The sequence below is a fragment of the Myxococcales bacterium genome, assembly GCA_016706225.1.
In the GTDB taxonomy this organism is placed as follows: Bacteria; Myxococcota_A; Polyangia; order Polyangiales; family Polyangiaceae; genus JADJKB01.
Map to the genome: position 1 here is coordinate 288,058 of JADJKB010000008.1, position 57,671 is coordinate 345,728.

45 protein-coding genes, 1 tRNA gene and 2 pseudogenes (1 of these 48 running past the window's edge) are annotated in these 57,671 nt (G+C 68.1%); 39 read left to right on the forward strand and 9 right to left on the reverse strand.

Annotation, left to right across the window (positions count from 1 at the left end; translation table 11 throughout):
* The first annotated feature begins 57 nt into the window (after nt 1-57).
* Complete coding sequence (locus IPI67_15300) at nt 58-1,620, forward strand: CehA/McbA family metallohydrolase (protein ID MBK7581563.1); 1,563 nt, start codon at nt 58-60, stop codon at nt 1,618-1,620.
* 26 nt (nt 1,621-1,646) lie between these two features.
* Here the strand turns inward: IPI67_15300 and IPI67_15305 are convergent, their stop codons facing one another.
* From IPI67_15305 to IPI67_15325, 5 genes are all read right to left on the reverse strand, one after another.
* A complete protein-coding gene (locus IPI67_15305; protein ID MBK7581564.1) occupies nt 1,647-2,384 on the reverse strand; it encodes a class I SAM-dependent methyltransferase in 738 nt (245 codons plus the stop codon).
* Nucleotides 2,385-2,470: 86 nt separating this feature from the next.
* Nucleotides 2,471-4,057, reverse strand: coding sequence for a tetratricopeptide repeat protein (locus IPI67_15310; GenBank protein MBK7581565.1), 1,587 nt, complete (start codon nt 4,055-4,057; stop codon nt 2,471-2,473).
* Nucleotides 4,054-5,373: a hypothetical protein gene (locus IPI67_15315; protein ID MBK7581566.1), complete on the reverse strand. Its 1,320-nt coding sequence runs from the start codon at nt 5,371-5,373 to the stop codon at nt 4,054-4,056. Before IPI67_15315 ends, IPI67_15310 begins: the two co-directional genes overlap by 4 nt.
* A gap of 60 nt (nt 5,374-5,433) precedes the next feature.
* Nucleotides 5,434-5,655 (reverse strand): hypothetical protein, encoded by a 222-nt coding sequence (locus tag IPI67_15320; GenBank protein MBK7581567.1) that lies wholly within the window; start codon nt 5,653-5,655, stop codon nt 5,434-5,436.
* Nucleotides 5,652-5,990 carry a hypothetical protein gene (locus tag IPI67_15325; protein ID MBK7581568.1) on the reverse strand — a complete coding sequence of 113 codons (339 nt, stop codon included), beginning with the start codon at nt 5,988-5,990 and terminating at the stop codon, nt 5,652-5,654. Before IPI67_15325 ends, IPI67_15320 begins: the two co-directional genes overlap by 4 nt.
* A 229-nt stretch (nt 5,991-6,219) precedes the next feature.
* On the opposite strand from IPI67_15325, the gene IPI67_15330 reads away from it, so the two are divergent.
* From IPI67_15330 to IPI67_15365, 8 genes are all read left to right on the forward strand, one after another.
* Nucleotides 6,220-7,404 (forward strand): serine/threonine protein kinase, encoded by a 1,185-nt coding sequence (locus IPI67_15330; protein MBK7581569.1) that lies wholly within the window; start codon nt 6,220-6,222, stop codon nt 7,402-7,404.
* Nucleotides 7,401-10,364, forward strand: a complete 2,964-nt coding sequence (locus IPI67_15335) for a hypothetical protein (protein MBK7581570.1) — start codon at nt 7,401-7,403, stop codon at nt 10,362-10,364. Before IPI67_15330 ends, IPI67_15335 begins: the two co-directional genes overlap by 4 nt.
* 4 nt (nt 10,365-10,368) lie before the next feature.
* Complete coding sequence (locus IPI67_15340) at nt 10,369-12,633, forward strand: cyclic nucleotide-binding domain-containing protein (protein ID MBK7581571.1); 2,265 nt, start codon at nt 10,369-10,371, stop codon at nt 12,631-12,633.
* Nucleotide 12,634: 1 nt separating this feature from the next.
* On the forward strand, nt 12,635-14,689 hold the full coding sequence (locus IPI67_15345; GenBank protein ID MBK7581572.1) for an NAD(P)-binding domain-containing protein: 2,055 nt from the start codon (nt 12,635-12,637) through the stop codon (nt 14,687-14,689).
* 193 nt (nt 14,690-14,882) lie between these two features.
* On the forward strand, nt 14,883-16,508 hold the full coding sequence (locus IPI67_15350; GenBank protein MBK7581573.1) for an ABC-F family ATP-binding cassette domain-containing protein: 1,626 nt from the start codon (nt 14,883-14,885) through the stop codon (nt 16,506-16,508).
* Between the two features lie 265 nt (nt 16,509-16,773).
* Nucleotides 16,774-18,264: a VWA domain-containing protein gene (locus IPI67_15355; protein ID MBK7581574.1), complete on the forward strand. Its 1,491-nt coding sequence runs from the start codon at nt 16,774-16,776 to the stop codon at nt 18,262-18,264.
* Nucleotides 18,265-18,409: 145 nt separating this feature from the next.
* Nucleotides 18,410-22,621 (forward strand): hypothetical protein, encoded by a 4,212-nt coding sequence (locus IPI67_15360; protein ID MBK7581575.1) that lies wholly within the window; start codon nt 18,410-18,412, stop codon nt 22,619-22,621.
* A gap of 21 nt (nt 22,622-22,642) precedes the next feature.
* Entirely contained in the window at nt 22,643-23,410 is a 768-nt protein-coding gene (locus IPI67_15365) for a 16S rRNA (uracil(1498)-N(3))-methyltransferase (GenBank protein MBK7581576.1), read from the forward strand.
* Here IPI67_15365 and IPI67_15370 read toward each other — a convergent pair.
* A complete protein-coding gene (locus IPI67_15370) occupies nt 23,400-24,281 on the reverse strand; it encodes a radical SAM protein (GenBank protein ID MBK7581577.1) in 882 nt (293 codons plus the stop codon). The genes IPI67_15365 and IPI67_15370 overlap by 11 nt on opposite strands.
* A 131-nt stretch (nt 24,282-24,412) precedes the next feature.
* On the opposite strand from IPI67_15370, the gene IPI67_15375 reads away from it, so the two are divergent.
* The 9 genes from IPI67_15375 to rbfA all read left to right on the forward strand — a co-directional run bounded on the left by IPI67_15375 (nt 24,413) and on the right by rbfA (nt 35,435).
* Complete coding sequence (locus IPI67_15375) at nt 24,413-26,302, forward strand: protein kinase (GenBank protein ID MBK7581578.1); 1,890 nt, start codon at nt 24,413-24,415, stop codon at nt 26,300-26,302.
* A gap of 78 nt (nt 26,303-26,380) precedes the next feature.
* Entirely contained in the window at nt 26,381-26,902 is a 522-nt protein-coding gene (locus IPI67_15380; GenBank protein MBK7581579.1) for a DUF1285 domain-containing protein, read from the forward strand.
* Nucleotides 26,903-26,961: 59 nt separating this feature from the next.
* A complete protein-coding gene (locus tag IPI67_15385) occupies nt 26,962-28,173 on the forward strand; it encodes a D-3-phosphoglycerate dehydrogenase (GenBank protein MBK7581580.1) in 1,212 nt (403 codons plus the stop codon).
* A gap of 835 nt (nt 28,174-29,008) precedes the next feature.
* Nucleotides 29,009-29,581: a ribosome maturation factor RimP gene (locus IPI67_15390; GenBank protein MBK7581581.1), complete on the forward strand. Its 573-nt coding sequence runs from the start codon at nt 29,009-29,011 to the stop codon at nt 29,579-29,581.
* Nucleotides 29,582-29,611: 30 nt separating this feature from the next.
* A complete protein-coding gene (nusA, locus tag IPI67_15395; protein ID MBK7581582.1) occupies nt 29,612-31,315 on the forward strand; it encodes a transcription termination/antitermination protein NusA in 1,704 nt (567 codons plus the stop codon).
* Nucleotides 31,316-31,339: 24 nt separating this feature from the next.
* Nucleotides 31,340-31,960, forward strand: coding sequence for a DUF448 domain-containing protein (locus IPI67_15400; GenBank protein ID MBK7581583.1), 621 nt, complete (start codon nt 31,340-31,342; stop codon nt 31,958-31,960).
* A complete protein-coding gene (gene infB, locus IPI67_15405; protein MBK7581584.1) occupies nt 31,957-34,611 on the forward strand; it encodes a translation initiation factor IF-2 in 2,655 nt (884 codons plus the stop codon). Before IPI67_15400 ends, infB begins: the two co-directional genes overlap by 4 nt.
* Nucleotides 34,612-34,656: 45 nt before the next feature.
* Entirely contained in the window at nt 34,657-35,052 is a 396-nt protein-coding gene (locus IPI67_15410; protein MBK7581585.1) for a DUF503 domain-containing protein, read from the forward strand.
* Nucleotides 35,049-35,435 carry a 30S ribosome-binding factor RbfA gene (gene rbfA, locus IPI67_15415; protein ID MBK7581586.1) on the forward strand — a complete coding sequence of 129 codons (387 nt, stop codon included), beginning with the start codon at nt 35,049-35,051 and terminating at the stop codon, nt 35,433-35,435. Before IPI67_15410 ends, rbfA begins: the two co-directional genes overlap by 4 nt.
* Before the next feature lie 153 nt (nt 35,436-35,588).
* Here rbfA and IPI67_15420 read toward each other — a convergent pair whose 3' ends face one another.
* Entirely contained in the window at nt 35,589-36,755 is a 1,167-nt protein-coding gene (locus IPI67_15420; protein MBK7581587.1) for a hypothetical protein, read from the reverse strand.
* Between the two features lie 89 nt (nt 36,756-36,844).
* Nucleotides 36,845-39,268 (reverse strand): carboxypeptidase regulatory-like domain-containing protein, encoded by a 2,424-nt coding sequence (locus tag IPI67_15425; GenBank protein ID MBK7581588.1) that lies wholly within the window; start codon nt 39,266-39,268, stop codon nt 36,845-36,847.
* Between the two features lie 232 nt (nt 39,269-39,500).
* On the opposite strand from IPI67_15425, the gene IPI67_15430 reads away from it, so the two are divergent.
* Entirely contained in the window at nt 39,501-40,478 is a 978-nt protein-coding gene (locus IPI67_15430) for an ABC transporter ATP-binding protein (protein ID MBK7581589.1), read from the forward strand.
* Between the two features lie 31 nt (nt 40,479-40,509).
* Complete coding sequence (locus IPI67_15435) at nt 40,510-41,589, forward strand: hypothetical protein (GenBank protein MBK7581590.1); 1,080 nt, start codon at nt 40,510-40,512, stop codon at nt 41,587-41,589.
* A 36-nt stretch (nt 41,590-41,625) separates the two neighbouring features.
* Here IPI67_15435 and IPI67_15440 read toward each other — a convergent pair whose 3' ends face one another.
* Entirely contained in the window at nt 41,626-43,206 is a 1,581-nt protein-coding gene (locus IPI67_15440; GenBank protein MBK7581591.1) for an oligosaccharide flippase family protein, read from the reverse strand.
* Between the two features lie 110 nt (nt 43,207-43,316).
* On the opposite strand from IPI67_15440, the gene IPI67_15445 reads away from it, so the two are divergent.
* The 19 genes and pseudogenes from IPI67_15445 to kdpA form a co-directional block, all read left to right on the forward strand.
* Nucleotides 43,317-44,891, forward strand: coding sequence for a hypothetical protein (locus IPI67_15445; GenBank protein ID MBK7581592.1), 1,575 nt, complete (start codon nt 43,317-43,319; stop codon nt 44,889-44,891).
* Between the two features lie 61 nt (nt 44,892-44,952).
* Nucleotides 44,953-45,025, forward strand: a tRNA-Asn gene (locus IPI67_15450).
* A gap of 694 nt (nt 45,026-45,719) precedes the next feature.
* The gene (locus tag IPI67_15455; protein ID MBK7581593.1) at nt 45,720-46,100 is read left to right on the forward strand and encodes a helix-turn-helix transcriptional regulator; all 381 of its coding nucleotides are present in this window, start codon (nt 45,720-45,722) and stop codon (nt 46,098-46,100) included.
* A 10-nt stretch (nt 46,101-46,110) separates the two neighbouring features.
* Nucleotides 46,111-46,230 (forward strand): annotated as a pseudogene (locus tag IPI67_15460) (ATPase).
* Nucleotides 46,231-46,261: 31 nt separating this feature from the next.
* Nucleotides 46,262-47,266: a serine/threonine protein kinase gene (locus tag IPI67_15465; protein ID MBK7581594.1), complete on the forward strand. Its 1,005-nt coding sequence runs from the start codon at nt 46,262-46,264 to the stop codon at nt 47,264-47,266.
* Nucleotides 47,267-47,574: 308 nt separating this feature from the next.
* Complete coding sequence (locus tag IPI67_15470) at nt 47,575-48,459, forward strand: YeeE/YedE family protein (protein ID MBK7581595.1); 885 nt, start codon at nt 47,575-47,577, stop codon at nt 48,457-48,459.
* A complete protein-coding gene (locus tag IPI67_15475) occupies nt 48,459-49,001 on the forward strand; it encodes a YeeE/YedE family protein (GenBank protein ID MBK7581596.1) in 543 nt (180 codons plus the stop codon). The genes IPI67_15470 and IPI67_15475 overlap by 1 nt, the downstream gene beginning before the upstream one ends.
* Entirely contained in the window at nt 48,998-49,177 is a 180-nt protein-coding gene (locus IPI67_15480; GenBank protein ID MBK7581597.1) for a hypothetical protein, read from the forward strand. Before IPI67_15475 ends, IPI67_15480 begins: the two co-directional genes overlap by 4 nt.
* Before the next feature lie 191 nt (nt 49,178-49,368).
* Nucleotides 49,369-49,710, forward strand: coding sequence for a winged helix-turn-helix transcriptional regulator (locus IPI67_15485; GenBank protein ID MBK7581598.1), 342 nt, complete (start codon nt 49,369-49,371; stop codon nt 49,708-49,710).
* A 55-nt stretch (nt 49,711-49,765) separates the two neighbouring features.
* The gene (gene arsD / locus IPI67_15490; GenBank protein ID MBK7581599.1) at nt 49,766-50,467 is read left to right on the forward strand and encodes an arsenite efflux transporter metallochaperone ArsD; all 702 of its coding nucleotides are present in this window, start codon (nt 49,766-49,768) and stop codon (nt 50,465-50,467) included.
* An 11-nt stretch (nt 50,468-50,478) separates the two neighbouring features.
* Nucleotides 50,479-52,251, forward strand: coding sequence for an arsenical pump-driving ATPase (arsA, locus tag IPI67_15495; GenBank protein MBK7581600.1), 1,773 nt, complete (start codon nt 50,479-50,481; stop codon nt 52,249-52,251).
* The gene (locus IPI67_15500; protein ID MBK7581601.1) at nt 52,232-52,831 is read left to right on the forward strand and encodes a thioredoxin family protein; all 600 of its coding nucleotides are present in this window, start codon (nt 52,232-52,234) and stop codon (nt 52,829-52,831) included. Before arsA ends, IPI67_15500 begins: the two co-directional genes overlap by 20 nt.
* A gap of 120 nt (nt 52,832-52,951) precedes the next feature.
* On the forward strand, nt 52,952-54,067 hold the full coding sequence (gene arsB, locus IPI67_15505) for an ACR3 family arsenite efflux transporter (GenBank protein ID MBK7581602.1): 1,116 nt from the start codon (nt 52,952-52,954) through the stop codon (nt 54,065-54,067).
* A 5-nt stretch (nt 54,068-54,072) separates the two neighbouring features.
* A pseudogene (locus IPI67_15510) lies at nt 54,073-54,471 on the forward strand (arsenate reductase ArsC).
* A gap of 15 nt (nt 54,472-54,486) precedes the next feature.
* Nucleotides 54,487-54,930, forward strand: a complete 444-nt coding sequence (locus tag IPI67_15515) for a VOC family protein (protein MBK7581603.1) — start codon at nt 54,487-54,489, stop codon at nt 54,928-54,930.
* Between the two features lie 30 nt (nt 54,931-54,960).
* Nucleotides 54,961-55,629: a hypothetical protein gene (locus tag IPI67_15520; protein ID MBK7581604.1), complete on the forward strand. Its 669-nt coding sequence runs from the start codon at nt 54,961-54,963 to the stop codon at nt 55,627-55,629.
* 827 nt (nt 55,630-56,456) lie between these two features.
* A complete protein-coding gene (locus IPI67_15525; protein ID MBK7581605.1) occupies nt 56,457-56,771 on the forward strand; it encodes a hypothetical protein in 315 nt (104 codons plus the stop codon).
* 93 nt (nt 56,772-56,864) lie between these two features.
* Complete coding sequence (gene kdpF, locus IPI67_15530) at nt 56,865-56,957, forward strand: K(+)-transporting ATPase subunit F (GenBank protein ID MBK7581606.1); 93 nt, start codon at nt 56,865-56,867, stop codon at nt 56,955-56,957.
* Nucleotides 56,954-57,671 carry the beginning of a potassium-transporting ATPase subunit KdpA gene (gene kdpA, locus IPI67_15535; protein ID MBK7581607.1) on the forward strand. The gene runs 1,025 nt beyond the window's last position, so 718 of the gene's 1,743 nt are visible here — the first part of the coding sequence; it begins with the start codon at nt 56,954-56,956; the stop codon falls past the right edge of the window. Before kdpF ends, kdpA begins: the two co-directional genes overlap by 4 nt.

A 57,671-nucleotide genomic window follows, 5' to 3' on the forward strand; every position in this document is an offset into this window, starting at 1 on the left:
AGGCGGACCCTGCCGAGACGCGGCGACGGGGCCGCCGAGCATCCGGGACCTTGCCCGATGAGCTCGCGCTGGCAGAGGGGGTCGGCGTACGTCGTGCCCGGGCTCGCAGTGGTCCTGGCGACCGTCGCCAGCGTACACGGCTGCGGCCGAGGATCGCCCGGGGCCGGCCGGACCGAAGCGGGCGGTGACTCCGGGACGCCTGCGCCCCAGCTCCCGCTGCGCGAGCCGGAGCCGAGCCCGATGGGCAATGTCAGCTTCGACGTGCGCGACGCCGGCGGGGTGAACACTCCGTGCAAGCTGACCTTCATCGGCCGCGATGGGACCCGGGACCCCCAGCTCTCACGAGAGCTGCCGAGTCTGCCCATCGACGGCGGGATTGCGGCCAACCAACGGGTCTTCTCTCTGACCGGACACGGTTCACTCTCAGTGCCCGACGGCCACTACGAGGTCTACGTGAGCCATGGGCCCGAGTGGACCCTGCACGTCGAGCCGATCGAGGTCGGCCCCGCGCCGGTCTCGCTCGCGGTCAAGCTCGAGCATGTGGTCCGGACCGACGGCTGGTTCAGCGCAGATTTGCACGTACACGCGGCGCCCTCGTGGGACTCGAACGTGCCGGTTGGCGCGCGGGTGCACGAGTTCGTCGCCGAGGGTGTCGACGTGCTGGTCGCCACCGACCACAACGTGGTGACCGACTATCGCCCGGAGATCGCTCGCTCGAGCGCGGGGCGGTCACTCGGGACGGTCGCGGGCACCGAGATATCGACCGTCGACTCCGGCCACTTCGGCGCCTTCCCGGTTGCGGACGACAAGGGCTGGTGGTTCCTGCGCGGTGTCCGCATGAAGGGTCTCACCCCTGTGGGCCTCTTGGCCGCCGTGCGCCGTCATGCCCCCGGCGCGCTGCTGACCGTGAACCATCCGCGGCTCGGCAAGATGGGTTACTTCAACACGGGCGGCTTCGATCCCGGGTCTGCGCGCTTCACGGTACCCAAGGCGTCGCTGCAGTTCGACGCGCTCGAGGTGATGAACGGCGCCAAAGCCGGTGACCTCGAGCGAGTGGACAAGGTCTGCGTGGATTGGTTCTCGCTGCTCAGAAACGGTCATCGCGTCACCGCGGTGGGCAACTCCGACACCCATGACCTGGCCCGCAGCTTTGCCGGATATCCTCGGAACTACGTACAGCTCGGCGACAGCGGGGCAGACGTCGACGGCGAACGCCTGGCGGCTGCTCTCCGGGAGGGTCGCTCTTACTTCACCTCGGGCCCGGTGCTCGACGTGGACATTGACGGCAAAACTTTCGGTGAGACCGTGCGTGCCAAGGACGGCGTGGTGAAGCTTGCGGTGCGGGTGCGAGCAGCCCCCTGGATCTCGGTGTCTCGGGTCCGGGTGTTCGTGAATGGGCTGCTCCAAGCGGAGCGGAACGTGGCTGTCAGCCGCGAGCCGGAGCGCTTCTCGGAGCACATCGAGCTGGAGCTCACCGAGGACGCATTCGTCGTGGTTCGGGTCGAAGGCGACCAGCCCCTGCCGCCGGTGGTGGGTGGACTGCACGGCCAGCGCCTCAACCCCATTGCCATGACCAACCCCATCTACGTCGACTTCGACGGCGACGGGCGCTACCGCTGACTCAGCTTTCGCCCCTTCGGGCGGGCTCAGCGCTTGCGGATGGCGGCGACCCAGAAGCCGCCGAAGAACTTGAGCGGTGTGTCGCAGAGCGCGCGCTCCGCGGCCCGAAAGAAACGCCGGCCGAGCGGGTGGCGCATCACGCCCGCGGTGGGTGTGGCGATGCGCACGCCGCGGGAATCGATGATCTCGGTGCCCGGTGGCAACAAGCGTGCGACGGCGAGGGGGGAGTCGAAGCGGGTGTAGACGTGACCCTCGTGCGCTTGGTCCGCGATGCGCCCCGGCGGCGTGAGCTTCTTGGCCAGCCCGCGCAGGCTGAACGGATTGTAGAACTCCGCGATCATGACGCCGCCAGGACGTGTGACACGGGCCATCTCCGAGAGCGCGACGCGGATCTGGGGCACATGGGCCAGCACCTTGAACGAACAGGTCACGTCGAAGCTCTCGTGGGGGAACGGCAGATCGGTCGCCGAGCCCAGCACCACGTCGAGCTTGCGCGCCTTGGCCTTTTCCAGCATGCCGGGCGAGAGATCGACACCCTTCGCCGAGCGGGCAAAGCCGGCGATGCGCGTGAGCACCAGGCCGGTACCGCAGCCGACCTCGAGCACGTCGCGACCTTCGGCATACCGGCGCACGAACTCTGCCTCGAGCTCGTCCAACAGCTCGTGATATCCGCCCGGGTCGTTGTCTCCGCGGGCGGATTCGTAGCCTTCACTGAACGCGTCGTAATACGCGCGATTGGAGTCGTGGCTGCCGCTGGCGTCCATTTCGGGGGCAGAAGGTGTCAACGAACCCGCCGGCGGGCAAGTGATCTCGGCGCGTGCGAGCCAAAGGCTGGCTGCTTCGACGGAGATCAGGGACGTTGGCCCGCCGCCGCGGACCGCGCTTCCTCGGGAAAGCGTCGGACCAGCTCGTCGTAGACCCGCCGTGCTTGCTCCGTCTGGCCGAGGCGCGCGAGCACACGCACCAGGTTCGCCAGCAGCTTGGGGTCGTCCGGGTAACGGAGCCTGCCGGCGGTGAGCACGGCTCGGGCTCCGGCCAGATCTCCGCTGTCGACCCGGAGCTTGGCCAGGTTGTTCGTCGCGCGGCGGCCCACTTCGTCGCTGCCGGCGCTGCGGGCAAGAGCGAGCTCGTACGAGCGCATCGCGCCGACCGGATCCCCGGCGGCCTCTTTTTCACTCGCGAGCTGATACGGCGCGATCGGCGACAGCACGGTCTTTGCGGTCGCGTCTGCAAACGCCCGCGAGCTCGAGGCGAACAGGTACGCGCGCTCTGCGGTCGTCGCGCCAAGGGCGAACAGGGTCAGCGGCGCGAGCGCGAAGCTGGGCTCTCTCACGCGCTCGAACAGCGCACCCGCCAAGAGCGCCGGCCCCAGGAGCGAGAGAAACAGATAGCGGTCCGCCATCTGATTTTGCAACGGGAAGACCACTTGGCTGACGGGGAGCAGCGGGACGAAAAAGAGCAGCCAGGCGCTGAGCCAGAGCGGCTTTCCGAGGCGCGCCCGCAGCGCGCCAGCACCGAGCCAGACGAGCGGGAGCGCGAGCCCGAACGCGCCCGTTACACCCAAGCTCGTGCGGATGGGCACGTCCTGCACCAAGCTGAGCGCGGGCGGCCACAGCACCGATGTGAGATAGCGAACGACCACCGGCGCCATGCTGAGCGCCTGTACGAGCCGGCTCCCGCCCGCCGGCGCGACGGTCATGCCGACGCGATCGCCGACGACGGTGTGTGCCAGCAAAGCCCCGAACGCGACCGCCGCACCGAGAGAGTACAAGCGACCGTCGAGTCGGCGGCGCGACAGCAGATCCAGCGCCAGACACAGGCCCAAGGCGCTGATGGTCATCGACTTGGACAGGTGAGCGAGGCCCAAGCAGAGCGGAACCAGCCAAACTCTCCGGGCCGACTGACCGGCGTGGACCATGAGGGCGGCGCCGACGAACAGCAGGCCGAGCACGTCCTTGCGTCCCGACAACCAGGCCACGCTCTCGACGTGCAGCGGGTGGAGCGCAAAGACCCACGCGCTCACCTCGGCCCAGGCGAAAGAGCGTGTGCTGCGGTGAAACGCGGAGCGAAAACACAGCACCGCGGCGAGGTAGAGGGCGAGCCCCGTGGCGCGCAGCAGACGCGGGTCGAGACCGAAGAAGCGCGCCTCGAGCCAGAGCTCGGTGTCGCGGACGGGCAGCCACTCGGCGCCCAGCTCGAGCCGTGTCTCGCGGGAGAAATCCGTCCAGATGCGCGGCAGCGCGTCAGGGCTCGCCGAGCGGAGCACGGGGTTGTCGCGGATCAGCCAGGGATCGTCCCACGTGAGAAATCCGCCGCCGAGCGACGGCAGGTAGGCGAGCACGACGGCGAGCCCCAGGAGGTACGGCGCGAGCGAGCGTATGCGCACCGGGATGCGTACCCCGCTGCCATCAACGTCGCAGCGTGCAGCACTGCTCATTCCGGGCTTCCATACACGAGCGGTGAGTACCAGCGCAGCGCAACACGAGTCGGGGTCTCGCCGGTCGCCGCCGCTTCATTCAACAGATCGCGTGTGCCATCGCCGGCTGCGCGCTCGATCTCGGTGCGGACTGCGGCGAAGCTCGAGAGGTCACGCTTTCGATACACCTCGTAGCCGGTGAGGATCCCGCCCATGGTGTAGGTCCAGTCCGGCTGAAACAAGATCCCGCGGGCGGCCAGCAACTCGGCTAGCTCGAGCTCCCCCTCGCTGGTTGCGGCGGCGAGCTGGTTGTTGGCCGCGCCGTACACCATGCTGGTGCGGAGTCTGCCGATGCTCTCGGCGCTGAGCACACCCCCGAGTGCGCAGGGCGCGAACACGTCGCACTCACAACCGACGATGGAATCGGCTTGCACTGCCTCCAACGCGGGGACACTCTCGCGGCACAGGGCCACACGAGCGGCATCGACGTCCGCCGCGATCACGTGGGCACCTTGGCGCGCGAGCTCGACCGCGAGCTGTAGGCCGACAGAACCCAGGCCCTGGATGGCGACCCTGCGCCCAGCCAGGCTCTTGATGCCGAAACGATGCTCGGCGGCGCGCCCCAGCGCGGCGAGCACTCCGGTGGCGGTGGGACCGCCCGCCTGACCCAGCGGGCTCGACGAGCCGCACAGCACGTGCGGCGAGTGCTGGGCGAAAGCGTCCAGCAGCTCCGGAGCCAAGCCCACGTCGGGCCCCGTCATCAGCTGGCCAGCATCGATGCTGTACGCAATGAAGCCGACGTGTTCGAGGGAGTCCGGGCCGAAGTGCGGAGCGACGAGGGTGCTCTTGCTGCCACCGAAGGGCATGCCGGCCGCGGCGCACTTGAAGCTCATGGCGCGGGACAGGTTCAAACCGTCGGCGAGCACCTCGGCCTCCGGCGCGGTCTCCGCGTGGCGCCGCATGCCGCCCGCTCTCAGGGCGTGAAAGCCGTTTTGCCTGCCGAGCGCCGAAGAGTGGATGAAGTGGCAGACCTCGACACCGAGCTTGGCGTGGCGTCGCATCACGAACGACTCGTGGCGGCCCTGGCGCATGCCGCGCTCCAGGCCCTCGAGCGCGGATAGCTCCCCTCGGGATCGTAGGAGCTCACGGGCCTCGCTGTCGCCCAGCGCGCGCGGCTCCCTGCACACGAGCTGGTCAGAGGACCAACGCCTGCCGTAGGCCGAGAAATCCTGGTCCGGATCCCAGTCCCGCGAGAGGGTGCAGAGCAGCTCCTCCCCGCTGCGTTGCAGCGAGAGGGTGGTAAGCCCCGCTTCGAGCAGCACTTTGGACAGGCTCATGGTGTGGGCCCAAGGCTTGCGAAGTGCAGATCCGGCGTCAACTGCCGACGTCGGTTGCGATCAATTCGGTAGGCACACACTCGTGGAGATGGTCGAGCCGAGCTTGGGCTTCAGAGTGCAGTCCGAGTTCGCGGGGCACTCACTCTGGTTGGACGCTGAGGTGCAGCGTCGAGCGCAGGCCGCGCCGCCGAGCGCCGGGTCGTTCACGCAGGCGGTGACCGGAAACCCCGGCCGAAGCTCAGCAGAAAAAGCCCGGGACCACCAGATCGCCGGAGCGTTCACAGTGACTTCGCGAGCGCGGCGATCCGACCGCGGAGCCAGGCGTGGGGCGGCGACGTGTGAGTGCGGTCGTGCCAGACCTGACCCACCTTGCCGCCCGGCAGGGGCAGCGGGGGTGGCAGGAGCTTGAGGGGAAACAACCTGGAGAACGGCTCGGCCACGCGCCGATCGAGGGCCGCCACCAGATCCGTGGACGCAACGACCGCCGGCGCCATCAAGAAGTGCGGTAGGCGCAGCACGACCTCGCGCACGAGGCCCAGCTTGGCGAGGGCGACATCGACGACTGGTGGAGTCCTCGTTGGTGACGAGGTCCAGATCGAGATCGAGGCGGAGCTCACTCAGCGAAGAGGCTGAGCCGGGCGAAAACACTGCCGGTCGGCGGGGCCGGCAGCGGGCCAAGGGAGGCCCCGAAGAAGACCTCAAAAGCTGGAATCTACAAGAGTTTATCGCCCAGGCTGCAAGCTCTTCCCGTCTCGCCGCGTTCGGCTTTCAGCCCCGGGCGCTAGGCTCGGTGGTCGCGCGGCAGCACGAACGGACCCGTCGCGCGTATGAAGGCGGGACAAGACGATGGAGCGGATTGGCGAATACCTCGTCCGGAGGCTCGTGGGCGAAGGCGGCATGGGCAAGGTGTACGAGGCAGAGGAGCGCCTCAGCCACCGTCGGGTCGCGCTGAAGGTGCTCCGCCCCGAGCTGGCCAAGAGCGAGGAGGGCCGGCGCCTGTTCCTGAACGAGATGACCATTCTGGCGCACCTCGACCACGCCAACGTGGTGCGCTGCCTGGCCTGCACCGAGGTGGACGAGCAGCTCGTGATGGCGCTCGAGTTTCTCGAGGGCAAGACCCTGCGCGACTACCTGAACGAACACGGCGCGCTGCCTTGGGAAGAAGCCGTACACATCGCGGTGGAAATCGCGTCGGCCCTGGCCGCAGCGCACCGCCAAGATCCGCCGATTGTGCACCGCGATCTGAAACCCGAGAACGTCATGATTCTGGATGACGGCGGGGTCAAGGTGATGGACTTCGGCATCGCCAAGGTGCTGCAGGCGCTCAGCCGCACCACGACCCACAGCGTGGGCACGCTGCAGTACATGAGCCCCGAACAGATCGATGCCACGGGCGTCGACGCGCGCAGTGACCTGTACTGTCTGGGGCTGGTGCTGTACGAGCTGCTCTCGGGCAAACCGCCGTTCGAGTCGCCCTCGCCGCGGGAGCTGTTGAACATGCAGTGCACCCAGGCGCCGCCGCCGCTCGGTGACGGGGTCCGCGGCGCGCTGCCCAAGGGCATCGAGCGCCTGTTGTTCGAGCTGCTCGAGAAACGCCCCGACGATCGTCCGGGCTCCGCGGCGGACGTGTTGCACGAGCTCGAACCGTTCGCTCCTGCGAGCGGCGGCGCGCGCCGCCGCAGCCGGACCGACCAACCGACCGCGTCGAGCGAGGTCTCGGCCAAGTCCGCTGGGTCCAACGCCAACGGCGACAAACCCGCGACGGGCGCCAAGGGCTCGTCCGAGAAGGCTTCAGGGGCCGACAAAGCCGCGGCCGCGCCCGAGAAGAAAGCTCGCGCCGACACCATTGCGCTGGTCGAGAAGGCTGCGGCGCCGCGGGACATTCCGGCGCGCACCGGACTCATCATCGTCGTCCTGCTCAGCCTGATCGCCGGCATCCTGACGTACATGGTGCGGGGCGCCGAGAGCGGGACCGAGCCCGGTGACAAACCCGCGCTGACCGCCTCGCCTGGGTTCGAGGAAAGACGGTGAAGCGAGCACCGCCGGCGCTCGAGACCGGCGAAGCCCTCGGCGCGGTGGGTCGAGCCCGGCGCTTCGCGCTCGGTGAAGCGGCCGAGCTCTGGCGTTTGCCGGAGAACGATCGCAGAGTGGCCGAGCGACTGCTCCGGCTGGGAGGTGAGGGCATCGGGCGTTTCTTCGACGCGGGGGAGGATGATGATGGCATCTGGCTCGCGCGCCATCAGGGTGGCGAGACCCTGTCGACCTGGCTGAAGCGCGATCACACCGCCGACGAGGTCGTTCGCACGCTGCTCAGGCTGGCCAAGATCCTCTGCGCGGCCGAGGACGAGAGCCTGTTTCCAGGACCGCTCTCGCCGAAGCTCGTGCGCTTCGAGGGCGAGCGGCTCGAGCTCGTCGCGGACCCCCTGGTGCACGCTTTGGTCGGGGTCTCGGCCTCAGCCGGCCACGTGGCGGAGAGCGCCTCGCCGCGCTTCATCGCGCCGGAGCAAGCGGACGGCGCACCCTGGGACAACACGGCCAACCGCTACGTGTTCGGTCTGATCCTCTACCGCGCGCTCGCGGGGGAACATGCGTTTGCCGGTCAAGGACTGCGGCGCAGTCTCGAAGAGGCGGCACATCGCGCGCCGCCGCCGATCGCGGACGAGCGGGCGGCGAAGTTGCCGCCGGGCCTGCAGAGCTTCTGTCTGAGCATGCTGGATCCGAAGCCTCGGGAACGCCCGCGCTCGGCCCGGGAGATTGCCGAGCGGCTGGAGCGTCTCTCCGAGGTTGCGCCCTCGCCGGGCGAGCGCTCCCCCGAGCCGAAACAGCGCGAGTCACGCGAGCCTGCGCCGCCGACGGTCGCGCCGGAGACACCCGCGCGCGCGCCGCCGGCTCTGGCCAAGCGTCGTTCCTGGATGGCCCTTCTGCCCATCGCGGCGGGTGTCGTGATCGCGCTCTTGGCGATGCTCGGCATCGGAACAAAACCTGAAGCAGCTCGAGAGCGGCTACGCCGCGAGCCGCTCCGGAGCGGTGACACGCTGGCCCGGGACTGCGCCGCCTGTCACCCGCGTCAGACTGGTGAGTGGCACCGATCGGTGATGTCCCACGCCAGCAAGAGCCCGCTCTACCAGGCGCTCGAGATCTTGATCGAAGAGCAGGTGGGTCGGGACTTCGACTGCCCGAACGGGGCAGGGATCTTGCGCGGCGCAGACGGCAGCGCCTGCCGAGATCGCAGCTCGGGCCTGCCCGTGACCGGCTCCGGCGGGGAGCTCTGGTGTGTGAACTGCCACGCACCCGCCTACAACCTGGAGCCCAACCTGCCGGCGTGGGACGGCCGGAGCAGTGATGCCCGCTCGCGTCTGCCGTTGATCGACCTCTTGACGGAGCGCGCGATGGAGGGGGTGTCCTGTGGTTTCTGCCATCAGGTCCACGGTCCCGTTCAGCCAGCCCGCGGCGGTTATCAAGGCAATCCGTTCTGGACGAGCACCCGCACGGTCGCGCGCTTCGAGATGCGCCCCGAGGACAGCCGCGGACTCTTCGGCATTGCCAACAGCGGCTACGAGCTCGATCCGGCCGAGCTCTTCCCCCGCTCCGTTGCTCCCGAGGAGCGTGTCGCCGGCGGCGCCCACGCGCGGCCCACCCAGGCCGCAACGGCGTACCTCAAGAGCAGCCAGTTCTGCGGCAGCTGTCACGACGTGCGCCTGTTCGGCAGCGACGTGATCGGCGTACGCAAGGGGGAGCACTTCAAGCGTCTGCGCAACGCGTTCAGTGAGTGGCAGGACTACGCCGACCGGGAGGCGCGAGCCGGGCGCAAGGCAGCGAGCTGTCAGGACTGCCACATGTCGACCTTCCCGGGAGTGTGTGAGACCGAGGTCGGTGGGCTCGGCGGTCGTGGCTGTCCACCGGGCACGCGGTTCTCGAAGCGCGAGCCCGGCTCCCGGCCCAGCGCGCGCTGGGCCGGCTCGTCGGGGACCGCGGAGAAGAGCTCGCCGCACTACTTCAGCGGTGTGGATCTGCCGCTCGCCCAGGAGTTCTCCAAAGATCTGCTCGACGAACCCTCCGTCGACGTGTTCGGCATTCCGCTCGGCGCCAAGCAGCGGCGTCAGATGCTGCTCGCCGAGAGTGTGAGGCTCACGCTCGAGGACGGCGGCGTGCGTGGGAATCTTCTGAGCCTACCGGTGGTCGTCGAGAACGTGGGAGGTGGGCACCGCGTGCCCGCGGGTTTCAGTCAGGAACGCGAGCTGTGGGTTCACCTCCGGATCACCGATGCGCGGGGTCGGCTGGTCTACGAGGTCGGTCGCATCGAACGCGACGACGAAGATCTGCGCGACAAGCTGTTCCTGCGCGTGAACACCGAGGACAACTTCCGCGACGGCCAGGGCCGCCCGCTCGGTGTGTTTGGCGCCGACGTCGCCGATGGTCCTGACGTGCCTCGCTGGAACCCGAACCCGGCTCGCGGTGGCACACGTTTCAGCGGGCGGGGGCTGATCAACTTTCAGAACGGCTTCCTGCGCTGTGTGGTCTGCATCGGCATCATCGACGGCTCCGGCCGCTGTCAGCCCGCTCCGGGCCAAGAGCGCGCGCGGGCCGAGCGTTTCGCCGACGGCAACTACGATCCGGACACCGGGGAGTGCGGCAGCAACCTGTTCGGTGACGAGGCCTTGTTCGAGACCTACTTTCCCATCGGTGGGCTCGACGCCACCCGCGGCGCGACGCGTGGCCCCGACGCCATCATCGACACGCGGTCGCTGCCGCCGAAGCTGCCTGTCACCTATGTGTACGAGCTGCCGATCGGGGGTTTTGCGCCGCCTTTCGCGGTGGAAGCGCGGCTCTTGTTCCGCGCGTTCCCGCCGTTCTTGCTCCGAGCGTTCATCGACTACGAACGCCGCCAGGCTCGTACGGGGCGCCGCCCGTCCGGTCCACTCATCGACGAACAGGCCATCCTTCGCAACAGCATCGTCGAGCTTGGGCGAGTGAGCGCGGTGGTGCGGTGAGTGCATGAGCGAGTGGTCGAGCGCGGTCTTCGATGCTCCGACGCTGCGGGCGCTCGATGAGCGTGGCCGCGCAGAGGTCATGCGGGCGGGCCGTTGGCGCAGGCTCGAAGACGGGGAGGTGTTGTATCAAGCGGGCGGCGTGAGTGATGCCGTGTTCGTGATGGCGGCGGGCGCGGTTCGGCTCACCGCAATCCGGCGCGGCGACGAGCACGAGACGGAGATCCGGCGCGCGCGCCCGGGTGACGTCTTGGGGCAGGAGGCCGCACTGCCTGGTGCGGCGCGCGGGGCCACCGCCACAGCCGTGGAACCGAGCGAGCTGTGTGAGATCCCGATGAACGTGCTCACCCGCGCTCTGACCAAGAGCGGTGGCAGTGAGGTGATGGAGCGCGAGGGGCGCGCGCTTCGGCGCTCGGCGTCCCGGGATCTCCTGAGCACGCTGGCGTTTGCACGGGAGCTCGGGCCGGAGGACCTCGCGCTGCTCCTGGACGGCGTACGTTGGCTCGCGCTGCCGCGGCGCGCGCGCCTGTTCGGCCTGGGCGATCCAGCCGATTTTGCCTACCTGGTCGTGACCGGGCTGCTGCAGCTGCAGACCGAGGAGGACGGGCGCGTGCAGGTGCGCGCCTACGTCTCCCGCGGAGACCTGTTCGGCGACGAAGAGGCGCTCGCCGGCGAACGCCGCGCGGTGCACGCGGTGGCCCAGGGTGACTGTCAGCTGCTCGCCGTGCCGCGCGCGCTCTTGCGCTCGCTGGTCGACCGCAACCCGGGTGTGCTCGAGCGCATCCGGCGACTCCGGGCCGATCGCGAGGCGCGTCAGCGCGGCGTTGCGGATCGGATGGTCAAGTCCACCCAGCACGTGTTTCACGACCTGTATCGCCTGCAGATGGCGCGCTCCCTCTTGGCCATCGATCAGGATGCCTGCGTGCGTTGCGGGCACTGCGCGTGGTCCTGCGCCGATGCTCACGATGGCGTGTCGCGCCTGGTTCGCCGCGGCGACAAGATCGTCACGGAGCTGGCCGTGGTGTCGACGCAAGCCAAGAGCTTGATGCTGCCGAGCTCGTGCCAGCATTGCCACAATCCGGTCTGCATGATCGACTGCCCAACCGGGGCGATCGGTCGTGATCCCGAGGGCGACGTGTTCATCCGCGAGGAGCTGTGCACGGGCTGCGGGGCCTGCGCCAAGGCCTGCCCCTGGGACAACATCCGGATGGCGCCGCGCACCGCGGAGGGGCCCGCGGAGGTCGCGGTCAAATGTGATCTGTGCAAGGGCTTCGACGCGCCGGCTTGTGTGAGCGCCTGCCCGACGGACGCGATCGTGCGGCTCGATCCGCAGCGAGATTTCCGCGAGCTCGGCGCGCTGTTTGGCGCGCCGACCGACCAGAAGCTTGCCGTGGAACCCCGGGCACTCAGCCGATTCTTGCCCGGTGTGGGCCTTGCGCTGGCGCTCGGACTGGTCCCCGCGGGCGCGCTGCTGCACGCGCGGGGGGTGTCGCCGGGGCGCGGCCTGCCCTGGCTCTTCGGGCTCGTCGCCGCGCTCGCTTGTGCGGCGCTGGCGGGGTACGCGATCCCGAAACGCTTGGCCAGACACTGGCGGCGCACGCGCCGTGCGCCGACCAAGGCGGAGCGATTGCTGGGTGAGGCGACCGGCCCGGAGCTGCCGCGTTCTCAGCTGTCGCCGCACTACAGACTGCACGTCGGCCTGGGGTTGGCCAGCCTGGGAGCGGTGGCGCTGCACGCGGGTCCGCGCATTGGCAGCGGGGTCGCGGGCGCGCTGTCGTGTGCGTTCTGGCTGACCGCGCTGATCGGCGCCGCGAGCGCCCTCGCTTATCGTGTGATCCCGCGGCGCTTGTCGCGGCTCGAGCACAAGGGAGCGCTGCCCGAAGATCTCGCGCTGGAGCGCGACCTGCTCTTCGACCGCCTGCATCGCGCAAGCAGCGGAACGAGCGAGCTCATCAAGACGATCACGGCGCGCCTGTTGGTGCCCTACGCGCGGGCGCCGCTCGGCCCGGTGCGACTGGTGGTCTCGGGGCTCAGCCTGGGAGAAGAGAGGAGGGCGCTGCGGGCGCAAATCGAGGCCGTGCTCGCGGGGCGAGGCTCCGACCGCCTCGACGGGCTGGATGATCTGGTGCGCATCGTCGTCGAGTTGCGCGCGTTGCCGGCGCGACGGGCGCTGACGTTCGGGCTCCGGGGGCTCGTCCCGGCACACCTGTTGCTGACGGGAGTCGTCCTGGTGTTGTTGCTGCTGCACGCCGTGCAGATGACGAGGTTCTGAGGTGGCAGACGACAAACCCCTGGTCGAGCTCGCGGCCAAACCGGGCGCCGGTCGTCGGCGTGGTGCGCCGCGCGCCGAGGAGACGAGCGACGTCACGCGGTTTCGTGGCCTGCTTGCCGCGGCCGTGGTGGCGGCGCTCGCGACCCTGGCTTTTGCGACCTGGGGCGCGGGGCTGGGCGGACTCCGCTCGCCGGGACCACAGTCCAGGCCGCATCGCCTGGCCAAGCTCGAGTGCAAGAGTTGCCACGAAGGCGTCGACAAACCCGTCCAGGCGTGTCGGCGCTGCCATGGGGGCTTGCCGTCGGAGCGCCCCGGGCACCAGGCGCTCAGGCAGCGGGGAGAGCTGTCGTGCATCACGTGCCACGCGATTCATCGCGCCGACGAGGGCGTGGCGTTCACTCCCGAGGGAGAGGTGATTCGTTACGGTACCGGCTACGAACAGAAGCTCGCGCAGACCTCGCTGTATCGCCCCGTGAAGAGTGTCAGCGTGCCGCTGATTCCGGCCCGCGCCTGCGCCAAGTGTCATGATCTGAGCCGCAGCGACGATCCGATCCGTGAGTGTCTGATCGAGGGGCAGACCTCCGATGAGCGTCCGACCGTGTGTTTCGACGAACACCGCGCGCTGACGACTCGCGCGGGTGTGGGGGCAAAGGTGGCGCCGGGCGCGACCACCCAGCGGGACGCCGCGTGGGAGGCGGCGCGCACCGTCGCCGGTCTCGGCGGGCGGCGCCCGCTCGCGGGTGTGCTCCGCGGCCCGATCGGCAGCGTCGGCGCGGGCTTATTGGCGGGTCTGCTGGTGTTCGGCGGGCTCGGTCTGCGTGCGCGGCGTCGTGCGAGAAAGGCCAACGCCGCACGCCAGCTGAGCCATCCCGTGCAGCCCTCTCTTGTCAAACGCCTGCCGCAAATCGACGCGACGACTTGCCTTGGTTGTTACGCGTGTGTGGATGCGTGTCCCTACGACGTGCTCGAGGTTCGGCGCTACGTCGCGGTGGTGGCCCGCGCCGACGACTGCTGCGGTCTGACATTGTGTGAGCAGCGCTGCCCGAATGGCTCGCTGGTGGTTGCCGACGGCGAACCGCTGGAAGACCGCCCGCGCGTTCACGAGAGCCTGGAGTCGGTGGACGTGCCGGGCCTGTACATCGCGGGGGATCTGACGGGACTGCCGCTGATCCGCAACGCGATCAATCAGGGTTCCCACGCCATCCGCGAGATCGTCGAGTGTTCGCCGAAGAGTCGCCCGGGAGTGAGCGACGTGCTGATCGTGGGTGCGGGACCTGCTGGCATCAGTGCGGCGCTGGAGGCCAAGGTGCGCGGCGTGTCGGCCACGGTCCTGGAACAGGCGACGGTGGCTGCCAGCATCAAGAGCTTTCCGCGCGGCAAGCTGGTGTTCGATCAGCCGCTCGGCATGCCTCTGGCTGGCGAGCTCTGGCTCGAGGAGTCGACGAAGGAGGAGCTGCTGGCGAAGTGGCTGCGGATCGTGCGGCGAGCGGAGCTCGACATCCGCGAGGGACAGAGGGTCAGCGAGATCCGACGCGGCGCGGACGCGTTCGTGGTCACCACGCTGGACGCGGCCGGAGCGACCGAGCTGCATCGCGCTCGGCACGTGCTCTTGGCCATCGGCCGTCGCGGCACACCGCGCCGCCTCGATGTTGCGATTGCGCCCGAGGCGGAGAGCCACGTGCACTACGCGCTGGTGGACGCTCGGGCGTTTGCCGGTCGGAACGTGGTGATCGTGGGTCTGGGGGACACGGCCATGGAGACTGCCATCGCGCTCGCGCGGCAGTCCGAGACGCGGGTGACGGTCGTGTATCGCGGGGCGGACTTCCGGCGCGGCAAGGCGCGTAACATCGACGAGCTGAAGCGGCTCGCGGAGGAAGGGCGCATCGAGCTTCGTTTCGAGAGTCAGGTCGCCGCGGTGGAGGCGGGCGGGGTCTGGGTGCGGGGGCCGGCGGGCGAGCGGCGGGTGGAGGCGGACGCGGTGTTCGTGTTGATCGGAGCCATCGTGCCGTGGGAGTTCCTGACGCGAATTGGTATTCGGCGGGGTGGGCAGGGCTGAGAGCGGGAGCGGTCGCCGGTGCGGATCTGAATTTCGGGCGCGGCACCGGCACTTCTGCTAGGTTCCGCGCCCTCGCGTTCCCCGACGTCGCCGAGCGTACGGCTTCGAGTGACTCCGGTCCGGGTCGCAGGCACCCGACGAGGCTGGTCTAGCGACCCGCCGCGCCACCACGGAAAGCTGCAGGCAGACGAGCATGATCACCGTAAACGATATCTCGATGAGCTTCGGAGGGCGGGTGCTCTTCGACCACGTGAACGTGACGTTCAACGACGGCGAGCGGTACGGCCTCACCGGCCCCAACGGCGCCGGCAAGTCGACGTTCATGAAGATCTTGTCGAGCGAGCTCGAGCCGGGAACCGGAAGTGTCAGCTGCCGGGGTCGCCTGGGAGTGCTGGAGCAGGATCACGCCATCTACGCCGATCAGCTGATCCTGAACGTGGTCCTCTCCGGACACCGGGTCTTGTGGGAGGCGCTCGAGCAGAAGGCAGAGCTGCTCGGCAAGGGCTCCGAGCTCAGCGACGACGACGGGATGCTCCTGGGCGAGCTGGAGATGACGATCGCCGAACAGGACGGATACACCGCCGAGGGTGAGGCGAGCGCGCTCTTGGTGGGGCTTGGTATTCCGGAGCAGCTGCACACACAGAAGCTCGAGGTGCTTCAGGGCGGCGACCGCGTGCGCGTGTTGCTCGCCAAGGCCTTGTTTGGCAAGCCAGACAGCCTGCTCCTGGACGAGCCGACGAACAGCCTCGACATCTCCAGTATCCGCTGGCTCGAGAGCTTCCTCGTCGACTACAGCGGCGCGCTGGTCGTGATCAGCCACGATCGCCACTTCTTGAACACGGTCTGCAGCAAGATCGCCGACATCGACTACGAGAGTGTCATCGTCTACACGGGCGACTACGACGACATGGTCCGCGCCAAGGCGGAGTCGCGCGGCTCGCTCGAGCTGGCGAACGCGGCTCGTCAAGAGAAGGTCCTGCAGCTGCAAGAGTTCGTGCGGAGGTTTGGCGCCGGAACGCGCGCGACGCAGGTGAAATCCCGCGAGAAGCAGATGGAGCGTGAGAAACAGGCGATGGTGGATCTCAAGCGCTCCAACATCCAGCGCCCGTTCATCCGTTTCGAGCAAGCTCGTCCCAGCGGCCGCAGCGTGCTCAGCGTGCACAATCTGTGCAAGAGCTTCGACTCCGTCGGCATCTGCCAGCGCTTCAACTTGAGTGTGATGCGCGGCGACAAGATCGCGCTCGTCGGGCCGAACGGCATCGGCAAGACCAGCATGCTGCGCATGTTCAACGGAGAGCTGCCTCCCGACGAGGGCGAGGTCGCTTGGGGTTACGAGGCGCGCGTCGGTTACATGCCGCAAGAGCACTCGGAGGCCATCCAGCGCTCGGACCAGAGCGCGCACGCGTGGCTCTGGAGCTTCAACGAGACCGCGGACGAAGAGAGTCTGCGCGCGTTGTTCGGGCGATTGCTGTTCAAGAAGGAAGAGCCGCTCAAGCCCACCAAGGTGCTGTCGGGTGGGGAGACCGTGCGCCTGTTGCTGGCCAAGCTGATGTTGGGTGCGCCCAACGTGCTGCTCCTGGACGAGCCCACCAACCATCTGGATCTGGAGTCCATCCGGGCGCTGACCGAGGCGCTGAGTGTGTACCAAGGCACGTGCATCTTCGTGACGCACGATCGCGACATGGTGGACCGAGTGGCGACGCGCATCCTGGAGATGAGCGTCGAGGGGATCCGCGAGCTGAGCCCCAGCGCCTTCCACGACGGTCAGTTCCTGGTGAAACACGGCGTGTACCAGCACCGCGAAGCCCGGCCCACCTGAGCGCGGGCGGGCGGAGGGCGGGCCCCGAGCAGCTGAGCGCCGGGGCGGGAGCGGGCGCCGGAGCCCGAGCGGGAGCCGGTGCCGGAGCGGGCGCGGGAGCCGGAGCGGGGCCTGAGCGCGGGCGTGCGCCGCGAGCGCGCGGGTCAAATGCCGCGGAAAGCGGCCGCTAAGGCCCCGGCGCAGATCGAATCCATCACCCCGGACGTAGAGTGGGGGCGCGAAGCTGTAAGCCCCAGCCCGGGGCCGCGTTGAAGGAGTCGTCCCGATGAAGGTCAAGAGCGTCGCAGGCCTGGCGGCCGTGGGTATGTTCCTCACGAGCCTGAGCGTGTGGTCGGTAACCAAACCGAGCACGGGCCCCGACGCCATCACGGACGTCGGGAACAACGACCTGACCACGAACAAGGACCCGAACGCCGCTGACCACCCCGGCGCCGCGTTCACCACCGGCAAGACGCTCATGATGGAGGGTCGCCTGGGTCACGGCAAGCTGCTCTCGACCAAAGACAACGCGACCATGCTCCTGGTCAACGTCAGCGCGGACAACAACAGCGCGGCTCCCACCGCCACGCCGCTGAACCTCTCGATCGTCGTCGATCGCTCGGGTTCGATGAAGGGCAGACGCCTCCAGAACGCCATCGACGGCGCGCGCGGCATGGTGCGTCGGCTGCGGGATGGCGACACGGTCAGCGTCGTCTCTTACAACCACGCCGCGGAGGTCCTCGTGGCTCCGACGACGGTCGATTCGTTCAGCAGGGATCGCGTCAGCGCGTCGCTCGCCAGCATCACCGCACAGGGTGACACCTGTATCTCGTGCGGCATCGACGAGGCCATGGCGCAGCTCCGGCAGCGGTCCGGCATGATCGATCGCATCTTGCTGCTCTCGGACGGTGAAGCGACCGCCGGCGTGCGCGACGTGGAAGGCTTCCGCTCCATTGGCGCGCGCATCCGCAACATGGGCGCTAGCATCAGCAGCGTCGGCGTCGACGTCGACTACAACGAACGCGTGATGAACGCGCTCGCGGTGGAGTCGAACGGGCGCCACCATTTCGTCGCGAACGCCGCCGATCTGCCCCGCGTGTTCGACCAGGAGCTGGACACGCTGGTCAAATCACTGGCGAAGAACGCCGAGGTCGCCATCGAGCTCGCGCCGGGCGTCGACGTCGATCGCGTCTTCGACCGGACCTTCCGGCGCGAAGGCCGCAAGCTCCTGATCCCGCTCGGGGGATTCAGCGCGGGTGAGGAGAAGACCTTGCTCGTGTCGCTCAGGGTCCCGCGGGGAGCGGCCGGTGAGCGGCCGATAGCCGACGTGAGGATGACCTACGACGATCTGTCCGGCGGAAACGCGCTGGGTCAGCGCGGCGACTGCCAGGGCAAGCTGAGCGCGCTGCTCACGGAAAACGCGGCTGAGGTCAGTGATCTCGACTCGTTCGTCTCCGCCCGCATGCTGCGCAGCCAGACGGCGGCGGCGCTCACCGAAGCGAACGAGCTGTTTGCCAACGGGCGCAGCGATGAGGCGCGCCGCAAGCTCGGCGCCCGCCTCGATGATCTCAAACAACAGCGCGCAGCCACGCTGGCGCGGGCTCCTTCGCCTGCAAAGGCAAAGCTCGAGGCCGACTTCGACAAACAGTCGAGCGCGCTCGGGCAAGCCAACGACGGTTTTGCATCACCACCCGCCGCGGCGCCCGCAGAGGCCGAGCGCAAGGGACGCGAGCAGGTGAAAGAGAACGCCACCAAGGCGCTCGATCTCGGCTTCTGAACGCCGGAGCCACCGCTGCGCTGCAACGAGCGCACGAGACCGGCGTGATTTTTCCCGCGTGAAGGCTTGTGCTTGCGCTTGAGCAAGAGGAACATCGTCGCCAAGGGAAGCTTCGGGCGTCGGGTCCGAGAGAGCGGAGGATGAAATGAGCGACAACCTGAAAGCGTCGCGGGCGCGCACTGTCACCCGGTTGATTCTGGCGCTGCTCGCCCTTGCGTTGTTCGTAGCGGTGCTCCTGGCCGTTGCCCTGCGGAGGCCGCCGCCGGTGAAGGCCTCTCCGATCCAGGCTCGCCTCGAGCTCGCGGCGGGTGAGGTCAGCGTCGACTCCGGCCAAGGCGCCGAGCGCGCCGTCAGTGGCACCCCGCTGTTTGCCGACGCGAAGATCAGCACCGACAAGGGCGCCCGCGCGCTGGTGCGCCTGCCGGACGGGTCGCGCCTGTTCCTGCGCGGAGAGAGCAGCATCAAGCTCGGTACCGAGGCCGTCACCCTCGAGGCAGGGGAGTACTTCCTCGACGCACCGCCCACGGACAGAAAGGCGATGCTGCATCAGATCGCCGGCACCCTGGTCACGGCGGCCGAAGCGGGTGTTGCGATCCGTCGCGACGGAGCCGACGCCAGCATCTACGTCGCCCGCGGCATGGCGACCGTCAGCGGCAAAGGCGGCCGCGCCGAGGTCAAGGCGGGCGAGCAGGCGGTGGTGAAGGGCGAAGCCGCGCCCAACGTCGCGTCGCTGGCGTTCTGGGAAGACTGGACCGGGGGCATGGCGGACTTTGCTTCCGGCGGCGGAGTGCCCGGCGCCGGAAGCGGCACCATCTACGGCGTCGACGTCGGCGCGATGCCCGGCAGCGCGGCTCGACGTCTGGAGATCAGTCGACAGAACGTGCGCGCCGTGGTGCGCGAGGGGCTGAGCGAGACGGAGGTCGACCAGACCTTCTTCAATCCCGGCGAGCGGGACGTCGAGGGTTGGTACTGGTTCAGCGTGCCCGACAAGGCCAGCGTCACGAGTTTTGCGCTCGAGACCAACGGCACCCTGGTCGAGGGCGAATTCATCGAGTCGAAGGAGGCCGCCGTTCAGTACACCGCCGCCAAGAGCACCGGACATTCTCCGGCCATCTTGGAGTGGGTCGACGGGAAGACCTATCGCGCACGGATCTATCCGATCCGCTCCGGCGGCACCCGACGGGTCGTGCTGCGTTACGTCCAGATCAACCCATCGAACGACGGCAAGCTGACTTTCGTCTACCCGATGGGGCAGGGGGATCCGGTTCGCATCGGCGAGTTCTCCCTCAGCGTCGACCTTGGCGAAGTGGGGCCCAGGATGAAGATCGCCACCTTGGTCGACGCGCGCGTGGAAGGGAACGGCCGCAACGTGACCATGCGCCGCAGCGGTTACACGCCGCGCGCAGATTTTCAGCTCGAGGCGACGCTGCCGGACAAACGCCCGCCGCTCGCGGTGTCTCGTTACAAGGGTGACGGAGAGAGCGCTGACTACGTGATGGTGCGCTACACGCCGGACCTCGACTGGAAGGGCGTGAAGCAACAGCGCGGCGACGTGGTCGTGGTGGTCGACACCTCGGCAGCCGGGGACGAGTCTGCGCGTCAGCTCAAGACCGCGACGGCCGAGTCCGTGCTGCGTGCGCTTTCGGACGAAGATCGGTTCGTGCTCGTCGCCCTCGACGTTCGGCCGACCGTCTTGCACCCGAAAGAGGGCATGGCGTCGGCCAGCGATGGCGAGATCGCCAAGGCGCTCGAGGCCCTGGCCGGACATCCCGCGGGCGGCGCCACGGACATCGCCAGCATGTTCGACGTCTCCCTCGCGCGGTTGCACGCGGCCGAGCAGCCGGCCGTCGTTTACGTTGGCGACGGCAACGCAACCAGCGGTGAGATGAGCGGGGAGCAGATCGTCGAGCGCCTGCGGCGTGCTCTCGGTACGTCGCGCGCGCGCCTGTTCACGGTGGGGGTGGGCTCCGACGCCAACTATCCGCTGCTGGCCGAGCTCGCACGCGCGGGCGGCGGCACGGCGTTCCGCGTCGACGAAGCGGAGCAGACGACGGCACGGGCGCTCGAGCTGACGGCGGCCCTCAAGGTGCCGACCATCACCGATCTCGAGATCGATCTGGGTGCGGGGCTCGACGAGCCCTTCTCGAGCGCGAGCGGCAAGGTGAGCCGCGGGCAAGAGGTGGTAGTGCTCGCACGCAGCCACCACGATTTGCCCAAACGTGTGAAGGTCAAGGGGCGGATTGGCGGGGAGCAGTTCGCCAAGGAGTACGAAGCGGAGCGCGAGACCAGTGTGATCGCGGAGTTCGTGCCGCGGCTCTGGGCAGCCGAGTACATGCGCCGCCTCTTGGGCAACGCCCAAGGACCCGATGCCGAGCGCGGGCGCATCGTCGCGCTCGGGCTGGAGTACGGCCTGATGACGCCGTTCACCAGCATCTTGGCGCTCGAGAGCGAGCGCGCGTATCAGCAAATGGGAATAGGTCGCAAGCGCAGCAAGCTGCGCGGCAAACAGCTCACGTTGCTCGAGATGGACGACGACACGGAGCGGCGGGTCGGGCTCCGCCACGCAGCGCTAACGCCGCCTGGCTTCATGCCGCTCGGTTGCAGCAAGATGGATCCCTTCGGGGGCTCGAACGAGAAGGAAGCGCCCGCCACCCAGAGTGCACCCGAGTCGGCCAAGGCCGGCTACGCCGGGCCCCGCGCCGACATGGCGCAGCGCGAGAGCAACGCCGAGCCGGCCGCGGCCCCCATGCCGGCCTCGCCGGCTTTGGATCCCGCACCCGCGGAGGCCATGGAGGAGAAGACCGAGGTCGGGGCCATGGGTGCGCGCGGCGGTGCGGCCGCGCCCGCTCCGGCGAAGGCGGCGATGCGGCCGCGAGCCCGGCCCATGAAGCTCGACGGGGACGACGAGGCCGACAAACCGGCGTCGGGGCCCACGCCGACGCCCACGGCGCCGCCCATGCTCGAGAAGAAGAAGGTCGCAGAGGTCGCCAAGGATCAGGGGCTCGGGCGAGCCAACCAGAAACAACTCGCCGATGTTGATCGGACCGCTGGTGGCAAGCTTGGCGGTGGCTGGCAGCCGACGCTGCAGACCTGCAGTGACGCCGCAGCGCGCCCGCTCCGGGAGCGGGTCTTGCTCTGGCAGAAGCGGCTGAAGACGGCTCGGAATCCGAGTGACATCACCCAGCGCTACGACGCGGCGGTAGCATCGTGCGAGCTGTCGGACTGGCGCGCGGAGCGCACGTTCCTCGACCTGATGCAGCGTCGTGTCGACGGCGAAGCGTCCGCAACGGTGGTGCTCTCCCACTTCTCGGGTCGCCCCGAGGTGCAGAAGTTCCTTGCCAAGTTGCTCCTGCGCCGAGCGGTGGACGCTCGGCTCGTGGCTGCAGTGGAGCGTGCGCTGTTCGGCACTGCGGTGGACTGGGTGAAGCTCGACCTGGATCTGTCGGAGCTCGAAGACGTCGAAAAACGCATCTCCAAGGTGCGCGAAGCCATCGCCAAGGCGCCGGAAGATCCCAACGGCGGCGTGCGTCTGGTCAAGCTGCTGGTCGAGGCCGACAAGAAGGACGAAGCGGTCGCCCTCGGACGGCGCCTGCGAGATCAAGGCTTCTTGACCCCCAACATCGCGCGGGAGATCGGCGATGTCCTGGCCCGCGCCGGCTTCGAGGACGACGCCGTGCGGACCTACTCCGAGATCGTCGAGTTCGATCCGGACGGCATCGACTCGCGGCGGCTCCTGGGCGACATCTATCTGGGTCACGGCTGGTACGAGCCGGCTTACAGCCAGTACCGCACGATCACGGAGATGGCGAAGGACGACGCGCTCGGTTGGCTCAGGCTCGCTGCGGCTGCGGCGGGCGCGGGGCGCATCGACGAGGCCTTGCGGCTCGAGCGTAAGATCGCCAACGCGCAGGGCACGCCCGGACCCACGGATCCGCGTCGCTGGGCTCGCATGTTGTCGGCGGCCCGGCTGGCGCGACTGATCGACAAACCTCCGCAGGGCGCCAACCCCGAGAGTGTGAAGCGCGAGCTGAAGGAGCTGCAGCTGTTCAGCGGACAAGGCACGCTCGTCTTGCTCACCTGGGAAGATCTGACGGCGGATCTGCAGCTCGTCTCCCAGCTCGACGGCAAGGACGTCGGTCTCGGGGAGGCCACGGACGCTGCCAAGTCTGGGCTGTCGTCGCTCCTGATGACGTCGCAAGACTTCGAGCACGCGGCGTTCGCCGCGCGTCTCCGGAGCCCACGCCGCGACGCGCCGACGAAGCTCTTCCGGCAGGACGTGAGCTGGAACGGCAAGGACTTCAAGGTGACCATCAAGCCCATCGAGCTGCCGGCGAAGAGCGCGGACGTCGCGCTCTAGGGCCAGCGGCGCCAGCGAGCCGTGAACCTGCTCCTGTTCGAACGAACGGAGGTCGGCGAGGCCTCTCGGGTCGTCCTCGCCGACGCGCGCGGAGCGCACCTGACTCGGGTGCTCCGCGTGGTTGTCGGAGACGAGGTCCGGGCCGGCGTGATTGGTGGGCCCGTCGGGACTGCCAGAGTGCTCGAGCTCGACGCGGAGCGGGTCGTGCTCGACGTCGCGGCGGTCCTCGGCGGGAGCGTGCCAGACCGGCCGCGGGTCGATCTGGTCCTCGCCCTGCCGCGTCCCAAGGTTTTCGCGCGGCTGCTGCCCGACATCACTGCCCTGGGTGTGGGCAGTGTATGGGTGACCGGCGCCGCGCGCGTCGAACGCTACTATTTCGACTCGCATCGGCTGGATGCCGACGAGATCCGCCGCCGCTGCCTCGAGGGGCTGACCCAAGCGCGGGACACGCGCTTGCCCGCGATCAGCGTCCAGCGATCGCTCGAGAGCACCGTGAAAGACCGCCTACCGCCGGGTGGTCGCCGGGTTTTTGCCGATCTTCCTCGGGGCAGTGACGCGGGCGACCTGCGCGAGAGCTGCGCCGCGCTTCGCCCCGAGGAGCGGATCGTGATCGCCATTGGTCCCGAGGGCGGTTGGCTCGATGCCGAGCGGGCGCTGCTGGACAGAGCGGGATTCGTGGCCATGAGTCTCGGTCCGCGGGTGCTCAGCGTCGGGGTCGCGTGTGCGGTGGCGCTCGGCCTCGCTCACGCAGCGCTTCGCAGTCGGGCTGACGTTCCGCTCACGCGCTGACCTTCACCGTGAGGCCGAGGGCCCGGATGCGGCGTGCGAGTTGCTCGAGCACCTCCGGCGACACCTTGTCTAGCTGTGGGGCCTCGGGCTGATGGGAGGCACGAGCCAACGTGTAGAGGTGCACCCCAGCGAGCGGCACGCCATCGCGGCGGAGCTCACGGAGCAGCTTCAGGTAGGCGTGCTCCTCGCGGGCGTCGGGAGTGGCGCCATGCCACGAAAACCAGCACGTCTGCAGCCACGTGGGGCAGGCCAGGGCGGCGGTTCGGAGTTTCTCCGCGTGGTCCTCGGGGGACGCGTGGCAATTATTGACGCGCAGGCTGCCTTCGGCGGTGGCGCTATCCAGTTTGAACCAGATTTCTCCGTGGTGTTTCGCCATGCTGCGAACCGCGTCGAGCACCGGGGGTTTTCCGAGCATCGACCCGTTCGTGATCAGTATTAACCGCAGCGGGGGGGCGATGTTCCGCGCTTCGAGTGTCCGTACCACTACGTCCAGCGCGGCTGGGAAATCTGGCGAGGTCGTGGGTTCGCCGTTGCCGGAGAAGGCCACGTCGTTCAGCCGGCGTGCGCCCTCGGGCACCGAGCGTTGCATGAAATCGCCGTGCACGATGGCGTCGAGCATTTCGCCCAGCTCACGCTCCAGGAGCTCGAGATCGATGCGCGGCCCCTTGCCGAGAATCAGCCCCGGCACCTGACAGTAAACGCAGCGCCAATTGCAGGCGTTGTTCGGGTTCAGGTTGATGCCGACGCTCACTCCACCGGCGCGGCGCGAGACCACGGGATACACGTGGACCATGCCCGCGACGGAGCGCGAGTGATCCGTAACTTCGAGCGGGGCAAGTGTTTCGAGCCGATCAATCACTTGCCAGAGCATAACGCCGCAGACGGGTGGGTGACATCCGGCGGGAAAACCCAGGGAACCGCGCGCTCGGCTTGATCCCGGTGGGGGGCGTGCTTTCCTCAGTCCTCACCAATGCGTAGGTCGGAAGCAATGGGGACGGACGCGTGAGCGACGATGGGCGCGCTCACGACGCCGGCCAGGTGGCTGACACGGGGCCGCGACCTGCGGACCCGATGGTCGGCACGGTGCTCAAGGGTACTTACCAGGTGCTGCGCCGAGTCGCGGAAGGCGGCATGGGTGTCGTCTACGAAGGCGAGCACGTGCGCCTCAAACGCCGTGTCGCGATCAAGGTGCTGCTCTCGCAGTACGCGCGTCACCCCGAGGTGCTCGCGCGCTTTCGCCGGGAGGCCGAGATCGTCGGCGGCCTGGGTCATCCGCACATCGTGCAGGTCTTCGACGTCGACGAGACGGATACGAAGGATCCGTTCTTGGTCATGGAGTATCTCGAGGGAGAGACCCTGGCCGAGCGCCTCGAGCGGGAGCCGCGGCTGCCGCTTGCCGCTGCGCTCCGGGTCGCGACGCAGGTGGCGTCGGCCCTGACCAGCACCCACCTCAAGGAGATCGTTCACCGGGACTTGAAACCGGAGAACGTATTTCTGGTCAAGGCGACCGGCGAAAAGGAGTTCGTCAAGGTCCTCGACTTTGGCATCAGCAAGGTGCGCGGCGGCGGCCCGCGGCTGACAGCGCAGAACATGGTGATCGGCACACCCGCGTACATGGCGCCAGAGCAGGCGCGCGGTGAACGAGACGTGGACCACCGGGTCGATCAGTTCGCGCTGTCGGCCATCACCTACGAAATGCTGACGGGCCAGCTGCCGTTCCCCGGGGAAGATCCGGTGGAGATCATGAAGGGCGTGATCGGCGCGGACCCGATCCCATTGCGAAAGATTGCTTCGTGGATCCCCGAGGCCGTCGAGAATGTGGTGCTGCGCGGACTGTCGAAGAAACCGGCGGATCGCTTCTCCACCATCGCCGAGTTCGCGGCGGCGCTCGATCGGGCCGTCACCAGCGCGACCGCCACGTCCGCCAGCGAGCGTCGTACCGTGGCCGCGCCGATTTCCGAGGCGCCGGACCCGCCGGACGCTGCTAGCGCACCCAACGCTGCCAGCTCACGGAGCGCCGCGAGCTCGCCACCGAAATCGGCAGAAAAAATCGGCCCGGCTGGCACCTACAGTGCGCGGCCGAGCCAGTCCGTCGAAAAGATCCCGACCTCCGTCGCTCGCAACGAAAAGCCGACCCCACCGGCGCAGAGCCGGCAGCTGGAGCCCGCGCGTCCCCAGCGGGCGCCGAGCATCTCGATGATCCCGTCCAAGGGCCCGTTGCTGGACGAAGGTCGCATGCCCACTGCGCCCGCGCCAGAGAATCTGGTCGACCGCGTTGGTCCCGTGTCGCGGAGGCCGGTGACGCCCGGACCGCGCGCCGGGAGCTCGGAGCCACCTGCGCCGGAGTCTCGCCGTGGTCGGGACGGGCAGCTGCGCCTCGACGTTCCCCCGAGTGTACCGCCCTACGAGCGGATTTCTCGCGTGCCTTCCTCGCCCCCGAGCTCACCGCCACCAGAGAGCCGCGAACGAGCGCTCACGCCCGCCGGCTCGGGCGCTCGCAACGCCGTGCGCGCGCAGCGAGCGCTCGAAGAGGCGCGCGCCGCGCTCAAGCTGGGTCGCCTCGACGAGGCGGTGGAGCACGCCGAGAAATTGCTGGAGCTGGCCGTGTTCGGCAAGGAGACGGGGGTCTACGAGGTATTGCGTGCCGGCATGCCGGTCGTTGATCACATTTTCGAAGCGCGGGTGGGTCCGCTCGATCGCACCCTCGAAATTACCGCTGCGGCTCGCGATCAGAAGAAGATGAACCTGTCGAGCAAGGCGGCGTTCGTGCTCGCGTGCGCCGAGGGTGGCGTGACAATCCAGGAAGCGATCGATGTCTCGGGCATCCCGCGCCGCGACGTGATCCGTATGCTCGCCGGGCTGATGCGGCGCGGGGCGTTGGTTCCGCACTGAGCGCATGCAAGGCGCACCAGCGGGCGACTGGCGGAGGCGCTGGTGGCGCGCGCTGCTAGACTCTCGTTCCACGCCCAAGTGAAACCCGCCGACCACCCCGAGTTCTTCCGCTGGCCCGCCCCCGAGGGGCGCTCGCGGGAGAGCACCATTCGTCTGGATGAGAACGGACACTTCTGGCACGACGGCGCCCGCGTCGAACACCTCGGCATGCAGAAGGCGTTTGCCTCGTGGATCGCGCTCCACCCCGAAGACGGACGGTTCATCCTGACCAATGGCTGGGACTGGACGTACTTCACTGTCGACGACGTGCCGTTCTTCGTGAAGGGCCTGCACATCGACGGAGACACGGTGCAACTTCGCCTCTCGGACGATAGCCGCGAGGAGCTGGACCCCACATCCCTGTCCGTCGCCGACAACGACGCCGTCTACGTGCGCGTCAAGCAGGGGCGCTTCGACGCGCGCTTCACCCCCGAGGCGCAGACCGGTTTGGGCCCGCTCTTGGCCGAGAGCGACGCCGGTGAGCCCGTGCTCTCGCTGGCCGGTGTTCGCCATGCCATCCCCGCACGGCGCCGACGGCGGCCCCCAGAAAGCCCGGAGTAGAGATTGGATGGCGCTGCCTGTTCGAAAACGCTTCCGCTCGTGATAGAAGCGTCGCCCTCATGAAGGTCCTGGTAGCGGACAAGCTCAACCCGGCGGCGCTCGACGAGATGCGGACGCTGGGCGTCGAGGTGGTGTACCAGCCGGAGATCAGCGTCGATGAGCTCCCAGCGGCGGTCAAGGACGTCAACGTTCTCGTCGTGCGCGGCACGACGGTGCGCGCCGACGCGATGAAGGCCGGCGTGATGCTGAACCTGATCATTCGCGCGGGTGCCGGCGTGCGTAACATCGACGTGAAGACCGCGAGTGAGCGCGGCATCTACGTGGCCAACTGCCCAGGCAAGAACGCCTCCGCCGTGGCGGAGCTCACCATGACCCTGATGGGCTGCCTGGATCGGCGTGTGCCGGACGCGGTCAGCAGCTTGCGCTCGGGCAAGTGGGCCAAGGAAGAGTTCGCGAAGGCCAAGGGCCTTCGGGGCCGACGCCTGGGTATCGTCGGGTTCGGACACGTCGGTCGCGCAGTCGCGCGGCTCGCTGTGGCGTATGGGCTCGACGTGCACGCCTACAGTCGCTCGTCGATCCCGGCGCGAGCGGCGGAGCTCGGCGTCGGCTGGGCGCCCAACGTGCTCGAGCTCGCAAAACGCTCCGACATCTTGAGCGTTCACCTCGAGCTCAGCCAGCGGACTCGCGGCATCATCTCGCGGGAGGTGCTCGACGCGCTGCCGAACGGCGCGACCTTCGTGAACACCGCGGACCCCGGTCTCGTTGATTGGGCTGCGCTCACCGAGCTCGCCCCGATGAAGGATCTGCGCGTCGGACTCGACGTGCTGCCGAACGAGCCGGACACACGGGTCGCCGACTACGACAACCCCATCTTGCACGCGGGCCTGGTCTACGCGACGCCCCACATCGGCGCCTCGACGGACGAAGCGCAAGTTGCGATAGCCGCGGAGACTGTGCGAATTTTGCGCAGTTTCTTGGTCAAGGGTGAGGTGCCGAACGTGGTCAACATCGCCGCCTCGACCCGCGGGCGCTACGTGCTCGTGGTGCGCTTCCTGGACAAGGTGGGCGCGCTCGCCAACGTGCTCGGCGTACTGAAGCGTCACGCCATCAACATCCAGGAGCTCGAGAACACCGTGTTCGAGGGCGGCCGCGCAGGCTGCGCCAAGATCCGCACTGACACGCGGCCGAGCGAAGGCTGTCTTACCGAGATGATGGCGTTCACCGACGAAGTGCTGCACGTCGATCTGGTCACTCTGCCGAACCTCGCGTGATCGAGGGACACCCCCCCCCGCTGCCCGCCCGCACCTGGCAGCCTCGGCACGTGCGCCAAACGCATCGTCGCGCGGCGACCGTCCGGAGCAGGCGTCGTCCCGCACGCCGCCCGGCCGTGTTCGACCGGGACGCGGGTGTGGGGTGTCCGAGCGGTCGCAATCCGGTCCCCGGGTGGCGGAAGTTCATGGTCGGCGGGTCGAAGCTGACCTCGAACCCGAGCGCGCTCCGGGGTCGAGCAGCGTGGAGCGTTCTCCGCGTGCTGCGCTCCCGCACGCTTGGCGGCCGCGTGTTGCGCTCACGCACGCTTCCGTCGACCTGACTCGGCGCTCCGCCGAGGTGGAGCTCGCACGGTGCTCGGCGCGTGCTTGGAGATCCGCGCGGTAGCGCCAAGCGTCCGCTCGAATCACGGAGCGTCGCGAGGGCTCCGTGCTCGGGTGGCCTGAGCTCGCCGGGCGGGGCGCCTCCGCGAATGCGGCTGACTTGGTCGAGCGCAGCCACGCTCGAGCCAGGCCGCCTCGCTCGGGCCCGCGGGGCCCGCCCATCCACCCCGGCCCCCGACCCGGGCCTGGCCCAGCGAGCCGGGAGCCTGCCTCGCCACGGACCCCGGGCCCGGCGTTCAAGTATCTGGCCGGAAATTCGCGCTTATCCGCGCAGCTTGCGCTGGCCCGCGGCGTCGGTTAAATAGCCGGCCGACAACTCGGGTGGATCCTTACGGACCCCCTAATGGGGTCCGTTTTTTTTTGGCCGGGGCCCGCTAACTCGGCCGGAAAGCTTGGGGCCACTCGAGCGCGGGGTACGGCCGAGCCCTATCCCCGAGTCTGATCAACGCTCCTCATGTCCACGATAGCCCACGATCGCCTGCCTGGTCTCGACCGCGAGCGAATGCTTGCCGCGGTGGAGCCCGTGCTTCGCGCGCACGGCGTCGAGGGAGTCGAGCTCATCTGGCGGACCGACCGCAGCGGCTGGCTGCTGGAGCTGACCATCGAGCGACCCGGGACGCGCGTGCCGGGTGAAGGCGTGACTCTCGCCCTGTGCACGGACGTATCCCGCGATCTCAGCGCAGCGCTCGACGTCGCCGAGGTCTTGACCCACGCCTATCGGCTCGAGGTTGGATCTCCGGGTCTCGATCGCGCGCTCTACTCCGGCGACGACTACGCGCGCTTTGCGGGTCAGACCGCGAAACTGAAGCTGCGAGAGGCGCTCGACGGGCAAAAGGTGGTCCACGGAACGCTTCACGGGCTCAACGACTCGGGTCAGGTAGAGCTGGAGACCGACAAAGGCCTCTGCTCGCTCGAGCTCGAGAACATCGAAAGCGGGCGCCTCACGTTTTCTTGGGGGGGCAATGCTCGCAAAGGCAAGTCGAAGGGAAAGGGGCCCGCGCGGCGGGCATCCGGCCACGGGCGCTGAGCCCGCGGTTCTGAGCACGGAGACAAGAACATGGCAGCGCACGCAGCGGGTTTGGACGTCGACCTTGGTGGGATCGTCGAGCAGGTCGCCTCGGAGAAGGGGATCGACAAACAGATCCTGATCGAGACGATGGAGGCCGCCATTCTCAAGGCCGCCCAGGCAGCGTTCGGTCCGACTCGAGAGCTCGAGGCTCGGTTCAACGAGGACAGCGGTCAGATCGACCTGTTTCAGTACATGACCGTGGTCGAGGCGGTCGCGGATTCGGAGCGCGAAATCGCGCTGGACGTCGCCCGCAAACACGGGCTCGAAGCCGAGGTCGGAGAGGAGCTGGGCTTCCAGGTCTTCTGGCACCCCCGCGACGCCGAGAAAGCCCGGCAGCAGGACAAAGAGTTCGGCGCCGTGCTCGACATGAAACAGGCGCGCAGCACGTTCGGGCGCATCGCGGCGCAGACCGCCAAACAGGTGCTGCTGCAGCGCGTGCGCGATGCCGAGCGCGACATCATCTACAACGAGTACAAGGACCGCCAGGGTCAGCTCATTCGCGGCATCGTTCGGCGCTTCGAGAAAGGTCACAACATCGTGGTCGATCTCGGGCGGACGGAGGGCATCTTGCCCGCCCGCGAGCAGACGCCGCGGGAGACCTATCGCCCCGGTGATCGCATCGTTGCCTTCGTGAAGGACATCGACCGCGAGGCCCGCGGTCCGATGATCATCCTCAGCCGCTCGGCGCCCCCGCTGGTGGACAAGCTGTTCGAGGCGGAGGTGCCGGAGATCTACGAAGGTATCGTCAAGATCGTCGGCGTCGCCCGGGAGCCGGGCAGCCGCAGCAAGATCGCCGTGACCACCCGGGATTCGGACGTCGATCCGGTGGGAGCGTGTGTCGGTATCAAAGGCTCGCGCGTGCAGGCGGTGGTGCAAGAGCTGCGGGGCGAGAAGATCGACATCGTGCCGTTCGACAAGGATCCGGCGCGCTACATCATCAACGCCATCCAGCCCGCCGAGGTGAACAAGGTGATCGTCGACGAGGCGGACCATCGCATGGAGCTCGTGGTTCCGGACGAGAAGCTCTCGTTGGCCATCGGCCGCAAAGGCCAGAACGTTCGCTTGGCCTCCCAGCTCACGGGCTGGAAGCTCGACATCATCAGCGAGAGCAAGTTCAAGCAGATGGAAGAGGAGGCGCTGCAAGCGCTCCGCGAGATCGACGAGGTCGACGAGGATCTGGCTCGCGCCATGTACCGCTTGGGCTTCCGCGCCCTGGAGGAGATCGCCGAGGCGGACGTCGCCGAGCTGGTGTCGATCCAGGGTGTGGGCACGCCCGAGGCCGCACAGTCACTGAAGCTGCGCGCCGAGTCGAGCATGGAGCGCATGCGTCGCGAGCGCATCGAGCAGTCGGCCAGCCGGGTCGAGGCGCTGACGGAGAAAGAGCGCCTGCGCTTCGTGCGTGGGGTCGGACTCAGGACCGCACAGCTGCTCGAAGAGGCGGGCTACAAGACCGTCGCCGAGCTGAGCCGGGAGGACGCCGATCGCCTGGCGATCCGCACCGGGCTCGGGATCAAGAAGGCACGCCTGATCCAGCAGGGGGCACTGCACTTCCTCGATCACGAAGCCAAAGAGATCGATCTCGCGCGGGCGAAGTTCGCGGCGGAGGCGGCGGAAGCGGCGGAAGCGGCGGCGGAAGCCGGGGCTGCCGAGCCGGGGACTGCTGAGCCCGAGCCTGCGCGCGTGGAGGAGTAGAGCGAGACCCTGCCGATGTTGAGCATGACCGAACGAGAACCCGCCCGCGGCTCGATCCGCACCTGCGTGGGCTGCCATGAAGAGGCAGCCCCGGCGGGGCTCGTGCGCTTCGTGCTGACGCCGGAGGGCGGATTGGTGCCCGATCTCGGCGGAGGCAGTCACGGCCGCGGGGCCTGGGTCCACGCTCGCGCCAAGTGCATCAGCGAAGCCTGTCGCAAGGGGTTCATGAAGAGCTTCAAGTCCGCGGTCGAGGCCGACCCCGCGGTGCTTTCGGAGTTGATCGCGCGCGCAGCCGAGCGTCGCATCTTCGCCTTGCTGGCGTCGGCCCTCGGCTCCCGTCGACTCGTGGTCGGCGCGGCTGAGGTCAAAGAGGCGCTCGGGCGCAGACAAGCTCGCCTCGTGATCGTGGCGACCGACGCGCGCGCCGCGGCGGAGTCCCACGAGGTGCGCGCCGCAATCGCGTCGGGCCTGGCTCGCGCGTGGGCAACGAAATCAGAGCTCGGGCGGGCTACCCACCGCACCGAGACGGGCATAGTGGCGGTCCTCGACCCGGGGCTCGGCCGCGCCCTTGCACAAACTATTGACTGGGCTCACACGGCGGAGCCGACAATTGCAGCCGGTGGGGATCCCCCCACGGAGGAATGACGAAGATGCGTGTCTACGAGATCGCCCGGGATCTGGGCATCGACAACAAGTCCCTGGTGGCTTTGCTGCAGTCGATTGGGGTCGCCGATGTGCGTAACCACATGAGTGTGGTCGGTCCGGACGCAGTCGAGCGTGTAAAACGCCACCTCGACAAACAATCCGCGCCGAAGGCCGCTGAAGAGCGCATCCGCCCGACCGTCGTCAAGCGACGTGCGCCCGCGCGCCCGGCTGCCCCGGCTGCCGAAGTAAAAGTGACCGAGGCGCATCCGCAGGACACGCGCCAAGCGTCGTCCCCGGTCGCGGCGTCATCGCCTCGTGCGTCGGAGCCCATGCGGTCGGCACCGGTCAGCTCGCCGCAGCCGCTGCCCAGCGCCCCGCGTCACGAGCCGCCTCCGCCTGTGATGGAGCCGCCGCCGGTCGTTGAAGAAGTATCGCCGCCAGCGTCCGCCCCCGCGGCACCGCCTCTGCCGTCCGCTCCCATGGCGTCTGCGCCTGCGGCAGCACCCGAGCCAGCCGTTGCGGCGGCTCCAGCCGAGGCAGGCCCCGTCGAGAGTGCGGCTCCAGCTGCCGAGGCGCCTGCCGTCGCGCCGCCGCCCCCGGCGCCCCGCCCGTCGAGCCCACCGAAGACCGGCATCGAGGTCTGGGAGGGGCGCCCGGGTGTCACCATGCCGGTGCGCACGCAGCCGACGCCCCGGCGGGTGCAGTACGACGCCAAGGCAGGCTCAGGGCTCGGTGCGCGCGGCCCGCGTGGCCCCGGCGGCCCCGGCATGAACCGCGGCCCCATGGGGCGTCCCGGCCAGCACATGCGCGGTCGTGGGATCGGCCAGTTCTCGAAGCCCAAGGGCACCGGGCAGGTCGTCACGCAAGAGCGCTCGGCTCACAAGAAGGTCGTCAAGATCGAGGGCTCGGTGAACCTGCAGATGCTCGCAGGTCGTATGGGCATCAAGGCGACGGAGGTGCTCATGAAGCTGATGCGCCTCGGTATGACCGGCGTGAACATCAACAGCACTCTCGACGCAGATACCGCGAAGATCGTCGCATCCGAATTCGGCTGGGAAGTGTCCGACGTCGCGGTGAGTGAAGAGGAAGCGCTCGTTGCGGCGCAGGGGCTCGACGCCGAGGAAGATGTCGATCTCGACACCGTCGGTCGAGGTCCAGTCGTCACCGTGATGGGCCACGTCGATCACGGAAAGACGAGCTTGCTCGACAAGATCCGCAAGGCCAACGTGGTCGCGGGCGAGGCGGGCGGCATCACGCAGCACATCGGCGCCTATTCGGTGGAGACACCGCATGGCCGCATCGCATTCCTGGACACCCCGGGTCACGAGGCGTTCACGGCAATGCGTGCGCGCGGCGCGCAGACCACCGACGTCGTCATCTTGGTGGTCGCCGCCGACGACGGCGTGATGCCCCAGACCGTCGAGGCGCTGAACCACGCGAAGGAAGCCGGCGTTCCGATCGTGGTTGCCATCAACAAGTGCGACAAACCCGACGCTCAGCCCGAGCGCGCGCGGCGCGAACTCTCCGAGCATGGGCTGGTCCCCGAGGAGTGGGGCGGTGACACCATGTTCGCCGAGGTCAGCGCCCACACCGGCGCAGGCATCGACGAGCTGCTCGAGAAGGTCGTGCTGCAGTCCGAGGTCCTCGAGCTCAAGGCGAATCCCGACAAACCGGCGACCGGTGTCGTGATCGAAGCCGAGCTCGACCGGGGCCGTGGCCCGGTCGCTACCATCCTGGTTCAGGACGGCACGCTGAACCGCGGGGACGCGATCCTGGCCGGAGCGGCGTGGGGCAAGGTCCGCGCAATGTTGGACGACCGAGGGCGCAGCCTGGCGTCGGCCGGACCCTCGACCCCCGTGTCCATCGTGGGTCTCGACGACGTTCCGTCGGCGGGTGACCCGGTTCACGTGATCAAGGACGTGAAGAAGGCACAAGAGATTGCGGACAGCCGCAAGAACCGCGAGCGGCGCAGCCTCATGCCGGGCACCGCTCGCATCTCGCTCGAGGATCTCGCGAAGGCCATGTCGGACACCGATCAGCTCGAGCTCAAGCTGATCATCAAGGCGGATGTGCAGGGCTCGGTCGAGGCACTGCGGGAGTCGCTGATGAAGCTCACCACCGAAAAGGTGAAGGTGGGTGTCGTGCACGCCGCCGTGGGCGCCATCACCGAGGGCGACGTCAACCTCGCTGTGGCGGCCAAGGGCATCATCATAGGTTTCAACGTGCGGCCCGCGGGCAAAGCCACGAGCCTCGCCCAGCAAGAGGGCGTCGAGATCCGCCAGTACAGCATCATCTACAACGTGGTGGACGACGTGAAGGCCGCCATGGAAGGCCTGCTCGCGCCGACCCTGGTCGAGAAAGCACTCGGCAAAGCCGAGGTCCGTCAGGTGTTCAAGCTCAGCAAAGCGGGCACCATTGCCGGCAGCATGGTGATTCAGGGATTGGTCCGCCGCAGCGCCACCGCGCGCCTGGTGCGCGACAACACCGTGATCTGGACCGGCAAGGTCTCCAGCCTCAAGCGCTTCAAGGACGATGCCCGCGAGGTCAAGGAAGGCTTCGACTGCGGTATCGGACTCGAGGGCTACAACGACCTCAAAGAGGGCGATTTCGTCGAGTTCTTCGAGATGGAAGAGGTCAAGCAGACGCTTTGACCCGCGCTCGGGCCACAGCCATCTCGCGCCGCCCCGTAGGTCACGATGTTCGTAGGCGTCGCGCGAGTGGTGTTGCAGATCCCCGGCGCGCGGTCGCTCAAGGACCGGCGTCAGGTGGTGAAGAGCTTCAAGGAACGAGCGCGAGCGCGCCTGCCGGTCAGCATCTCCGAGGTGGGTGAGCTCGACCGGCATCAAGTCGCAACCCTGGGAGCGAGTGTCGTGGCGCGGGATTCAGCCTACTGCACGACCATCATTTCGCAGCTGGTCGAGCTGGCCGGGACGCTGCCCGATGCCGTGTTGGCCGACGTCCGCACGGAAATCGTCAGCTTCGGAGACGGCGGAGACGCGATCACTGGTGGCATCGAGTCGGGCGCTCTGGGGTCGCGCTCGGCGCCGGCGGGGGACTTCAGCGAGCTCGCAGAGAAGTGGGGCAAAGGATGAGTCGGGACGGACGCCGTGCGGATCGGGTTGCGGGCCTGCTACGTCGCCACCTGACGGACTTGCTCCGAGAGCTCGGCGACGAGCGGCTCGCTACGATCGTCGTGACGGACGTGGCGGTGACCGACGACCTCTCGGTGGCAACCCTCTCCGTTCGGGCGCTAGCCGAACTGGCGGACGAAAAAGCGCAGCGCGGCCTGTTGAAAGCGCTCTCCCAGGCGTCGGGCCGTCTGCGGCGGGGCCTGGCGCCGCGCCTCGAGCTGCGGAAGCTCCCGGAGCTTCGATTCAGATACGATCTGGGTCACGACAACGTGCGTCGCGTCGACGAGCTGCTCCACGAGATCGCGAAGGAAGGTCCCGCGGTCGAGCCCGAGTCGAAGGACTGAAGAATTGTCCAAAAATTGGCCTGGGGCAAGCCGGCGAGGCCGGCCCGCGTGGGGTGGGGCCCCAACGAATTCACTTCGTTGGGGCGGGGAGGCGCCTGCCTCCCCGATGACAAAGTGAAAGAGCTGTTCAATTCTTGGACAGCTCTTGAGCCGTCACTTCGTCTGAAACGAAGCCACGCCCGTCGGAAGGGGTGCGATCGGGTCGAGCACGTCGGAGGTGTCGACGCCGAGCAGTGTGTGCTGGAAAAAGGCGGTCGTGTAGCGGTTGATGATGCCGTGGGCGTCTGCGTACGGAATGTTGTCGGGTCCGCAGCCGTCCTCGAACTGCTTGACGGAGAGCCCGAGGTTCTCCACCAAGAGGCACATGTCCGAAAAACTGAAATGGCCCGCGCCGCCGACCGAAAGCAGGCTCGCGGGCCCCTTCAGGCTCGTCCACGGCTGCTCTTGCTCGGGCTTCCACGGGGTCAGCGCGTCCAGGGTCCCGCCCTCGATCAGCACGGGCATCGCCACGTCGGCGAAACCGTTCCGGCTCCCCGCGAACATCGCCTGAGCGCCGCCCGGCGCCTGGGCCACAGCGGCGATGAAGCGCGCGTCGAGGCTCGAGCTCGGCATCTCCGCGTCCTGCCAGCCGTCGCACACCAGACCGCCGTTCTGCTTGCAATCGTCGAGCACCGCCGCCGCGTCGATGCTCGCACCGGCGACCCGGAGCGCGGTGAACCCCCCAAAGCTGTGACCGGCCACGCCCAGGTGGGCCGTGTCGACCGCGCCCGACAGCGGGTCCGTCGCATTGGCGGAGCGCGCGAGCAGCGCGTCGAGCGCTCGCGAGACATCTCCCGGGCGGAGCGCAGCGGCCTTGGCCGCCGGGATGGCGTTGCCCTGGTTGATTTGCTCCGCAAACGTGTTGCCGACGTGGTCCGGCGCCGCCACCACGAAGCCGTGGCTCGCGAGGAACTCCGTCAGGTACACACTCTGGATCCGCGTCCCGCCGTTGCCGTGAGAGAAGAGCACGGTCGGGTAGGGCGCTCCGCGTCGGTCGAGCTTCGCATCCCGCCGCGCGCCTCGGGGCGAGTCGATGCGGGTCAGCTCGAGCACGCCGACTTTGAGCACGTATTGTTCCGGCTCACCACCGGCGCCGGCGGGATACCAGATCTCGATCGGTAGTGTGCGTCCGGCGCTCGTTACTTGGATGGTCGTGACACCGATGCGGTAGGGGCCCGGGCCGTCCGGGGCGCGGGCTGAGGGCGGTGCATCGAGCGCGCGCTCCTCGTCAGCGCAGCCGGTGAGCGCGGCGGCAGACAACAAATACAGAAGCGCCCGCATCACACCAGGATAGCGCGTGACGCGGGCGCCGGCTGTCGACTCGGGAGCCGGCCGGCGGGCGCTCAGACCCTGCCGGCTGCTCGCGACGTTCACTTGCTCTTCTGCGTGATCATCAGCTGCACGCGGCGATTGCGTGCGCGATTGGCCGGGGACACGTTGGGAACCAGGGGTTTGTCCTGGCCATATCCCTTGGCCTCGAGCCGGCCTCCGTCCACGCCCAGCTTCATCAGGTTGTCGCGCACCGCGTCGGCGCGCTGCTGGCTGAGGCGCTGGTTGTACACCGGCGAGCCGGTGTTGTCCGTGTGCCCCTGGATCTCCAGCTTGGCGATCTCCGCGCGATTCTTGAGCACGTCGGCGATCTCTTCGAGCAGCGCAGCCGAGTCCGGCTCAATCGTGGCTGCGTCGTGGGCAAAGTGGACCTGCTTCTTCAGCTTCAGCTCGTTGGCTGCGACCGTGACGTTCGGCGCCTTCGGCCGTTTGTTCAGCGAGATGGTCGCCTTCAGGTCTTCCTGGGGTTTGACCTCGAGCTCGGTCACGCTGGTGAAGTACCCCTGGGCGGTGACCGTGATCTTGGCTGCACCCGGCGGCACGTTCTCGAAGCGGAAGGCGCCGGAGCCGTCCGCTGCTAGCTCCAGCTCACGGTTGAGCATGTCCGTGATCTTCACGCTCGCGTTGGCGATGGGCTGCTGATTGTCGCCATCGACCAGTCCGCCGACGATGTTGCCCACCTTGGGCAGCGCCTCGAGCTCGCAGTTCATCGGCGTGACCGGTTGCTGGCCCATTGCGGGCGCGGGCGCCATTCCGGGCTGACCCATGCCGGGTTGCCCCATTCCGGGCTGACCCATGCCGGGCTGACCCATGCCGGGCTGACCCATGGCCGGAGCGCCCGGGTAACCCATCGGGGCTGCCATGGCGATCGTCGCCTGGCACTGGCCGTCGCGGTACCCGTCGGCCTTCACCGTGAAGGTGTAGGTGCCCGGCTCGAGGTTGATGGTGCGGAAGCTGCCGTCGTCGCTGCTGACCATGCCGCTCATGGCGCGCCCGTCGAAGCGGATGATGGCGTTTGCCACGGGGGTGTTCGCGCCCTTCTCGACCACGTGGCCCAGGATGTAGCGGTCTTGCGATGGCGCAGCCATTGGCGCCTTGTCCACCTGGACCTCCTTGATGATCGGCGGCTCCTTCTTGGTGTCCGCCGCCCAACCGAGGCCGAGGTAGAGCGTCCACGGCGACTCCGGTGCCACTTCTTGAATGAACTTGGACGTGGCTCCGGTGCCGATATCGAAACCAGCCAGGAGGCTCAGCCCGTCGATTCCCGGATAGGCCCGCGCTCCCAGCGTCACGCGGGAGGGCGACGAGGAGAAACCTGCGTCGTTGCCGAGGCAGCCGTCGCCGACTTCTTTCCGACTCTCGTTGCAGGTGTAGTTCTGCCGGTTCATCGGCACGTCGATGGTCCACTCGGCAAACGGGTGGATGTAGTCGAACATGCCCTCGAGCCCGAGCCCGATCTGGAAGCTGTCGACGCGGTTGATGTCCAGACCGTAGCGCTCGATGCGCGTAATCTTCTGACCCTTGCGCGCGCTCTCGGTGTCGCCGACCAGCTCGCCGGAGTTGTCGAACAGGTAACCCACGTTGGCGTTGAAGCGCAGCGGTACGCGGTCGTCGGGGTTGGTTCGGTTGTTCAGATCCGCCGTTGCGAGAGCGCGAATTGCGTAGCTGGTGCCGGAGCCGTCGAGCCCAACACCGCCGGTCCCGTTCAAGAGCCAGAGCTGCAGCTCTCCGCCGACGGAGAAGATGGAGTCGGGAGAATAGGGTAGAAATCCCTTCAACCCGAGGTTGGTGTCCCCAAGCACTTGGAGCAGTCGAGGCCGGCTCTGGTCGTTCTCCGTCGCCGATGCGTGGAAGCCCATGTAGGCCTCCAGGAACGGGAACAGGGTCGCGTTCATGCTCAGGTGCGCGCCGATGCGCGTGACCTCGTCGTCGCTCTTACCCTCGGGATTGGCGGCGACGTTGTAGTTGCACTGGCCGCCACCGCACAGGAAGTCCGAGCCTTTGAAGTAGCTGGTGATGAAACCAACGCGCAGCGAACCGGGTGCACCGGAGCCGGCGTACGACGTGTGCAAGAGGCCCGTCGACCCCTTGAGGTTGTTCTGAATCATCAGCGACGTGTGTCGCCACTGCCGCTCCGTCTCGGGATCCATCTCGGTGCTGCCACCGCCGGTCGTGGCGCCGCCCGATTGCATGCCGCCGCCGAGCGACCAGCTGGCGTTGCCGCTGGCGCCCGCTGCGTTGGGATCGCCGGCGGGTGCGCCGGCCGCGGGCGGGGCGCCCCAGCCCGGCTGTGCCGCGGGTGGGGGAGCCTCGGTGCCAGGCGCACCGGGCACGCCGGGCCCGGGTGCAGGAGCTGGCTCAGGCTGACCGCCGGGTGGAGGCGGCAGCGGCTGCTGCGCGAGCACCGCTGACGACAGAGTGAGCGAGGCAAGCAAGGACAGTGAGGCAAGACCGGAGCTTTTCATTTTCCCTCGTTGGTCCACGCGGCTGGGCGAGCCCGTTTACTCGCTCCTCAACCACAATCGGGCGCCGTTTTAACACCCTTTGTCGCGGCTCCGAAATGCGCGATTTCGTTCGGCTCGTCGCGGCCTGGGCTGGGTCCGCATCAGTGCAATTCGCCCCGAACCCGCGTCCCCGTGATTTTCCAAGGGAATCTAGCTAGTTGGACTGAGCGAGCGGGGACGATAAGCTGCTGCGATCTTGAGTGACGTACTGATCGGAGTCAGGAACCTTCGGAAGGTCTTCCGCCAGGGCCTCTCGCGCCGGCGCGTCGAGGCCGTGAAGCAGGTCAGCTTCGAGGTTCGGCGCGGCGACATCTTCGGCTTCCTCGGACCGAACGGCGCCGGCAAGACCACCACCATCAAGATGCTGGCCGGCCTCATCACGCCGTCGTCGGGCGATGCGCACATCTTCGGTCACGCGATCCCGAGCCCGAAAGCGATGGAGCGGGTCGGGTTCATGCCGGAAAATCCGTACGTCTACCCGTACCTGACCCCCATCGAGTTCGTCGAGATGTGTGCGCGCCTCTCCGGGCTCACCGGCGGAGCCGTTCGCGACCGCTCGCAGAAGGTCCTCGAACAAGTCGGCATCTGGTACGCGGCGGACCGACCGGTGCGCCGCCTCTCGAAGGGAATGCTCCAGCGCACGGGTCTGGCCGCGGCGTTGGTCGCCGATCCGGAGCTCTTGATCTTGGACGAGCCGATGAGTGGCCTCGACCCAGTTGGCCGCAAGGAGGTTCGCGACCTCATCCTGGAGGAGCGCAAGGCCGGTCGCACGATCTTCTTCTCCACGCACATCTTGAGCGACGTCGAGACGCTGTGTGATCACGTGACGATTCTGCGCCAAGGCAACGTGGTGGTGAGTGGCCGATTGAGTGAGTTGTTGAAGAGTGACGTCAAACGCACCGACGTGGTGGTGGTCGGTGCCGACGAGGCGGTCGAGGCGGAGGTGCGCGCGCTGGGTCACGCCTGCCGCCGCGCTGCAGACCGTTTGATCATCGAGGTGGAAGGGGAGCGGCGGGTGAACGATCTGCTGCGCCTGGTCCTTGGCAAGGACCTGCCCGTGGTGGAGGTGACACCCCGGCACGAGACCTTGGAGGACCTGTTCGTGCGCGAGGCGATCGACGAAAGCAGCGCCGAAAAGCACGCCGAGCCGGACGCAAATTCGGCGGCGTGAGCCGATCTAGGCCATCGGTTATGCTGTGGGGATGCGCACGTCCACTCGGCTGACACTGGCTGTAGGTCTGGGGTTGCTGATCGCAACGGCTTGCCTGGATCTGGGCAGCTCGGACGAGGCGCCGGCGGGCGGCGGTGGTGGCGGCGGAGGTAACGGCGGCTCCTCGGTTGGCGACGGCAGCTGGCCCGACGGCGCGGGCGGCACCGCTGCGTCGGGCGGTGGCGGCGCGACCGGCGGTGGCGGTACGGCCGGCGGTGGCGCTGCGCCGGGTGGCGGCGGCACGCCGAGCGGCGGCGGCACGACGAGCGGCGGCGGCGGCACGCCGAGCGGCGGCGGCGGCACGACGAGCGGTGGCGGCGGCACGCCGAGCGGTGGCGGCGGCACAACGAGTGGCGGCGGCACGACGAGCGGTGGCGGCGGCACGACGGGAACCGGCGGCACGCCGAGCTGGACGCTGTACGCCTTCAACTGGGGCAACGGTACCTGGTCAGTGCCCACGGCGCTCGACCTCGTCTGGACTGGAACGAATGCGCCACCGGCGACGGGCATCGCGGCGGTGGCTCAGCTCGAACACTTCGACCGCCTGCTCGTGTTCACCGAGGCCGGGAAGGTCCACGTGCGCAAGGGAGCGACGTGGCAGCCTGCGGTTTCGACGACCACCAAGTTCCCAGCGCTGGTGGGGCTGACTCTCGGGTCGGTGTATCACCTCGCGTCGGCGCCCGGTAAGCCACTGGGCGAGAGTCTCACCTTCGTCGCGAATCCAACCGCGGTGCTCTACGACTACAACGCCGACGACAGCGTCGCGTTCAACGTCAAGGTGACGATGAGCGACGAAGCCGCGCCGGGCCCGCCGCAGAAGACGGGCACGATCTTGTGGGACTTCGAGGTGCGCGACCCATCGCTGATCGGCACGGCCAACTACTTCCTCGGCTACTACGGCTATTCGAACGGCACGGTCTACCAGCTGGACGCGGCGGCGGCGTGGAAGTCCTGGCCCGCGGCGTCGGCGCCGTTCTTCGCCGGCAAGGCCAACGCGCCGACGTCTACCAAGCTGCGTGCCGCTTGGTTCGACGTCAAACAGAACCGCGCGTACTTCGTCGGGCCGGGTTAGGCGCCGGCGCGCCGTCCGGGTCCTGCCGACGCGCGCTCAGCCGCGTCGTTTCCCGAGCACGGCCTTGACCGTGGTTAGATCCGCCTTGCCCAGCTCGCGGCTGACGAGCAGCAGCGCGACGTACACGACACCCAGCGCGGCCGCGTAGCCGATCGTCACGACCTTGCCGGCGTGCGGGAGAGAGCGCCCCAGCGTGATCGTCAGCGCCATCGCACCGACCACCCGCACGATCGAGGCGATGGGAGCCACGGCACCCGCCGTGCGCAGGACCAGGATGCCGGCGCCCAACGTCGCGAGCACCAGCCCGCTGGTCGTTGCGAACGCGGTGCGCCAGAGCAGCTCGGCGCCGAAGTCCGTGCCGCGCACCCGGGCGAAACACAGGACGACCACCAGCACGAACGCAACCAGCGTGATGGTCATGCTGGCGATCTCGCGTTTCAAGCTGTTCAGTACCGTGGTCAAGATGCCGAAGATCGCGAACGCGCCGAACCCCAGCGTCAACAGCTGCATCGAACGCGCGCCGAGCTCGGCGGCCTGAGCCGGGAACACCACGCGCAGCAGCGGTCCCGCCAGCCCCGACGTCACACTCACCATCAGGCCCATGAGCACGAGGGCGAGGCGAAGCCCGGCGCGCACGTAGCGCGCGACCGCGTGGCGATCCCCGTCCCGGTGCGCCGTGGCGAGCATCGGAAATAGAATGAAGGTCACGGCCAGGAGCAGCTGGTACGGCAGGAAGCTGAAGAGCTGTGTCGCGCGATAGGCACCCACGATCGGGTCCGCGGCCTCTGGCCCGAGCCCCGCTGCGAGCGCCGATTCGGCGGCGAACGCCCGGAGCAGGGTCAGGTCCGCTTGCAACAGCAGATTCAAGAGCGTCTGCCCGAGCAAGAGCGGCGCGATGAACGCGAGGTGCTGGCGGACACTGGGACCGCCAGCACCCGCCTTGCCAATCCCGACGAGGCCGAGCGCAACCAGAAGGATGACGGCTGACGCGCCGACGAACCCTGCGCTCGCCCCCGCGACCTTGCTGCCGAACGGCGAGGCCAGGAGCAGCGCGCCCGTGACGAGGGCCACGGTTCGAACGGTAGCGTAGACCATGTCGAGGCCCGCCTGCCATACGAAGCGCTTCTGACCATTCAGCACGCCGATCAGCGGCGTGTACAGGCTGTAGAGCAGCACCACACCGCTCACGATGCGCAAGGCCGGGATCAGATGCGGTGCTCCGGTCGCTTCACCGATGGGACGCGCGAGCAGGAAAAATCCGAGACCGAGCGGCAGCGCAAAAGCGGCGTGCACGCCGAGCGTGCGGCGGATGGCCTGGGGCTGTTCCTGGTCGGGTGACTGCGCGACGGCGCGACTCACACCTTGGATGCTGGTGGAGACGATGGGGTTGTAGGCGATGCTCGAGATGCTGAGCACGCTCGACAGCGCACCGTAGCCGTCGAGGCCGAGCACCCGCGGCAGAATGACTTGCTGCACCAGCCCGACCAGGATGAAGTAGATCTTCGCGGAGGCGACAGCGAGGCCGCCGCGTCCTGCGGCGCGCGTGACCTCCGCCTGGCTCGGGGCATTCGAGTCGGTGGGCGGAGTCGGCGCTTGGCTTTCGGTCTCGGTCGTCACGGGTCCTTGCGCCTTGTCACCCGCGCATCGTGTCCGGGTCAATTTCTTGTGCGGCGGCGGGATTTTCAACGTCGATTGCGCGCGGGGGCCGCTTCCACGACTATGGGACAATGCTCAGATCCGTACGCCTCGGGGGGCTCGTCGGCTGCGTGATGCTCGGGGCCTGCGGGCAGCTGCTCGGTTATGACGACGTCGAGTTCGGCGCCACGGGCGGCGCCAAGCCTGGCAGCGGCGGCATGGCTGGTGCGGCGACCGGTGGTGTCGGCGGTGGCAGCGGCGGCTCGTTGGGCGGGGCACCGAGTGGTGGCGCGGCCGGTTCGCTGGGAGGTGCGGCGAGCGGTGGGGCAGCCGGCGCGGGCGGGACCACGTCGAGCGGTGGCACGACTGCGACCGGTGGCACGACGTCGAGCGGTGGCACGACTGCGACCGGTGGCACGACGTCGAGCGGTGGCACGACTGCGACCGGTGGAAGCGGAGGCATCACAGGGTCTGGTGGAACGACGTCGACGGGTGGGACGACGTCGACGGGTGGAACGACGTCGACGGGCGGGACGACGTCGACGGGCGGGACGACGTCGACGGGTGGAACGACGTCGACGGGTGGGACTGGAGGCACTTGCACGGGCGGCGTCGTGGAAAAGACTGTCGCGGCGGCCGGCTCACCCGGAGGCACACCGATGTACGGCGCGGTGATGCCGAGTGGTGACACGGCGATCGCGTGGGCGAACGGCGGCAACATCTACGTGACACGGGTGAACGCCGCCGGCACGAAGCTGGGCGCAGACTACAGCGCACCGGGCCTGCATGTGCACGGTTTCACGGCCACGAACGACGGCTACGCAATGCTCGTCGCGCGCGGCACGGACAACCTGTATTTCGTCAAGCTCACGACCAGCGGCAGCATCGCCTCGGAGAAGATGCTGACCGGCTCGTGCAACCACGCGACCGTTGGCTGCGAGTGGTACGACTACAACGGGTCGTTCTTTGCTGACGGCGGGCGGCTGCACTTCACCGGCGGCGCGTACACGGCCTACTTCCCGATTTATCGACGCTGGCCCGACAACATCGCCCACACGGGCGACACGCTCCGCAACCTGGATCTCACGGGCACGGCGACCGCGGGGGGATGGAGCTGGGGGTGCAGTCATTCCCTCGACGTACGGCTCGCTCAGAGTGGTGCGACCGTAGGTCCGGTTTGTCTCTCGGACTGTTACGCGCAGAAGGCGATCTTGTGGAGTGACAGCAAGGTCATCTCGAGTGAGCCGAGTGGCAACTGCTCGGGCTCGAGCGGCGCGGCGCTCGGCGGCTTTGTGGCGGTGAGCGGTGGTTACTGGTTGACGTACGTCTCGCCCGAGACTCGACCGAACAAGGACATTGCGGTCGCGAAGGTCGACACGGCGGGCAACGTGTCGACGAAGGTGTGGCTGACGAGCAACACGACGGACGACGACTCCGCGCATCTGGTCGCGTTCAAGGGCGGTCTGCTCGCAGCCTGGCGCACGGGGGCGACCCGCACCTTGCAGGAGCTCGACATCAACACGGGCGCTCCCGTCGGCGCGCCGGTCACGGTGACCAGCGCCTTCCGCGCGAAGGACGATTTCCTGAGTTACCCGGACGGTGACGCCGGCTGGGTTTACGGCTCCGGCGCAAACATCGTCGTGGCTCGCTACACGAAATGCCCCTGAAGTCCCGCGTATTTCAAGGCGCTTGACGAAGCGAGATCCCTGAATACCCTTAGCGCCCCATTCCAGCTTAGCTCAGTCGGTAGAGCAGGCGGCTGTTAACCGCCGGGTCCCTGGTTCGAGTCCAGGAGCTGGAGCATTTTTGCCCAAGGCGAACACCCTTGGGCGCCAGGTTCACAAGGGGCCTCGTCGAGATGATCGGCGAGGCCCTTCGCTTCTTCCCGTTGTTTCGCGGGGCTTTGCGCCGTCTCGGTGATCGGCGCGTGCTCGGTGGGCGGTGATGTTCAGAGCACGAGGTCGCGCGCGAGCTGCTTCGCGACGCCCGAAGGGCGGCTCTGAGGGCCAGAGAGCCGGTCTCGGCTCTGCGAGTCGGATTTAACAGAGCGCGGCTCTGAGTTTTACAACTCGAACCTTGCCGACCACCGACCCGTTGCTTCACAGGACGCGGGTCGTTGACGTCGCTCGGGTTCTCATCGTCGGGCGCGACGCTCAGAGCACGGGCCCGAAATGGATCGCGTCTGCCGTTCGGTTGCTGCCTACCGAAATGGCTCTGGGTTAGCAGCGGCTGTAAAGCTCAGAGTCGCGAAGCCGACCGCCGTGCTCGTGCTCTCGCGCTTGGATGAACCGCGAAGACCGGCCAGGTGGTCGAGCTGTGATCGTCTGCGCCGCCGGCGACATCCACGGAGCTCTCGACAGGCTCTTCGAGGACTGTCCTCACCTTCGACGAGGCGCTCGGGCGTGCGCTTCGAGTGGGTGCTGTACGTCGGGGTTTCGGTGTGTGGCCGGACGAGGATCTTGCGCGCGACCATGCATCTCACTATACTGAACCACATGGTGCAGTATTCGCGCGCCCGCCTCGATGCCTCGTTCGCCGCGCTGTCCGACGTGACCCGTCGCGGCGTCCTCGAACACCTCGGCCGCGCAGATGCATCGATCACAGACCTCGCGAACAAATTCCGCATGACCCTCACGGGCATGAAGAAACACGTCTCGGTATTGGAGCAAGCCGGCCTGGTCGTGACCGAGAAGGTCGGGCGCGTGCGCACGTGCAAGCTCGGCGCCCGTCGGCTTGCGGAAGAGATGGCGTGGATCGAGAGGTATCGAATGCGGTGGGACGAACGATTTGACGAGCTCGATCGCGTGCTCGCAGAGCGCGTCGCAGATGAGCTGAAGCGCAACGAGACGAATGATGCAAACCAGAAACGAAAGTGAGCACCGCCCGATGAAAAACCAAACGACTGCAGAACGAACGTCCGATCGCGAGCTCGTGGTGACGCGCATTGTGAACGCGCCCGCGCGCATCGTCTTCGAGGCCTGGACCAAGCCCGAGCTGTTCAAGCGCTGCCTCCACTGTTGGTAGCTGCCACGAATCAGTGAGCTGGAATGTCGATGGCCGTGGCGGCTTGCCGACGAGCTGCGCCGTTGAAGCGATCGGTCAGCTCAGCGTCGACCTCGTCGAGCGACGCCTGCACCGTATCCACCGCCGGTTGGAGCGTCGTCCAGAGCTCCTCGACGTGCTCATCGCTGCGCACGACAAGGGCGTGGTGCACCGCGATCTGAAACCGGAGAACGTCTTCCTCACTCGCGACGGACAGATCAAAGTGCTCGACTTCGGGATCGCCCGGCTGCGGGAGCTCTCGACCGCGAGCAATGCGACACGCGACGGGACGAGCATGGGCACGCCGTCGTACATGCCACCGGAGCAAGCGCGAGGGCTCTGGGCCGAGGTTGATGCGCGAAGTGACCTGTGGGCGGTCGGCGCGTTGATGTTCGCCCTGCTGACGGGGCGCGCAGTGCACGAGGGACGCACTACGAACGAGCTCCTCCTGTCGGCCATGACCGGGCCCGCACCGCCGCTCGCGGAGCTCGAGCCGAAGCTGCACGCCGCGGTCGCGGCCGTGGTCGATCGCGCGGTCGCGTTCGAGAAACCTCGCCGTTGGCCCGACGCTCGCGCCATGCAGAACGCGGTGCGCCACGCCTACCAGGAAATGCATCGCGCGCCGCTTTCCACCGCCCCAAAGCTCACGGTTGCGCCATCGGTCGCGGACAGGACACTGCCAAGCACGGACCTGGTGCAGCTCTCGCCAGGGCTGTCGTCCGACGTGACCGCGCTTCCGGTGGCCAGAGGAAGAACGGGCGTGTCGATCGTGCGGACTGTGCTCGATCGCCCGGTGCTAGCGGCACTGGGTGCGGTGGCCGTTGGATTGGTGGTCGTGATCATCGCCGGGGCCGGCGTGATGCTCGCAAGGCGCGCGGCGTCGAAGGGCGCGAGCGCTTCAGCGGTCGGAGCGTCCGATGTCGAGTCGGTGCCCTCTCCGTCGGCCACCCCCGTCGCCGGTTACGTCGTCGGTGCCCGATGGCTCGGCGTCGTCGAGTGAGCAAACACCCCGAACACCGCCTCCAGAGCGACGAAGGCCACGTTCAGCCCGATCCCGATCAGGAACGCGCGGCCGAGCGGGTTCGCCGCCGTCCCAACGGGAGGCGCTCGTGTTCGTGGCTCATCGCGGACGACCTCTTATCTATGCCCCACGATGGCACGAAACATGCCATCCAGCTCTTAGTGCGGTCCTGGCTTCCACTCTTATCGGCGATTGCTATCACGGCGATGGCGCGGCCTGCATACGCCCAATGCACGTCGAACGCATCGTCGTGCGTGACCTGCCATGAGACGCAAGGTTTGCGTCCTGTGCTGCAGAGCGCGCAGCCTTGGCACGTCGACCATGGGTTCGGAGACCTGTGTGCCTCATGCCATGCCGGCGATCCCGCGAGCTCGGCCAAGGGGCAGGCCCACCTGGGCCTGCGACAGCCGCTCGCCGATCCCGCGGTTTCCTGCGCCGGCTGTCACGCCGACGACTCGTCTGCGCGTGCGGAGCGTTACCTCGCGGTAGCGGTGAGCACAGCGCCGCCGCCGCCGACCGCACCGCCGGCGAGTCCGCCACCTGGAGCAACCGCGTCCTCGACAGCCGATCGCATTCTTGCCGCACTCGCCGCGCTGCTGACGATCGCGCTCTACTTCGTCGTTCGGCGCGAGCTGGCCGCGGAACGTCGCTCGCTGCTGGCGTGGCTGCGCGCCAAGACCTGGAGCCCGTACGCCGCGGGCGTGCTGCTCGGCCTCGTCGTCGCGTTCTCCGAGGTCATCTGTGGTCGACCGCTTGCCGCGTCGGGCGCCTTCGACAAGCTCGCCGCCTATCCCGGCCGCTGGCTCTTCCCGTCGAGCCAGTACTACGGGCACATCATGATGCCGGGGATCACCTGGCAGGTTTGGCTCATCGTTGGCGTTCTCGCGGGCTCGTTCGCGTCGAGCAAGCTCTCGGGTGAGGCGCGCTGGCGATGGCTGCCTGACACGCAGTGGGAGCCGCGCTTCGGCGCGAGCCGCAAGCTGCGACTCGCCATCGCGTTCTTCGGCGCGGTGATGGTCCAGGTCGGCGCCGGCATCGCGGGCGGCTGCACCAGCGGTCTCGCCATCTCCGGGGGCGCCGCGCTCGCGCCCGCGGCGTTCCTGTTCATGGCCGGCATGTTCGCCGGAGGGATCCCCGCTGCGTGGCTCTGGTACCGCGGGAGGGCCGCCTGATGCTCGACATCGTCAAGGCCCTGGTGCTCGGTCTCCTGTTCGGCTGGTCGCTGCACAAGGCCGGGCTCACGCACTACGCGCGCATCGTGAACGTCTATCGCTTCCGCGACATGACGGTGATCCGCTTCATGCTCACCGCCCTCGTCGTCGGCGCCTTCGCGATTCAGGCGGGCATCGACCTCGGCTTTGCCGCCAGTGCACCGATCCCACCTACGTCGATGCTGGCCAACGTCGTGGGCGGCGTGGTCTTCGGCGTCGGGATGGCCACCGCCGGGTACTGCCCGGGGACGATCGTCGCGGAGGCCGGCGAGGGACGCCTGGACGCCTGGGTGGCTGGCCTGTCGGGGCTCCTCGTGGGCGCGATCGTGTTCGGCTTGCTTCAGCCGGTGATCATGCCGACGCTGGCTCGGGTGGGGGCGCTCGGGCGTGTGACGTTCGCGAGCCTCGCGGGCGCGAGCCCGTGGCTGGTGCTGCTCGTCTTCGGGCAGGTCGTCGTGCTCGTGCTGATGCTCATCGCTCGCGTGGGAAGGACGACGACGTGACGAACCCGATCCGCTACCGAACGCTCGACGCCAAAGAGGCCGTGGCGGATGTCGCCTATCGCCTGAGTGAAGTGATCGCGATCTATCCGATCACCTCAGCGTCCATCATGGGCGAGCACGCCGACGCGTGGTCCGTGCGAACCTGTGGGGCACGGTCCCCGAGGTGGTGGAGATGAGGGGACCAGGCAGAAGGCACCGTCCTACATGACGTTCGAGGTCACCTCGGAGCAGCAGGAGGACATCTCGCCGTTCCTGGAGGAGGTCCGGGCGCTGGTGCACGACGCGGGGCTCATCCTCGTTTCGGCGACCCCGATCGGCTGAGGTCGGGCTTGATGGAGGTTGAACGATGTGTAATCGTATATCTACGATGAACGACCGAGCTGCCGCCGACTGCTGTCCCGAGCCGAGCGCCGAGCCTGATCTTCGGCCCGTCGAGGGCAAGGAGGCGGACGACGAGCTCGCTGCGCTGGCGAAGGCCATCGCGCACCCGGCCCGCGTACAGATCATTCGGATTCTCGTACGAAAGACCGCCTGCGTGTGCGGCGACATCGTGGACGAGCTTCCGCTGGCCCAGTCGACCGTCTCGCAGCACCTCAAGGTGCTCAAGGAGGCGGGCCTCATCCGCGGCGAGGTCGACGGGCCGCGCGTCTGCTACTGCATCGAACCGCGTGCCCTGCGCAGGCTCAAGGTGCTCGTGGCGGGGATGTGAGGGTGGTCGTGTCTCCAGGCTATCGGCCATCGTCGATGAACGAAAGGATGTCTCCATGATTGCTGTTCGCGTCTTCGACCCCGCCATGTGCTGCTCCACCGGGATCTGCGGCCCCTCGGTCGACCCGCAGCTCGTTCGCTTCGCGGCGGATCTCGACTGGCTCAAGAGCCAGGGCGTGTCGGTCGAGCGGTTCAACCTCTCGCAGCAGCCTGGGGCCTTCGCCGACGACTGGGCGGTCAAGACCGCGCTCGAGACGAAGGGCGAAGCCGGCCTGCCCCTGGTGAAGGTGAACGGCGAGGTCAAGAGCAGCGGGACTTACCCGTCGCGCGATGAGCTCGCGACGTGGGCGGGAATCGGCGCTCCGGCGGCGAGCCTCTTCACGGAGGCCGTGGCCGAGCTCGTCGCGATCGGCGCTGCCATCGCCTCGAACTGCGAGCCTGGCTTCAAGTTCCACTACGACAAGGCGCGCAAGCTCGGCGTCTCTCGCGAGGACATGCTGCGCGCCGTCACCACGGCGCAGAACGTCAAGGATGCGCCCGCCAAGGCGATGCTCGACCTCGCTCAGCGATACCTGAGCCGAGACGCGGCCGAGGCCAGTGCAGCCGCGAGTCCAGAGCCGGCGCCCAAGGAGACAGCGAGCGGCTGCTGCGGGCCGGCCAAGACCGAGACGAGCGCTCCGAAGGAGAAGGCCAGCGGCTGCTGCGGACCTTCCACCAAGAGCGAGTCGTCCGCGCCGAAGAAGTCCGGCTGCTGCTGAAAGGAACCGTCCTGTCCACGCTGATCCAGAATCCGACACGCATCCTGTTCTTCACGGGCAAGGGCGGCGTGGGCAAGACCTCCTCGGCCTGCGCCACGGCCATCGGCCTCGCCGACGCCGGCAAGCGTGTGCTGCTCGTCAGCACCGACCCGGCCTCCAACCTCGACGAGGTGCTCGGCGTGAAGCTCTCGTCGACGCCGACAGCAGTTCCGAACGTCCCCGGCCTCCGGGCGCTGAACATCGATCCGGTGCAGGCGGCGCACGCCTATCGCGAGCGCGTGGTCGGGCCCTACCGAGGCGTGCTCCCCACCGTCGCGATCGCGAGCATGGAGGAGCAGCTCTCGGGCGCGTGCACGGTCGAGATCGCGGCGTTCGACGAGTTCTCGAAGCTCCTCGGGGACAAGGCCGCGACGGCTGCCTTCGACCACGTCATCTTCGACACGGCGCCCACCGGGCACACGCTGCGACTCCTCGAGCTGCCGGCGGCGTGGTCGAACTTCATCGACACGAACGTCGGCGGGACGTCATGCCTCGGACCGCTGTCCGGGCTGAACGCTCAGAAGGCGCTCTACGCTGCGTCGAACGAAGCGCTCCGCGATCCCGCGCAGACGATTCTCGTGCTCGTCGCGCGACCTGAGCGTTCCTCCCTCACCGAGGCCGAACGCACGCGGGCTGAGCTCGCCCAGCTCGGCGTGGGCAACGTCCGCCTGATCTTGAACGGCGTCTTCCACGCACGCGATGCGAGCGACGCGACAGCGGTCGCAATGGAGGCTCGGGGGCGCGCGGCGCTGGAATCGCTGCCCGCCGGCCTTCGTGAGCTCGGCCGGGTCGACGTTCCGCTCCTCCCGTTCGGGCTTGTCGGGATCGACGCGCTCCGCAAGCTGGGCACGCTCGCCGGAGGCGTTGGCGAGCTTGCGCCACCCATCGCGACGAACGTGTTTCGCAGCCAGCGCCTGGACGCGCTGGTGGAAGAGCTAGCGAAGCGCGGCAAGGGCGTCGTGATGACGATGGGCAAAGGCGGCGTCGGCAAGACGACGGTCGCCGCGCGCATCGCCAGCGAGCTGGCGCGCCGCGGCCTCGCCGTGACGCTCACGACGACGGACCCCGCCGCTCACGTCGAGCAGGCTGCTCACGAGCTAGGCGCAGGCGCGTCCGGGCTGCGCGTGACTCGCATCGATCCGGCGCTGGAGACCCGTCGATACACAGAAGAGGTGATGTCGTCGGCGGGCAGCGGGCTCGACGCTCAGGGCAAGGCGCTGCTCGAAGAGGATCTCCGCAGCCCGTGCACCGAGGAGATCGCCGTCTTCCGCGCCTTCGCTGAGACCGTGGCGCAGGGCGAAGACCGCTTCGTCGTCATCGACACGGCGCCCACCGGCCACACGCTGCTCCTGCTCGACGCTGCCGAGTCCTACCACCGCGAAGTGTTGAAGAAGCCGAGCGGTAGCCCGCAGGCGGTGCAGCGTCTCCTGCCGCGCTTGCGGGATCCGGAGTTCACTCACGTGCTGCTCGTGACGCTACCCGAGGCGACGCCAATTCACGAGGCGATGCAGCTCGAGCGCGACCTCGCACGCGCGGACATCAAGCCCTTCGCGTGGATGGTGAACCAGAGCTTGACGCCGCTCGACGTGACGGATCCGGTCCTGCGCTCGCGTCGGGCGCACGAGGCCACCCACCTTCGCGAGCTCGCAGATCACTCAGCTCACATCGTGCTCGAACCGTGGCGCGTCGGCTTTGTCGGAAGCGACCCGCGCGTGGTAGCGCCGCGTGCGGAGGCGACCGCATGAGACCGATCGCGCGCGCGCAGCGGTCCTCGGACTTGTCGGGCTCGGCGTGGTCGGGGCGCTCGTGATGCGCGCGCAGCGCAGCGAGCCCGCGACGAGCGCAGCGCCACCGGCACGCGGCGCGCGACTCGTCGAGCTGGGCTCCACCAGCTGCCGGAGCTGCAAGGCGATGCATGAGGAACTGGCGCTGCTCCGAGGAGAGTGCAGCGGCATCGCGGTCGAAGAGATCGACGTGTGGCGGGATGAAGAGGCGGGACAGCGCTACGGCGTGAACGTCATCCCGACGCAGGTCTTCCTCGACGCGGACGGACGCGAGCTCGATCGGCACACGGGGTTCCTCGCCCGGGCAGACGCGCGAGGTGAACCCCCTCGTCGTCGAGGCGCTCGCCGACATCGGCCTGTTCCCGCCGTCAACTGCGGCGCAGCCGTCGGTCTTCGACCTCTTCAAGGCGGGCCGACACTTTCACTTCGTCATCGGCGTCTGCGACGAGGAGCACGGGCAGAAGTGCCCGCTGTTCCCCGGCGTCACGCAGCGCATCTACTGGAGCTTCCCGAACCCCGCGACGTTCACGGGCTCGCATGACGAGAAACTCGCCCGTGTGATCGAGGTGCGCGGGGCGCTTCGGGCTCGCATCGAGTCCTGGCTCGCGACGCTTTCAGACACGGGCTCGACGCTCGCACGACGACAGGGAACTGAACTCTCATGACCAACGCGAATGCCGGCCTTCTCGGCAAGCTCTCCTTTCTCGATCGGTACCTGACGCTCTGGATCTTCCTCGCGATGGGCCTGGGCGTCGCGCTCGGCTTCCTCGCGCCCGGCTTCACGACTGCGCTCAACAGCATGAGCGTGGGAACCACGTCGATTCCCATTGCCGTTGGCTTGATCCTGATGATGTACCCGCCGCTGGCGAAGGTCCGCTACGAGGAGCTGGGCAAGGTCTTCCGCAACAAGCGCGTGCTCACGCTGTCGCTGGTGCAGAACTGGGTCATCGGTCCGCTGCTGATGTTCGGGCTCGCCGTCGTCTTCCTGCGCGACAAGCCCGAGTACATGCTCGGCCTGATCCTCATCGGCCTCGCGCGCTGCATCGCGATGGTCATCGTCTGGAACGACCTCGCGAAGGGCGACACCGAGTACTGCGCGGGGCTCGTCGCGTTCAACTCGATCTTCCAGGTGCTGTTCTTCTCGGTCTACGCGTACTTCTTCGCGACGCTCTTGCCGACCTGGCTCGGCCTCGAGGGGGCCGTCGTTCACATCAGCATCGGCGAGATCGCGCGGAGCGTCGCCATCTACCTTGGCGTGCCGTTCGCTGCGGGGTTCCTGACGCGACGGGTCCTCGTGAGCGCGAAGGGACGCGACTGGTACGAGAAGACCTTCGTACCCCGCATCAGCCCGATCACCCTCGTGTCGCTGCTCTTCACGATCGTCGTGATGTTCTCGCTGAAGGGCGAGGCCATCGTGGAGCTGCCGCTCGACGTCCTGCGCATCGCCGTCCCGCTGCTCATCTACTTCGTGGTGATGTTCGCGCTCTCGTTCTTCATGAGCCGGCGCGTGGGCGCGGACTACAAGCAGACCGTCACGCTCTCTTTCACCGCCGCCTCCAACAACTTCGAGCTCGCCATCGCGGTCGCCATCGCGAGCTTCGGCATCCACAGCGGCGCGGCCTTCGCCGCGGTCATCGGCCCGCTCGTCGAGGTGCCGGTGCTCATCGGCCTCGTGAACGTGGCCCTGTGGGCTCAGAGGCGCTTCTTCCCGAACACCCCGCTCGAGGTCGCGGCAGCCGCCTGCGCGGTCCCGAGCGCTCCCGAGAGTAAGGCATGAGCACGATGAACAACGACAAGACGATCCTTTTCCTCTGCGTCGCCAACTCGGCGCGCAGCCAGATGGCCGAGGGCCTCGCGCGGAAGCTGTTCGGCTCGCGCATCGCAGTGCAAAGCGCGGGCAGCGAACCGTCGACGGTGAATCCGTACGCAATCGAGGCGATGCGCGAAGTCGGCGTCGATCTCACGACGCACCACTCGAAGTCGGTGCAGACGATCGACCCCTCCACGGTCGCTACGGTCATCACGCTCTGCGCCGAGGAGGTCTGCCCGGTCTTTCTGGGCAAGGCCCGCAGACGCCATTGGCCCATCCAGGACCCGGCGAGCAAAGACGCATCGTTGCCGCGCGACGAGATGCTCACGCGTTTTCGCACGGCGCGCGCCCAGATCCAGGCTCGCCTCGAAGTGCTGGATTCGCTCATGGGGCTACCTGAGGGGCCCAAGGCGCAGGAGTTCCACGCCAGCGTTCGCGTAAAGAACCTGGCCAGGAGCACGCGGTTCTACGCCTGGCTCCTTGGTTCGGAACCGAAGGAATGGACGCATCGCGACTCGACGTTCGTCCACCCCGAGCTCCACACGAACTTCGTGGTCGTCGTCGCCGACAACAAGGAACTGCACCACGACACACTGGCGCACCTCGGCATCGACGTCGGCACCAAGGCGGCGGTAATCCGTGCGTATGAGCTGGCGAAGGCAGCGGTCGTGACCGTGCAGAAGCCGCCGCGGACGACGTGGCGCGGCACGCCGCTTCACGAGCTGTGGCTCGAAGACCCCGACGGGAATTCGATCGAGATCTACGCGCGCCTCACCCCGGACGAGCTCGCCGAGAAACCCGAGAACCTCGAACCCTCGGCGCTGGCGTAGCGCATGCGCGCGCCTGCCTGGCTCCGACCCGTGACCGGAGAGCTGCTGGGCAGCGCGCTCCTCGTCGCGGTCATGTTCGGGTCGGGCGCGATCCGGGTGCAGCTCGGCGCCGGTACGATGGCGGGCGCATGGCTCGGCTCCATCGCGCTGGGGCTCGGCTACGGCTTTGTGCTCTGGTCCTTCGGCGGGCTCTCCGGAGCGCAGACGAACCCGCTCGTCACGCTCCTCGCGTCCGCCGTGGGCGATCAGCGCTGGAGCAGCGCGGCCGCACGGATCGTCGCGCAGCTCCCAGGGGCCACCGCCGCGACGCTCATCGCCGCGCAGATCGGGCCGCTCTGGGCGAGCGGCGACACCGCCATCGCGGGCGCACGCGGTGTCGCGGAGGCCGTCGCCAGCTTCGGGTTCGTCCTCGTCGCGCTCGGCGTGGCGCAGCGTCGGGACATCAAGGTCCCGCTCGCCCTCGGCTCCTTCGCAACGGCGAGCTTCTGGATGACCGGCCACGCGACCGTGGGCAACCCGCTCCTGGTCCTCTCGTTCTTCGTGGTCCGCGGTGAGCACGACGCAGGTGGCCTGCTGATTGCGCTCGGCGGCGTGGTGCTCGGCGCGCTGCTCGCCGTCGCCGTCGCGCGGTTTCTCTTCCCGCGCGCTCGGGAGGCGGCGAGCTGCCTCCTGTTCGCCCCGCAGGGAGTCCGGCGATGACGCCCGACGTTCGTGCCAGCAGGCATCGCCCTGCTCGCCTTGGGTGTCGCCGGGTGCCGTGGCGCGGCAGCCGAGCGTGACGCCTTCGCGCTCGAAGCAGGACGTGTCCGAAGCCTGACCCCGAAAGGCGGCCGAGTTGATGGCGCAGGCGACGTGGTACGGGAGCCGCTTCGCGTGAGCCAAGAGTGGCGGCTGGCACGCGAAACGGACTGGATCTCTTTCAGCGCGGATGCGGCGAGCAGGCTCGCCGCGACGTATCGGTGCACCCCCGAGGCAGACACGCTGTCCTGCGCTCGACCGATCCCAGTTGACCAACCCGGGCCTCCAGTGGAAAGCGCTCAACGTGAAGCGGCGCCTCGGCGTGGCCGTCGGCGACGGCGAACCGACCGAATAGTCGCTGTCCCGATGTCGAGGTTGCGCTTGTCGTTCACGTCGGCGACACGGGGACCGCGCGCGGCTCGGCAGGCGTTCAGGAGCAGCAAATCCGTAAGCCGCTGAATCACGAGCTGGGAAAGTCGGCGTGGCACGGCGGTGCGAGCGACGGCCGCCGCGTCCTCGGCCTCCCGTGCCGCCCTGCGCTCGCGCAGGAGGAGCTTGATCATTTCTTGATGCCGGGCGGGCGCGGCTTGACCGCGCCGAGATCAGCGAGGCCGTACGAATCGGGGAACGGAGTCGCTCATGCGCTCGCCATCCATAAACGACCTGCTCGCGCGCTGCGCCGTCGTCGTTCTGGCAACGCCGCCAGCCGACGGAGCCTGTCGAACGGCATCACCAACTTTCACGACTTCGACGACAGGGCGACCACGTGGTTCTGAACGGAGTGACCCATGACGCCCCTCTCATCTCGCCCTCGCCGGACTCTCGCGTGGCTCGGTGGAGCGCTGGTCCTCTTGGCTGCCGTCGTCGTGGTGTGCTTCATGAAGACGCGCCTGTCGCACGAGCTGTCGGAGCTTCCCGCCACCGAGCGCGCAGCCCTGTACGAGAGGACGCTCGACACGCTGCGCACGACCTGCATGCAGGCGCGCGGACCGGAGGTGGCCGAGTACTGCCGCCAGCAGGCCGACTTCATCACGCTCTTTCCCGAGTGCGACGCTGAGTGCCGCGACCTCGCTGCGCGGTTCGCACCCGGACCGTCGCGCTGAGGAGCTATTCATGGACATCCTCTTCATCACCATCATCTGCGGGTTCTTCCTGCTCACCTGGGGCTTCGTGCGCCTCTGCGAGAAGGTTTAGCCATGTCGCCACTGCTCATCCTCGGCGGCGCGCTCGCCGTACTTCTCCTCATCTACCTGGGCTTCGCGCTCCTCTATCCGGAGAAGATGTCATGACCGCGAACACCATCCTGCAGTTCTCGGTCTTTTTCGTCGCGCTCGTCGCGCTCGCGCTTCGGCTCGGTTCGTACATGGCACGGGTGTACGCCGGCGAAGCCTGGCTCGCTCAGAGGGTGCTGGGGCCGATCGAGCGCCTCCTGTACCGTGTCGCGGGGGTGCGCCCCGACGAGGAGATGTCCTGGAAGCAGTACGCGGTCAGCGTTCTGGTCTTCAACCTGCTCGGCGCGCTGAGCGTTTACGTACTTCAGCGTCTGCAAGGCGCGCTGCCGCTCAATCCAACCGGCCTCGCCAACGTATCGCCCGAGGTGTCATTCAACACCGCCGTGAGCTTCGCGACCAACACGAACTGGCAGACGTACGGGGGCGAGACGACGATGAGTCATCTCACGCAGATGCTCGGCCTCGCCGTGCAGAACTTCGTTTCGGCCGCGACCGGGATGGCCGTGCTCGTGGCCTTCATCCGAGGCTTCACCCGGCGCACGGCGGAGGGGCTTGGAAGCTTCTGGGTCGACCTGACCCGTTCGACGCTCTACGTACTCCTGCCGCTCTCGTGCGTGCTGGCGCTGCTGTTGGTCTCGCAAGGGGTCGTGCAGACGTTTTCCGGCTCCGCGACGGCGCGCCTGCTCGATCCGGTGACCGCCGAGAGCGGCACCATCGTCGACCAGACCCTCGCGCTCGGGCCCGCCGCGTCACAGATCGCGATCAAGCAAC

What these genes read in the sequence shown, in the direction of transcription:
- IPI67_15390 (MBK7581581.1), top strand. Translation starts at nt 29,009, where the DNA reads ATGTCCACGATAGCCCACGATCGCCTGCCTGGTCTCGACCGCGAGCGA.
- IPI67_15435 (MBK7581590.1), top strand. Translation starts at nt 40,510, where the DNA reads ATGCGCACGTCCACTCGGCTGACACTGGCTGTAGGTCTGGGGTTGCTG.
- IPI67_15445 (MBK7581592.1), top strand. Translation starts at nt 43,317, where the DNA reads ATGCTCAGATCCGTACGCCTCGGGGGGCTCGTCGGCTGCGTGATGCTC.
- kdpF (MBK7581606.1), top strand. Translation starts at nt 56,865, where the DNA reads ATGTCGCCACTGCTCATCCTCGGCGGCGCGCTCGCCGTACTTCTCCTC.
- IPI67_15425 (MBK7581588.1), bottom strand. Translation starts at nt 39,268, where the DNA reads ATGAAAAGCTCCGGTCTTGCCTCACTGTCCTTGCTTGCCTCGCTCACT.
- IPI67_15410 (MBK7581585.1), top strand. Translation starts at nt 34,657, where the DNA reads ATGTTCGTAGGCGTCGCGCGAGTGGTGTTGCAGATCCCCGGCGCGCGG.
- rbfA (MBK7581586.1), top strand. Translation starts at nt 35,049, where the DNA reads ATGAGTCGGGACGGACGCCGTGCGGATCGGGTTGCGGGCCTGCTACGT.
- IPI67_15455 (MBK7581593.1), top strand. Translation starts at nt 45,720, where the DNA reads ATGGTGCAGTATTCGCGCGCCCGCCTCGATGCCTCGTTCGCCGCGCTG.
- IPI67_15475 (MBK7581596.1), top strand. Translation starts at nt 48,459, where the DNA reads ATGCTCGACATCGTCAAGGCCCTGGTGCTCGGTCTCCTGTTCGGCTGG.
- IPI67_15385 (MBK7581580.1), top strand. Translation starts at nt 26,962, where the DNA reads ATGAAGGTCCTGGTAGCGGACAAGCTCAACCCGGCGGCGCTCGACGAG.
- IPI67_15330 (MBK7581569.1), top strand. Translation starts at nt 6,220, where the DNA reads ATGGAGCGGATTGGCGAATACCTCGTCCGGAGGCTCGTGGGCGAAGGC.
- IPI67_15300 (MBK7581563.1), top strand. Translation starts at nt 58, where the DNA reads ATGAGCTCGCGCTGGCAGAGGGGGTCGGCGTACGTCGTGCCCGGGCTC.
- IPI67_15355 (MBK7581574.1), top strand. Translation starts at nt 16,774, where the DNA reads ATGAAGGTCAAGAGCGTCGCAGGCCTGGCGGCCGTGGGTATGTTCCTC.
- IPI67_15305 (MBK7581564.1), bottom strand. Translation starts at nt 2,384, where the DNA reads ATGGACGCCAGCGGCAGCCACGACTCCAATCGCGCGTATTACGACGCG.
- IPI67_15370 (MBK7581577.1), bottom strand. Translation starts at nt 24,281, where the DNA reads ATGCTCTGGCAAGTGATTGATCGGCTCGAAACACTTGCCCCGCTCGAA.
- infB (MBK7581584.1), top strand. Translation starts at nt 31,957, where the DNA reads ATGACGAAGATGCGTGTCTACGAGATCGCCCGGGATCTGGGCATCGAC.
- nusA (MBK7581582.1), top strand. Translation starts at nt 29,612, where the DNA reads ATGGCAGCGCACGCAGCGGGTTTGGACGTCGACCTTGGTGGGATCGTC.
- IPI67_15360 (MBK7581575.1), top strand. Translation starts at nt 18,410, where the DNA reads ATGAGCGACAACCTGAAAGCGTCGCGGGCGCGCACTGTCACCCGGTTG.
- IPI67_15350 (MBK7581573.1), top strand. Translation starts at nt 14,883, where the DNA reads ATGATCACCGTAAACGATATCTCGATGAGCTTCGGAGGGCGGGTGCTC.
- IPI67_15340 (MBK7581571.1), top strand. Translation starts at nt 10,369, where the DNA reads ATGAGCGAGTGGTCGAGCGCGGTCTTCGATGCTCCGACGCTGCGGGCG.
- IPI67_15485 (MBK7581598.1), top strand. Translation starts at nt 49,369, where the DNA reads ATGAACGACCGAGCTGCCGCCGACTGCTGTCCCGAGCCGAGCGCCGAG.
- IPI67_15315 (MBK7581566.1), bottom strand. Translation starts at nt 5,373, where the DNA reads ATGAGCCTGTCCAAAGTGCTGCTCGAAGCGGGGCTTACCACCCTCTCG.
- IPI67_15515 (MBK7581603.1), top strand. Translation starts at nt 54,487, where the DNA reads ATGGGGCTACCTGAGGGGCCCAAGGCGCAGGAGTTCCACGCCAGCGTT.
- IPI67_15525 (MBK7581605.1), top strand. Translation starts at nt 56,457, where the DNA reads ATGACGCCCCTCTCATCTCGCCCTCGCCGGACTCTCGCGTGGCTCGGT.
- arsB (MBK7581602.1), top strand. Translation starts at nt 52,952, where the DNA reads ATGACCAACGCGAATGCCGGCCTTCTCGGCAAGCTCTCCTTTCTCGAT.
- IPI67_15400 (MBK7581583.1), top strand. Translation starts at nt 31,340, where the DNA reads ATGACCGAACGAGAACCCGCCCGCGGCTCGATCCGCACCTGCGTGGGC.
- arsD (MBK7581599.1), top strand. Translation starts at nt 49,766, where the DNA reads ATGATTGCTGTTCGCGTCTTCGACCCCGCCATGTGCTGCTCCACCGGG.
- IPI67_15310 (MBK7581565.1), bottom strand. Translation starts at nt 4,057, where the DNA reads ATGAGCAGTGCTGCACGCTGCGACGTTGATGGCAGCGGGGTACGCATC.
- IPI67_15420 (MBK7581587.1), bottom strand. Translation starts at nt 36,755, where the DNA reads ATGCGGGCGCTTCTGTATTTGTTGTCTGCCGCCGCGCTCACCGGCTGC.